Below are 55,315 nucleotides of genomic sequence, written 5' to 3'. Positions count from 1 at the left end.
GCAAAATCACTTCCACGCCGTCTTCGCCGGTGTAGCCGGTGCGGGCGACAAACCAGTCCTTGCCCAAATCCGCGCCTTGGAAAGGCTTGAGATTGTTGACCACGTCTGCCCATTCGGGTTTGACGGTCAAGAGTTTTTCAATCGCTTTGGGGCCCTGCACGGCGAGCATGCCCAAGTCGTAGCGCGGATTAAAGGCCACGCCGAACTCGGCGCCGACTTTTTGGAACTGGGCGCTGTCTTTTTCGCGGGTGGCGCCGTTGGACACGATGCGGTATTGGGTTTCGGCTTCGTTGGTGCGGTACACGATCAAATCGTCAATCACGCCGCCTTTGTCATTGAGCATCGCTGAGTACAGCGCTTTGCCGACAAAGGCCAGCTTGGCGACGTCGTTGGCAATCAGTTTGCGGAAAAAGGCTTTGGCGTTGGCGCCGGCTACGTCGGTAACCAGCATGTGCGATACGTCGAACATACCGGCATCGGTGCGCACGGCTTCGTGTTCGGCGATTTGCGAGCCGTAATGGATGGGTAGCTCCCAGCCGGCGAAGTCGATCAATTTCGCGCCCGCGTCTTTGTGGGCTTGGTTGAAGGGAGTGGTTTTCAGGGTCATCTCGATTCTCCGAAGTGGGGGTGGACATCTGGCCGCAACGGCCTGCAAAGCGGCGCAATATACCATTTTCCGCCGCGGCGATAAACGGGCGGCGCCGGAAAAAACGCCGCTTTACGCCTTTCAGGCTGCCATAGGGCTTACCGCAGACAGCGGCAGCCTGAAAGCACCTGCCGCCGGCATCTGCGCCCGCCGCTGCGTTTTGGCGTTTTCAGGCCGGCGCAAGCTGCGGGGCAAAGGCAGCCTGAAAACGGTTTTGCGGCGGCGTTGCGTTTTTTCAGGCTGCCTTGGACGCGGCGCGGCGGCGCAAATATAGTAGAATGCACGCTTTTGCATTTTCCGCCACAGGAGCCGCCATGTCCGTGTCCGACGACCAACTGCTGCCGCACCGCAACGCCATCGACGAAATCGACCGCCAGGTGCTGCAGCTGCTCAACCAACGCGCCGCCCACGCCCGCGCCATCGGCGAATTGAAAGGCACCGGCACCGTTTACCGGCCGGAGCGCGAAGCGCAGGTGCTGCACCGTATCAAAGGCCTTAACCCGGGCCCGCTGCCCGACGAAGCGGTGGCGCGGCTGTTTCGCGAAGTGATGAGCGAGTGTCTGGCGCTGGAGCGGCCGCTGACCGTGGCCTATCTCGGCCCGCAAGGCACTTTCACCCAGCTGGCGGCGATCAAGCATTTCGGTCATGCCGCCCATACCGTTGCCTGCGCCACGGTGGACGACAGCCTGCGCCAGGCCGAAGCACGGCAGGCGGATTTTGCCGTGGCGCCGGTGGAAAATTCCACCGAAGGTTCGGTCGGCCGCACGCTGGATCTGTTGGTTTCGACGCCGCTGCGCGCCTGCGGCGAAGTGGTGCTGCGCATCCACCACCATTTATTGAGCCGTGCCGACAGCCGCGACGATATCGAAGTGGTTTACGCCCACGCGCAGGCGCTGGCGCAATGCCACCACTGGCTGAACAACAACCTGCCCGCCCGAGTGCGCCGCGTGGCGGTGGCCAGCAATGCCGAAGCGGCGCGGCTGGCGCAGGAAGAGCCCAAGGCCGCCGCCATCGCCGGCCAGGCCGCCGCCGACATTTACCGTTTGAACAAGCTGGCCGACAGCATCGAAGACGAGCCGGACAACACCACCCGTTTTCTGGTGCTCGGCCATCAGGAAGTGGCCGCCGGCGGCCGCGACAAGACTTCGCTGGTGGTCAGCGCGCCCAATAAGGTCGGCGCGCTCAACCGCCTAATCGAGCCCTTTACCCGCGCCGGTGTGTCGATGAGCAAGTTCGAGAGCCGCCCCAGCCGCAGCGGCCTGTGGGAATATCTGTTTTTTATCGACATCGAAGGCCATGCCGGCGACGACAACGTTGCCGCCGCGCTGGCCGAGCTGCGTGAGCGCACCGGCTTTGTCAAAGTGATCGGCTCTTATCCGCAGGCCGTGCTGTAGTTTCAGGCAGCCTGAAACCTGCGTGGATTGCCGGTTTGCGCCGGCTGCGCTTTTCAGGCTGCTTTCAGGCTGCCTGAACCCGCCGGCAGCCTGAAAACCGTTTTTCCCGTTTTTCCGTTTGAATAAGGAACCCGCCATGCCCCGATTTACCATAACCGGCGACAACGACCCCTTTTTGCATGTTTCCCTTGCCCGCGGCGAAAGCATTTCCTGCGAAAGCGGCGCGATGGTGATGATGGAAGCCAATCTCGACCTTTCCGGCCGCATGCAGGGCGGCTTTTGGAGCGCGCTGACCCGCCGCCTGGCCAACGGCGAGAGCTTTTTCCAGCAGCACATCGAAGCGGTGCGCGGCGACGGCGACTGCCTGCTCGCGCCCACCATGCCCGGCTCGATCGAGATTCTCGAAGTGGGCGCCACCCAGTACAAAATCTCCGACGGCGCCTATCTGGCCGCCAGCAGCGGCGTGCAGGTAACCGCGCAGATGCAGAGCCTGGGCAGCGCGCTGTTTGCCCGCACCGGCGGCTTTTTCATCGGCCAGAGCAGCGGCAGCGGCCAGCTGGCGGTAAACGGCTTCGGCACTTTGTTTACGCTGGAAGTAACCGCCGACAAGCCGGTAACCATCGACAACGGCCACGTCGTCGCCTGGGACAGCCGGCTGAACTACGAGCCCTCGGTCACCACCTCGCGCAATAGCGGCGGCCTGCTGGGCAATCTGGTCAACAGCGTCACCAGCGGCGAAGGCGTGGTGCTGAAATTCTCCGGCAACGGCAAAGTCATCCTCTGCTCGCGCAACAGCGACAACTTCGGCTCGTGGATACGCAGCCTGGTCGGCCCCGGTTCCTGATACAGGGCAGCCTGAAAGCCTGAAGGCAGCCTGAAAACTTTTCAGGCTGCCCGTATTCGCTATAATCGCCGCCCTTTTCCCTTTTCTTAGCGCTTGATCCTTTCCATGATTATCCATCCCCAATTCGATCCCGCCGCCTTTCACATCGGCAGCCTGCCCATCCGCTGGTATGCCTTAAGCTATATCGCCGCCTTTATGCTGTTTCTGTGGCTGGGGCGGCTGCGCATCCGCCGCGGCGGCACCGTGTTTACCCGCGATATGCTCGACGATCTGCTCACCTGGGGCATTGTCGGCGTGATACTCGGCGGGCGCATCGGCTATGTGCTGTTTTACCAGCCGGGCAATTATCTGGCGCATCCGCTGGACATTTTCAAAGTGTGGGAAGGCGGTATGTCTTTTCACGGCGGCTTTATCGGCGTGCTGCTGGCGCTGTGGTTTTTCGCCCGCAAAAACCAGCTGACTTTCTGGCAGGTGGCCGACTTTGTGGCGCCGCTGGTGCCGCTGGGGCTGGCGTCCGGGCGCATCGGCAATTTTATCAACGGCGAATTGTGGGGCAGGATTACCGATCCTGCCGCCTTCTGGGCAATGGGTTTCCCGCAGGCGCAATATGCCGACCAGGAGCTGGCCGCCGCCAATCCGCAGTACGCCCAATGGCTGGCGCAATACGGCAGCCTGCCGCGCCACCCCTCGCAGCTTTACCAGTTTGCCCTGGAAGGCGTGTGCCTGTTTGCGCTCTTGTGGTGGTTTTCGCGCAAACCGCGCGCCAGCGGCCAGGTTTCGATGATGTTTCTCGCCGGCTACGGCATCTTCCGTTTTACCGCCGAATACGCCCGCCAGCCCGACGCCCAACTCGGCCTGCTGAGCCTTGGCCTGTCGATGGGGCAGTGGCTGAGCCTGCCGATGGTGCTTGTCGGCATTGCCGGTCTCTTTTACTTCGCCCGCAAAAATCCCGCACAGAAAGCCTGACACCATGAGCCAAATCTCTCCCGTACCCGAAATCCTGGCCGACATCAAAGCCGGCCGCATGGTCATCATCACCGATGCCGAAGACCGCGAAAACGAAGGCGATTTGGTGATGGCCGCCCAATTCGTTACCCCCGAAGCCATCAACTTTATGATCAAACACGCGCGCGGCCTGGTGTGCCTGCCGATGGAAAACGCATTGGTGGACAAACTCGGCCTGCCGCTGATGACCCAGAAAAACGGCGCCCAATACGGCACTAACTTCACCGTATCCATCGAAGCGGCCAGCGGCATCTCCACCGGCATCTCCGCCGCCGACCGCGCCCACACCATCCAAACCGCCGTCTCGCCTGGCGTGCGCCCTGAAGACATCGTCCAGCCCGGCCACATCTTCCCGCTGCGCGCGCAAAAAGGCGGCGTGCTGGTACGCGCCGGCCATACCGAAGCCGCCGTCGATCTCGCCCAAATGTGCGGCCTCTCCGGCGCCGGCGTCATCTGCGAAATCCTCAACGACGACGGCACCATGGCGCGCATGCCCGAATTAAAAAAATTCGCCGCCGAACACAACCTCAAAATCGGCACCATCGCCGATCTCATCGAATACCGCAGCCGCACCGAAAGCCTGCTCGAAGAAATGGGCGACACCCTGATCCACACCCCGTGGGGCGACTTCCGCCAACATGTTTACGTGGACAAACTCAACGGCGACACCCACCTTGCCCTGGTCAAGGGCAACCCCGCCGCCGCCGAAGAAACCCTGGTGCGCGTGCACGAGCCGTTTAGCGCCATGGACTTTCTGCAGGCCGACCCCAACCACACCTGGCCGCTGCCCAAAGCGCTCGAGCGCATCCAGCAGGCGGAAAACGGCGTCGCCATCCTGCTGCACCGCACCGAAGACGGCAGCGCCCTTTTGGAGCGCACCCTGCCCAAAAACAGCTTCCAAGTGAAAAAATGGGATAGAAAAACCTACGGCATCGGCGCCCAAATCCTTGCCGGCCTCAAAGTGAGAAAAATGCGCGTGATGGGCAAACCCTCGTCGATGAACGGTTTGACCGGATTTGGTTTGGAAATTACCGGATTTGAAGAATAAAAACGGCGGCTGCCCGCCGCCTAGCTTTTCAGGCTGCCTGAACACAGGCAGCCTGAAATCATTTCCCCATCAGTTTTTGCCAAAAGCTGCGTTTTTTCGCAGGATCAGGCGCGGATACGGACGAATCTGCCAGCCGCCCCGTCAGCCAATACTCGCCCTGTATCACGTTACCGGCCTGCGGCGTATCGTTAAAAGCCGCATCGGGATAAACCGCCGACCACACGCCGCCGTGGGTTGCGATTTCACAGTAGTAAAACACGCTGCCGGTAAGGGCGTTGCGCCGTTTTTCCGCCCGCCGCACCATGCCGGTAAACAAGGCGCGGGCGGCGGGGCGGGTGCGCTCGGGCGCGTTTTCGTCGATAAACATGCCGCTGGGAATAAAACTTTGCGCCGCCCATTTTATTTCCTGCCCTTCTTGGCCGGCATCGAATGCGTCTTCGTCGGCAAATAGCTCTGCCGATTCGGCAAAGGCACAAACCGCGATTTTCTGCGGCGTGTCCGCCGTGCTTGCGGGAAAGGATACGATATCGGGAATATCGAGCACAAAGGGATAATCGCCCTCGCCGTCGGCGCTGCCGTTTTGCCACACTTGGGCAAAACCCGTGCCGTCGTTGTATTCGTTGGCTTCGACATGGCTTACCCAAACCGACTGCAGGCAGCCTGAAAAATACGGCTCAAAGGCGAGCAGCTCGTTGTTTTGGTCGATGGCTGTCCACAACTCGGCACCGCTGGCATCGCGGTACACCGCGTAATCGCCGAAAGCCTGCGCAATCGGCAACACTTGGTCGATGGCGGCGGATATGCTTTCGCCGTCGGTAATACCGGTAAAACCGACCGCATCGTAATGGTTCATTGTTATTTCCTTGATTTAAAGGGTTTTTACTTGAAACGATGTTTTCAGGCTGCCTTCCAAGCAGCCTGAAAACCTTTGCGGCGCGGCATTTCAGTCTATCCGCACATATTCCACCGCCAGAATCTCGATCTGCTCGCGCCCCTGCGGCGTGTGCAGCCAGACCGCGTCGCCCTCGCGGGCTTTGATCAGCGCGCGCGCCAGCGGCGATTTCCACGAGATTTTGTGTTTGGCGGCGTCGATTTCGTCTTCGCCGACAATCCTCACCTGCTGCTCGCTGCCGTCGCCGCGCTCGATGGTTACGGTGGCGGCGAAAAAAATCTGGTCGGTAGCCTCGCGGTTTTCGGGATCGACCACTTCGGCCGCTTCCAGCCGCTTGGTGAGAAAACGGATGCGGCGGTCGATTTCGCGCATCCGCCGCTTGCCGTAGAGATAGTCGCCGTTTTCGCTGCGATCGCCGTTGGAAGCTGCCCAGTTCACCACCTGCACGATTTCGGGGCGCTCTTTGTTCACCAGCTGGAACAATTCGTCTTTCAAAGCCTGCCAGCCGGCTGGCGTCATATAGTTTTTGTGTGCGGACATCTTGCCTTTTCCTGTTTGCAAAGCGCTTTCAGGCTGCCTGAAAACGGATGCGGCGTATTGTAAGGTGCGGCTGCCGCGCGGTAAACTGCGCGCCGCGGCTGCCGCAGCACAACCACAAAAGGCAGCCTGAAAACATGCACATCCTGTTTTGGCGCCGCGCGCCGTTGTTTGATCCTTCCCCCGTCAGGAGTCTGCCATGAAAAAAAGCCTTCCCCTTATCCTTAGTGCCGCCGCGCTGCTGGCCGTTTCAGGCTGCCGCAGCGGTGCTTCGCCGCAGCTCAAGCGCGATATGGCGTCGATGACTGCCGCCCAGCGCGATGCGGTCGGCCGCGACGTCGCCCGCCGTTTCCGCCATGAAAAAGCAAGCATCGAAAACCGCGATATCCGCGTTAAAGACATCAGCTACCGCGCCGCGGACGATACTTTCGTTTATTCGATGGTGCTGAAAAACTACCACGACGTGCGCAAGGTCGATCCGGCGCGCCGCCGCCAGCTGGAAGCGGTGTACCGCCGCGACATCCGCAAGGAAACCTGTCACAACCGCGAATTGCGCGATCTGATGGTGCACGGCCGCTACGCCATCGAATACCGCATCTTCACCACCAACGGCAAAATGCTGACCGCACCCGCCCGCGTTACCGCCCGCGACTGCTGAACCGTCTGCATAAAAACGCCCGCTCCGGAAATTCGGGGCGGGCGTTTTGTTGTTTGGCGGAGACTGCCATTTTTCAGGCTGCTTTGCTTTTAGGCAGCCTGAAAAGGGCAAACGGGCTTACTGCGCGGCTTTATCGGCCGGCTCGAACACCATTTCCTGACCGGGCTTGCCGAGAAACAGGCGGCCGTTTTCGATGCGGTAGCGGCCGTCGGCGCCAATCTCTTCGATCAGGCGGTTGAAGCGCTGCTCAAGATCCATGCGGCCGTCGCAATACATCAGGGTGCTGACGCCGGTGCCGGGGCGGAAAGTGCCGCTGGTATCGGTCTGGACATCAAAGCTGATGCCGTTACAGCCCATCTTGGCATGCGCCTGCGGCAGTTTGCGCAAATCCAAAGTACCGCCGACTTCGGCCACACGGGCATCGGCAATACCGGGCATATGGCGCAGCTGCCAAACCTGCTTGAGCGGCGGCTGGCCGCCGCCGAACCGATCTCCAGCGGTACAGGCGGCCAGCATCAGCGCAGCAGCGATGGCGGATAAGGTTTTTACAGGCATGGTTTTACCTCCGTTTCGGTTGCAGAAAAAATCTTGATTGCCCCAAGCAGCCTGAAAGGGAAAAACGCTGTTTCAGGCTACCGCAGGCGGCAGTCGAACCGTTTAAACGGTTTCTTTCTTTTTGCCCAGCAGGGGCAGCTTGATATGCGGTTTGGCGCTTGGCGCGGCAGCAGGCGCCGGTTTCAGACCCAGCTCGATTTGCTGCTTCTCGCTCAGCAGATTGCTCCAGTCGCCGTTTTTATACCACTCGGGGCCGTCGGTTTCGATGGGGTGCTGGATGCGCTCGCAGCCGTTGCCGCACTGCAGATCGGCGGCGGTGCAGTATTTCTCGCAGCCCCAGCAGATACGTTCGGGATTTTTCGGATGGATGGGGAATTTTTTGGCCATAGCGGTAGTTTGCTTCGGATGCAGGCAGCCTGAAAACGGCCGCCGGCGGATATATGCGTCAGGGTGCCAGCCGCTCTTTAATCCATGCGCCGTTTTCGCTGCGGTAGCGAATACGGTCGTGCAGGCGGCTGGGGCGGCCCTGCCAGAATTCGATGCTTTCGGGCAGGATGATGTAGCCGCCCCAATGCGGCGGGCGCGGTACTTTCAGCGGATGTTTGGCGCCGATGGCGGCGGCACGCGCCAAGAGTACCGCCTTGCCGGAAATCACCGTGCTCTGCTCGCTCGCCCACGCGCCGACGCGGCTGGCGTAGGGGCGGCTGTCGAAATAGGCGTCGGACTCGTGCGCCGGCAGTTGTTCCACCCGCCCTTCCACGCGCACCTGCCGCTCGAGTTCCGGCCAGAAAAAAGTGAGCGCGGCAAAGGGATGCGCCGCCAGCGCCTGCCCTTTGCGGCTGGAGTAATTACTGAAAAACACAAAGCCGTTGCGGTTCACTTCCTTGAGCAGCACCATGCGCGCGCTGGGGCGGCCGTCGGCGCCGACGGTGGCGACGTTCATCGCCGTCGGCTCGTTCGCTTCGGCCTTAACCGCCTCGTCCAGCCAGCGTTCAAACTGCTCAAACGGGCTGTCGCTGCATTGGCTTTCCGATAATTCCTGTTTGCTGTAATCCTCGCGGATATGGTGCAGATCCATGCTCGAACTCCTTTTTCAGGCTGCCTTGCGGCTGCGGATGCGGCAGCCTGAAAGACAAAATGGGATGGCGGCGCGCATTATAGTCCTGCCGCCGCCGCATTGCATCTGCCGCGGCAAAGCGCATGAATGCAGGGTTTTGAAAATTAAGCCAAATAATAACGATTCTTATTTATAGTTAAAAACTAAATTTTTTTGTATGTCAGTAATTTTTTGCTATAATCGCGCCCAAGTTTTACCCAAAATTACAGACCACCGCCATGAAACTCACCGTTATCGGCCTCAACCACCAGACCGCCCCGCTGCACATTCGGGAAAAACTGGCTTTCCCCGCGGGGATACTGCCGGATGCCGTCCGCGACTTGAACGGCCGTGCTGCCGCCGAAGCGGTGATTCTTTCCACCTGCAACCGCACCGAGCTTTACTGCGTGGGCGATGCCGAGATGATTATCGGCTGGCTGGCCGAGCACCGCGGCGTTTCCGTTGAAGCGCTGCGCCCCTATCTTTACGTTTACGGCTGCAGCGAAACCATCCGCCACGCTTTTCGCGTCGCCTCCGGTTTGGACAGCATGGTTCTGGGCGAGCCGCAGATTCTCGGCCAGATGAAAGAAGCGGTGCGTACCGCCGAAGCGCAGGGCAGCTTGGGAACCTGGCTCAATTCGCTGTTTCAGAAAACTTTTTCCGCCGCCAAAGAAGTGCGCAGCCGCAGCGGCGTCGGCGACAACGTAGTCTCAATGGCTTCGGCCAGCGTGCGCATGGTGGAAAACACCGTCGGCGACATTAGCGGCCTGAACGTGCTGTTTGTCGGCGCCGGCGAAATGGTCGAATCGGTTGCCGCCTACTTCTCCGCCGCCCGCCCGCGTCTTCTGACCATTGCCAACCGCACACTGGCGCGCACCGAAGCGCTGTGTGCCAAGCTCGAAGGCAATCTCGAAGCCACCACGCTGGAAAGCCTGCCACAGATACTCCACCGCTACGATGCCGTAATCGCCTGCACCGGCTCGCAGTACGCGCTGATTACCCGCGAAATGGCCGAAAGCGCTATGACTGAGCGCAGCGGCCGCCGCCAGTTTATGCTCGATTTGGCGGTGCCGCGCAATATCGAAGCCGAAACCGCGCAGGTCGAAGGTATCAGCCTGTTTACCGTCGATGATATGACCGCCGCCGTCGAGCAGGGTCGCGAAGCCCGCCGCAGCGCCGCCGAAACAGCCGAAGCGCTGGTTGCACAAAAAGTGGCCGACTTTATTTCATGGCAGCAAAGCCGCCAGCGCGTGCCGCTGATCTGCGCCCTGCGCCAAGAAGGCGAACGCGCCCGCCGCCAGGTTTTGGAAAACGCCATGCGCCAGCTGGCCAAAGGCACCGCCCCCGAAGAAGTGCTCGAGCGCCTGTCGGTACAGCTCACCAACAAACTGCTGCACTCGCCCACCCGCGCCCTGAACAAGGCCGAAGCGCAAGACAAACACCTAATCAGCGCGCTCACCCACGTTTACCGCTTGAGCGACAGCGCCAACGCACACACCGAATAACAAAAGAGAACGCAAACCACGCGTCAAAGCAGCCTGAAAGTTTTTCAGGCTGCTTTTTTTTGCTGCCGGGCGGCAAGACCCTGCGCCGCTCCCAACAAATCGCACAGCCGTCAGACAAAAAGCAGCCTGAAAACCTTTTTTGCGGTTTTCAGGCTGCTTTGCCCGCCAACACCATTACTGCTGCTGCTCGGCCTGGCGGCGTTTTTTTTCGTCCCACATCCTGCCGTAGTACTCGCCAAAGCTCTCCAGCCCGATCAAAAAGCGCGACAGCTCGGTTAGCGCGCCCTGATACACGCGGCGTTTGAACTCGATCACTTCGTCTATCGGCGCCCAGTATTCGTGCCAGCGCCAGTCGTCGAACTCGGGATGGCTGGTGGCGTGCAGGTGGACATCGCTCTCACGGCCGGTCAGCCGCAGCAAAAACCAGATCTGCTTCTGGCCGCGGTAGGCGCCGCGCCATTCGCGCCGCACCCAGTTTCCCGGCACGTCGTAGCGCAGCCAGTCGCGCGTGCGGCCGAGAATCTGCACATGGTGCGGCAGCAGGCCGACTTCTTCGAGCAGCTCGCGGTACATCGCCGTTTCCGGACTTTCGCCGGGCTTAATGCCGCCTTGGGGGAACTGCCACGACTGCTCGCGCAGGCGCTTGCCCCAGAACACTTTATTGTCCTGGTTGGTCAGAATGATGCCGACGTTCGGCCGGTAACCTTCTCTGTCCAGCATGGCTGCCTTTCGCGTGATGGCATTAAAAAAGGGGGCGATTTTCCCATAAATCGGGCGCGGGATAAAGCGGCCGGCGCCAGTATCCAAGCCAAACCGGCAGCATCAGACAGCGCCATCGGCAAGGCAGCCTGAAAACGGCAAACGGCTTTTCAGGCTGCCTAATCCACCGCCAGCACCGCGCAGTTGCACAAATCGCTGCTTTCAAACTGCGTGATGTCGCCGGCTTTCAGGTTGGGCACGGGGAACAGGCGCACGGTGAGCGGTTTGTTCAGGCGGAACGCCAGGGCGGCGGTGTCGCGCATCAGGGCGTGGATTTTGTGCGCTGGGGTGTCGCCGGGGATGGGCACGGTGTCCAGCCCGATGCCGCAGACGCTGCTGTATGTGAGCAGGGCGCGCAGGTCAAAGCTGGGGATTCGGCTGGCTTGGGCGAGGCCGCTGTCTTCGGTTACGGCGAGCATCAGCCCTGAAAAGCCGACGGCGCGGACGTTTTCCGGCGTTTTGAACACGCGGGTGAGCAGGGCGGAGGCTTCTATGCTGCCTGCCGCGCCGAAATGCGGCACGCGCAGCAGGCGGTAGATTTCTGCCATGGAGGTGCAGTTTTTGGCGGGGGCGGCGGAGGTGTCCATGCCGGCGTAACGCCAGTTTCCGTCCAAGGTGGTGGCGGCGATAACCGCTTGCACGGCGTCGGCGTGGTATTGCAGGGCTTGGCGCATGGCGGTGTAGGCAGCCTGAAGAAAGGCGGACTGGTCGGCGGGCGGCGCGGCGATGCTGCGGATGGCGGCGGCGAGCAGGTCGGGGGTTTCAAGCCCGACGACGATGCAGTCGCCGTCTGCGCCGCGGTGGTAACCTGCGGGGAAGTAGGGAATCAGCGGCGCGCAGTTGAAATTGACGGTGAAGTTGAAGTTGCCTTCGCCGCGCGGGGTGATGCGGGCGATTTCTTGCACGGCGGCGGTGCAATGCTCTATTTGTGCGCTGTCGGGCAGTCCGTTTTCGTCGGCGGCGACGTTGACGCAGGCGTTGGCAAGATCGCCGTAGTCGCGGATCAGCTCGGGCAGCAAGCCGATTTCGGCGGCGCTGCGGGCTTCGCCGATGGCAAAGCGGATGCGCAGCCCGTTTTGGTTGAGACTGCCGAGAATGTCGCGGATGCGTGCCAAGCCTTGTTTGGCCGCGGCGGGGCTGCTGGTGTCCAGATATTCGCCGAAGGGGTTGGCGACAATGCGCACGGATTGGACGGTGTAGCCTGCTTGTGCGAAGGCGGCGGCCAGGCGGTCGCATTGGCGTTTGGCATCCGCCAGCACGCGCTGCCAGCTTTGCGCGTCGGGCGTGAGCGTGGCAAAGGCGGTAATGGCGCGGACGCGGCACAGATCGGGGGATTGCAGGTTCATGGGGTGGCTCGCTTTCTGGGTTTGGCGGGTGTGGGATGAATAGTTAAGGTGAAGGCAGCCTGAAAATGGTTTTATGGTTTTCAGGCTGCTTTTGGTGTGGGATAAAACGGTGCTTACTGCGCCCTGCTCCGTATCGGCAAAGGCAGCTTGAAACGCATTTTCCCGTTTTGGTTACGCCGAAGCTGCGCTTTCAGGCTGCCTTTAAGTCTGTCGGCATTCGGCATTGCGGCGGCGTTTTGCTGGGAAACGGCTGCGTAAGCTCTAATGTTGGCTTTCAGGCTGCCTTTGACATCACAGGCAGTCTGAAAGCGCAGCTTCGGCGTAGCCAAAACGGGGTTTGCCATCTTTTCAGGCTGCCTTTGCTTTTTCAGGCTGCCTAATCCGATAGGCAGCCTGAAAGCAGGTTTACGGCATCACCCCAGCTTGGCTTTCACCAATTCCTGCACCTGCGCGGGGTTGGCTTTGCCTTTGCTGGCTTTCATCACCTGCCCGACAATCGCATTGAGGGCTTTTTCGTTGCCCGCTTTGAACTGCTCCACCGCTTTGGCGTTGTTCGCCAGCACTTCGTCCACCATCGCTTCAATCGCGCCGCTGTCGGTGATTTGCACCAAACCGTGTTTCTCAATGATTTGTTCAATCGTCGCTTCGGGTTCCGCCCACATCGCTTCAAAGGCTTTTTTCGCCAGCTTGCTGCTCAATGTGCCGTCGGCGATTTTGCCCACCAGCGCAGCCAGCCGCGCCGCGGTAATCGGGCTTTGTGCCAGCTCCAAGCCTTCGCGGTTCAGCGTTGCCGCCAGTTCGCCGTTCATCCAGTTGGCAACCAGCTTGCCCTGGCCGCTGGCGCTGGCGGCTTCGGTGAAGTAGGCAGCCTGAACGCGGCTGGCGGTAAGCAGGCGGGCATCGTATTCGCTTACGCCGAACTCGCTGACAAAACGCGCCGCCATCTCTTTGGGCAGCTCGGGCATTTCGCTGCGGGCGGCTTGCAGCTGTGCATCGGAAATGATAACGGGCAGCAGGTCGGGGTCGGGGAAGTAGCGGTAGTCGTGCGCGTCTTCTTTCAGGCGCATCACGCGGGTTTCGCCCTTGTCGGGGTCAAACAGCATGGTCGCCTGCTGCACTTTGCCGCCGTCTTCCAACAGCTCAATCTGCGCTTGTACTTCGTAGTTAATTGCCTGCTCCAAAAAGCGAAACGAATTCAAATTCTTAATCTCGCGGCGCGTGCCAAACTCCGCCTGCCCTTTGGGGCGCACCGACACATTGGCATCCACGCGGAACGAGCCTTCCGCCATATTGCCGTCGCAAATGTCCAGCCAAGTAACCAAACCGTGCAGGGCTTTGGCATAGGCAACCGCTTCGGCAGCGGAGCGCATTTCGGGCTCGGACACCACTTCCAACAGCGGCGTGCCGGCGCGGTTCAGGTCGATGCCGGTGGCGCCGTTCAAGCCTTCGTGCACCGATTTGCCCGCGTCTTCTTCCATATGGGCGCGGGTTACATTGATGGTCTTCACTTCATCACCCACCACGATTTCCAGCTTGCCATGCTCCACAATCGGCAAATCCAACTGGCTGATTTGGTAGCCTTTGGGCAGGTCGGGATAGAAATAGTTTTTGCGGTCAAACACGTTTTTCTGGTTGATTTTGGCATTCAGCGCCAAGCCGAGCTTAATCGCTTTTTCCACCACTTCGCGGTTCATCACCGGCAGCGTGCCCGGCAGCGCGCATTCCACCACGCTGGCATGCGCGTTCGGCTCGGCGCCAAAGGCGGTACTCGCGCCGCTGAAAATTTTGGATTTGGTGTTGAGTTGGACGTGGATTTCCAATCCGATTACGGTTTCCCAGGTCATAGGTGGTCTTTCTGCATGAAAATTTTGGAGTGGGCGCAGTCTGCCGGCAAAGCGGCAGGCAGCCTGAAAAATAGGGGCAATATCGGCGCGCATTTTATCAGCCTTTTGCCCGTTTTTTCGATTTGCCCTAGCCGCAGGCAGCCTGAAAAAGCTTGTCCGTCCGCTTAAGCAGCGCCCTTATCCTGCCGGCTTTGCTCACGGTGGCGGTTTTGAAAACCCGGCAGCTGCCAGTGGAAACGGTAGGCGGTTAAGCGCAGCAGGCAGCCGCCGATAAAGAGCGCGTTGAGCGTCAGCGCGTTGCTCCAGCCGGCTTTGGCCAGCAGATACATCAGGATGCCGATTAGGATGGCGATGCTGCCGTACAGATCCGAGCGCAGAATCATCGGCACTTTGTTGACCAGAATATCGCGGGCAATGCCGCCGCCGACGGCGGTAACAAACGCCAACACCACCACGCCGAACAGGTTTAAATGCAGCGCCACGCCGACCTGCGCGCCGGTAATGCTGAACGCGGCCAGGCCGATGGCATCGGCAACGATAAACGCGGCGGTCAGCGCGGCACGGCGGCGGCGCTCAAGCCGGAACAGCCAGGCCGCCGCCAGCGTGGCAAACACCACAATCAGCGCGTCGGTGCGCAAAAACACCTGCGGAATATGGCCGACCAGCGCGTCGCGCATCATGCCGCCGCCGACGGCGGTCAGCAGAGCGGTAATCACAACGCCGAGTACGTCCAGCCGCTTGCCGTAGCCCACCAGATAGCCGGAAATGGCAAAAGCGATGGTACCGATAATGTTGATAAGGTCGGTAGTGGTCATGGTTTTTATGTATGGTTCGGTGCGGGCCGGATAAGGGTATCCAGCGGTTTCGAGTTTTCAGGCTGCCTGAAAGATGGCTTCTTCATTTTGCTCCGCAACCGTTTGGCGCAGCTGCTGCACCGTCAGCGCGACGTGGCCGTTGCCGTAAAAACGGCGCGGGTTGCCGCACATCCAGCAAGAACAGCGGGCGGGCGTGGCTATGTGTTGCCCGATGGATACGCCGGTAAAACAATAGTCGTGCCGACGTTTGTTTTTCAAACGGGAAAGATGATGGCGGCGCAGGGCTCGGCTCATAATGGCTCCTGGTTAGTTTTCAGGCTGCTTTTCACACAAGCCTGCTATCGCTTTACTCGGTTTCCGTTTCAGGCTGCCTGAAAAACGCCCGCATCTCGGCTTCGGCCTGATCGAGCATTTGGTAGCGCTTGCGGTACATCGAGCGTTTTTTACTGTCGATTTCGTCCATTTCCTTACGCTGCGGCGCGGCGGGCAGGTACCAGTAGCCGTCGTCGCCCAATATTGCGCCGCTTTCCTGCCAGTATTGGTCGTAATTCATTTTCACCCGTTTTTTCAGCTTCCAGCGCAACTTGGCCTGATGGTTGTGGGCGATGCCCAAAGCACTCAGGCCGAGCGCGGCGGCAAGGTATTGGAACGCGGCGGCCATCAGCTGCTGCGGGCGCAGGCCGTGAAGCTGCTTGGTCAGGCGGCGCACGGTGTCTTTGGCTTCTTCACCCGCCGGCCCCTGCACCGAAGCGGCCAGCAAGCCCTGCGGCACAAAGGCGAAGGTGGCCATATACAGGCGGTTTTGCTGCCCGTCGCGCAGCGACAGCGACCACATTCCTTCATCGACGCAGTTGTCGTTGCGGTTGAGACAAAGCGTCAAATCATCCGTAAGTCTGGCGATCACATGCAGCGGGCGTGCTTCGCCCATTTGCGCGAGCAGTTTGCGGCCAAAATGGCGCTCGGCGGCGATCAGATCGTACTGCATGGCGGCCAGGCGCTTATCGGTGTTCAAACGCTTGTCGATAAAGGCGTGCAGCAGCGGATAAGCGTCTTGTACTCGGGTGGCGAAAAAATCCTGATACACGGGCGACGAATTGACAAAGGCTTCAAACGCGCGCACCTGCCGCCGTGCCAGCAGTTTGCGCAGGGCAAATTTCAGGTGCTGGTCGCGGTATTTGGGCGCGAAGTTGTACACGGCGCGGTAGTCGGGAAAAACAAAGGGCTTGGACATGGCGGGTGGGGAATCGGGTGATTGTGGCAGCCGTCTGCGGCGGGCAGGCGGCTTGGTGTGTTTTCAGGCTGCTTTCGGGTTTATTGGTGTATGGCCGCAATGCAAAACAGCGGGATGCCAAACGGCTTTCAGGCAGCCTGAAAACGTTTTGCCGTATCGGATTCGTTTTCAGGCTGCCTTATCGTACGGGCTGCGCTAGCGGCGCACTTTTTCTGCCGCGCGGCGGGCGGCGGCGCTGTCGGGATAGGTGCGGATCAGGCGGCGCCAGGTGTCGCGGGCGATGTCCTGCTGCTGGATGTTCCACTGGCATTGGCCGACGGCGTACAGCGCTTCGCCGGCCTGCGGGCTGGCGGCAAACAGGCCGGCGTAGCGCTGGCCGATGTGGATAACGGACTGGCAGTTGTTCAGCCGCTGGTGGCTTTGCAGCAGCAGATACATGCGGCGGGCGGCCTGTGGGCTGCCGTCGCCGCCGTTGTCGGCGCCGCGCAGGGTGGCGAGCACGCTTTGGTACTGGCCTTGGCGGAACTGCTGCTGGGCGCGCTCCCAGCTGTTGTCGCGGGCGGGGGCAGCCTGAACGGCGGCTTGGCGGGCGGCAGACGGCGCATTGCGGTGCGTTTTGCGTGGCGGCGGTGCGGCGGTTTCTTTGTCTTTGCCGTCTTTTTCTTTATCTTTTTCCTTGTCTTTCTGATCTTTGTCTTTTTGCTCCCACTGCTTGATCTGGCGGCGCAGCTCTTCCAGCTGCTGCTGTTGCATTTCCACCTGCCGCTCGAGCGCGGCAATCCGCTCGCCGGCATCGGCTTCCGGATAGGGCAGCGGCGCGGGGCGCGGGGCGGTGGCAACAGTTTCGGTGCTCTCTGCGGCAGTCTGTGCAGACGGCTGCGCCTGCGGCACAACGGCGGCAGGCAGCGCGCAGGCGCCGAGCACGGCGGGAATCAGTAGGGAAAAACGGGGAAGGATATTCATGGTATCTGGACACAAGTTTAGGCAGCCTGAACATTCAGGCTGCCATGTTCGGATGCGGATGGCGCGGCGCCGGCAGGCGGCTGCCGCGCGGTCTGTTTACAGTTTTTGCAGCAGCGTCAGGCCGTCGCCCAGCGGCAGGGTGATCGGCAGCACGCGCTCGTCGAGTGCAAGATCGGCGTTGAACTGCTGCAGCACGGCGACGGCGGGCGGGCTGTCGCTTTGCAGCGGACGGGCAACGCGGCCGCCGAGCAGGATGTTGTCGATGGCGATAATGCCGCCTCGGCGCACCAGTTGCAGGCAGCGCTCGTAATATTGCGGGGTGGGTTCTTTGTCGGCGTCGATAAAGGCGAGATCGTAGCTTTCGCCGGCGCCGGCGGCGAGCAGCTGCTCAAGCGTGATCAGCGCCGGCTGCAGATGCAGGCGGATTTTGTGTTCGATGCCGGCGGCCTGCCAGTAGCGGCGGGCGTGTTCGGTAAAGCTGACATTGATGTCGCAGCAGTCCAGCTGCGCGTCTTCGGGCAGCGCCAGCGCAACGGCGGTGCTGCTGTAGCCGGTAAAAACGCCGATTTCCAAGTAGCGGCGGGCGCCGATCAAACGCGCCAGCCACACCAGCATCTCGGCCTGCTCGGGCGCGATCGCCATTTTGCCCATGCGGTGGCCGGCGGTTTCGCGGCGGATTTGCGCCAGCAGCGGATGCTCGGCGCGGCTGTGGCGGCGCAGATAGGCCAAAAGTTCGGCATCAAACGGCGGGGTGTGGACGGACATTTTTCAGGCTGCCTGCGCGCGTTTAGTCCATCTGATAATAGGTATAGGGCTTTTTCGCCAGCTTGGCGGCGGCGTAGTCGGCTTCATCTTCGGGATTGAGTTCGACATCCCACAGCAGGTTGCGGTTGACCAGGCGCTGCTGCGCTTCTTCGGGATGCTCTTCGATGTAGTTGTTGAGAAACTTGGTGGCTTCGGATTGGTAGTCGTACATAATTTTTTCCTTTGGATATGGCGGTTTGGCTGCGGGCGCGATTATAGTGGAATGCGCCGGCGGCGGCTACTGCGGCGGGCGCTCGGGGGCGCCGGCGGGGTGTTTGTAGCGGTTGTAGGCAAACAGGTATTGGGCGGGGAAACGGCGCACCCAGGCTTCGACGTTTTCATTAACCAGCCGTGCATCGTGTACCTTATCGCCGTTCAGGCAGCCTGAAAGCGGGGCGATGTGCAGCGCGAAGCCGCGACCTTTGGGCAGGCGCTCGCCGCAGAAAAACAGGGTTTCCACATTATCGAGCCGCGCCAGCTTGCCCGCCAGCGTCATGGTGTAGGCCGGTTTGCCGAAAAACGGCACCCATACGCCGCCGCCTTCCTGCGGGTCGGGCACATGGTCGGGCAGTACGATGGTCGCTTCGCCGGCCTTGAGCGCCTGCATCACCTGCTTGACGCCCTGCAGGCTGGCCGGCGCGGTGCGCCCCTTGCCGCGCACGCGCCCGGCCTGCATCACACTGTCGAGCAGCGCGCTTTTGGGCGGCTTGTACATCGCCGTCAGCGCAAAGGGCAGGCGCTCGCTGATGTAGCGGCCGGCCAGATCGTAGCTGCCCAGATGCGGGGTGAGCAGCAGCAGTCCGCGCCCCTGCGCCAGTGCGCTTTCGATATGCTCCCAGCCGTGGGTTTGCACAAACAGCGTGGCAATGCTTTCAGGCTGCCTGAAAAACGCCACCGGCAATTCGATGCCGCCTTTCATGGTTTCGCGCAGCACGCTTTTCACCATCGCATCGCCGCTGTCCAAGCCGGCAACCGCCAGATTTTCGCGCACCCGCTCGCGGTTTTCGCGCGAACAATAAAACAGCAGCGTGCCCAGCAAAGCACCCAGCAGGTGCAAAAGGCGCAGCGGCAGCGCGGCCAGCAGGCGGAACAGGAAAAAAACAAGGGTCTGCATTATCGGCGGCGAACAATAGCGGATAAAAAAGCGCGGATTGTAGCACGCGGCCGCAGCAGGCAGCCTGAAAGATACAGGCAGCACCGCGCCGGCTTGCCGCCTGCGGCGAATCTCCGTAGCATAGCCGCCATCGACAACTGCCTTGCCGAGACTGAGATGATTGCGCGTACATTGTTGCTGGTATTGCTGCCGCTACTGGTATTTTCCGCCGTCGGCCTGTTCCAACTGGGCTTTGCCGCGGCGCTGGTCACTGCGGTGTTTCTGGCGCTGCGCCGCCAAGAAACGCAGGATGAAGAAAACTCGCTGCGCGAGCGCGTCGAATGGCTGGAGCTGACGGTCGGCCGTCTGCAGCGGCAGCTGAAAGAGCTGCAGCAGTCGCAGCGGTACAGCGGTTTTGCCGCGCCGCCGCCAGCGGCAGACTTCAGGCAGCCTGAAAACCCGCTGCCCGAGCAAACACCCGCCGCCGCGCCGCGCCCGCTGCAGACGCCGCCGCCCGTCCGTCCCGAAGTGCCGGCGGATGCCGCCCCCGCAGCGGCGTTTCAGGCTGCCCCTACCGAAGCCGAAATCGAAACCGATGCCGGCAGGGCGCAAAACACTTTCAGGCAGCCTGAAAGCCCTGTCCGCCCTGCCCCTTCCGGCACGGCGCCGGTACGCGGCGGCAATGGGAAAATTATCGTGCGCCGGCGCAAAACGGCCACGGATACGGCAGCGGATGCGGACGCGCCCAACCCGATACTCGCCTGGTTTCTTAAAGGCAATCCGCTGCTCAAAGCCGGCGTGGTGGTGCTGTTTCTCGGACTGGCTTTCCTGCTGCGCTTTGCTTCCGAACACATCCACCTGCCGGTGCGCGTGCGCTATCTGGCGGTGGCAGCGGCCGGGCTGGCGGCAGCGCTCACCGGCTGGAAGCTGCAGCGCCAACGCCGCGAATACGGGCTGGTGCTGCAGGGCTTCGGCATCGCGGTGATGTATCTGACCGCACTGGCGGCGGTCAAACTGCATCCGCTGCTGCCGGCGGATGCGGCGCTGGTGCTGATGGTGGCGCTGGTATTGGCGATGGCGATGCTGGCGCTGCTGCAGGACGCCGAAATTCTGGCGCTGGTGGCGCTGGCCGGCGGCATGGCGGCGCCGCTGCTGCTCGCCGACGGCTGCGGCAGCCACGTTTTCCTGTTTTCCTATCTGGCGCTGCTCAATGCCGGCGTGGCGTTGATGGCGTGGTTCAAATCGTGGCGCAGCCTGAATTTGGCCGGCTTTTGCGGCAGCTTTCTGATTGCCGTTTCGTGGGGCATCCACGATTACCGCCCGCAGCTGTTTGCTTCGGCTGAAGCCTTTTTGCTCTACCACTGGCTGCTTTACACCCTGATTGCCTGCCTGTTTGCCCGCCGCGTGTTGCTGGATCAGGAAAACGCCTTACAGAACGATGACGATGACGGTACCCCGCCCGACGATGCCACACTGGCCCAGCTGTGGCAGGCGCTGCTGCGCGGCCTGTGGCGGGTGGGCATGCTCGACAGCGCCCTGCTCTTTGGCAGCGCCTTTGCCGCTTTCCAGCTGCAGTATGCGATGCTGGCTGCGGGCGCGCCGCTCAAGCCGGCGGCAGCGGCGCTGCTGTTTGCCGCGGTTTACGCCCTGTTTGCGCTGGTGCTGTGGCGCGGCAGCCGCGCGTTTGCCGTGCTGGCGCAGGCTTTTGCCGCGCTGGCCGCGCTGTTTGCCACTTTGGCGGTGCCGCTGGCTTTCGGGCGCGCGCAAACCGTGTCGTTGTGGGCATTGGAAGCGGCGCTGGCCTACTTTTTCGCGCGCAAGCAGCGGCTGGCGCATGTGCGGCTGGCCGCGCTGCTGCTGTATCTGGCCGTCGCCCTGAAGGCGCTGGACAGCGTGTTTGCCGCAGACAGCGCTTCGCCGGCGGTGGCGCTGGCCGCCGCAGCCGGAGGCGGCATGCTGGTATGCGGTGCTTTTTATGGTTTCAGGCTGCCTGCGGCGCGCTGGGAGCGCAATTTGCAAACCGCGGCAATGGCGGCGGTGGTTCTGCTGCTGCCGCTGTTGGCGCGCGAGCTGTTTGCCCCGCGCGGCTTTATGCTGGCGGTCGCATTGCTGGCGCTGGCCGCCGCATGGCTGCGCCGTCGGTTCGATGCCAAAATGCTGCCGGCGGCGGCCGTGTTTTACGGTGGGCTGGTTTTAGTCGAAGCCATTGCCGGCACTGTCCCGTCCGAGTCCGTTGGCCAACCGTCCTGGCCGGCGCTGCTGTGGCAGACTTCTTCTTCGCTGCTGCCGCCCGTCTTTGCCGCCGCCGTGCTGGCCGCCGCGTCCTATCTGCTGTTTGCCAGCGCCGATGAAGGGCAGTCTGAAAACCATAATCGGCACCGCAGCGGTCGTGAAATTACCCATTCAAAGCAGCCTGAAAACCTTTGCGCCGCGCTCTTGCTGGCGTGCGCGCTGCCGACTGCCTTTGCCGCCATCGCCCGCTTTGGCGACGCCTGGGGCAGTCCGGATACCGCGCTGCTGCTGCAGATGCTGCCCTTTTTGCTGCTGGCTGCCGCCGGCCGGCAGTCGGACTGGCGCCATGCCCGCCAAGCCGCGCTGGTGCTGCTGCCGCTTTTGGGCGCCGTGCTGTGGCCGCGCATTCCCGTCTGGGCGCAGCATGGTCTGCTGCCGGGTCTGATCGTGCTGTCTGCCTTCAGCGCCGCTGCCGTCTGGATTACCGCGCCGCAGCGTTTTGAGCGCCGTGAAAACGGTCTGCTTTGGCACGGTCTGATGCTCGCCGTGCCGCTGGCGCTGTGGACACGCTTTAGCGGTCTTGCCGCCGCAGAACACCTGCCCGCCGCCTGGCAGCCTGCAGGCTGGCTGGCCGCACCGTTTGCCGGCGCCCTGCTGCTTTACGCGCTGCGCCGGCACACGCCGCCGCGCTATGACGCGCTCTACCGTCCGGCTGCCGGCGCCGCGCTGGCGTCTTTCGCGCTGCTGTGGCTGCTGTGGGCCAACTGGCGCCAGCCCGCCGAATCCGCTTCCTACCTGCCGTTGCTGAACCTGCTGGAGCTGCCGCAACTGGCGCTGTTTGCTTTTGCTTGGCAGAGCCGCGATCATTGGTTGGACGATGCCGAAAACCGCCGCCCCGTCTATGCCGTTTTCGCCGCCGCCGCGCTTTACGCCCTAAGCGCCGCAGTGATGCGTCTGTGGCATTTTTACGGCGGCGTTGTCTGGCAGCTCGACACCCTGCTCGCTTCCTTCGGCCTGCAGGCCAGCCTGTCGATTGTATGGGCGCTCTCGGCCATCGCCCTGATGACTTCTGGCCACCGCCGCGGCATCCGTCCGCTCTGGTTTTGCGGCGCCGCCCTAATGGCGGTGGTGGTGGCCAAGCTGTTTTTGGTCGAACTGGGCAACAGCGGCGGCATCGCCCGCATCGTTTCCTTTATCGTTGTCGGCCTGCTGTTGCTGCTGGTAGGCTGGTTCGCACCGGTGCCGCCCAAAGATGAAACCTGAACACGCACCAACCGCACTTTCAGGCTGCCCGATATTTTCAGGCAGCCTGAAAGCGTTTTGCCCCGCTTAAATCTTTCAGGCTGCCCCGCCAAGGCAGCCTGAAAAATGCGCGCAAGCACCGCCCCTGCCGCTGCTTGTGGCATTTGGGCGCAGGGCACAGGCGGTAAACAAAAATGCAAGGGGTTATCGCAGCGTAAAAAATTTGCCGGATTTAGAGTCTTCACTTATAATTTGCGCCCCTTGACCGGCAAACGCCGGAAAACGTTTCAAAACATCCGATAAAGATTAAGGAAGAAAACTATGAAAAAAACCACTCTTGCCGCCCTGATCGGCGCCACTGCCCTTGTACTTTCTGCCTGTGGCGGCGGCGGTGGCAGCAGCAGCCCCAACACTTCGGCCAACAATACCGTGCCGAATAACAATAATAACAATGCAAACAACAACGGCAATGCCAACAACAATAACGGCGGCAATGCCAATATCGGCAAAAACACCGCTACCGATTTCAAATCTGTCCAAGCCAGTCAGCTGGATAAACTGACCGTTGGCGGCGTAACCATCAGCCTGACAGGTCTCCGTGCCGGAACCTGGTTCAATAATAACAACAGCAACGGCAATTATGCCGTCGGCGGCACCACATACAGCAGCGTACGTTTTGGTTTTGCCGGAAAATCAGTCAATAATCGGACACCTTTTGTCCACGGTGTCGAAACCACCAATATGCCCACCAGCGGCCAATTCAAATACAGCGGCCTGCATATGAACTCCGACGGCAAAGGTGCCGGCTTCCAAGGCGGAAAAAATTCGGCTGAACTGACTGCCGATTTCGGTGCCCGCAAGCTGACCGGCACACTGACCGGCGCAGCCAACGAAACCTACCAAATCAACGCCGATATCAAAGGCAACCGCTTCAGCGGTACTGCCGCCGATAAAACCTACAGCGAAGGCGGTTTCTACGGCAACAACGCTGCCGAAGTGGCCGGCTCCTATAAAAAAGGCGATATAACCGGTGTATTCGGCGCGCAAAAGCAATAAGCGCCCGTCTTAGATTTTCAGGCTGCCTGTCTCTGTGTCAGGCAGCCTGAAATATTTTGCGCTTGCGTTCGTTTATACTTTTTGGTTTTTCCGTTTTCATTGCGTCCGCACAGGCAAAAATCCTGCTTTGTATCGAACAATAGCGCGCGCCCGTCCTGCAAAACAGTACAAAAACTTTCAGGCTGCCCTTGTTTCCCAAAGGCAGCCTGAAAACCATTCCGGCCTACGCGCCGGCGTACAGTATCAGCAGCGCAATCAGATTGTTCGCCACATGCACCGCTATGCTGCAGCGCAAATCGCGGCTGCAAAGGTACACGCCGCCGAGCACCAGCCCCATGGCGAAATACGGTGCGAACTCCATGCTCACCGGCAGCGCATGCAGGCAGGCGAAGGCAAAGGCGGAAACCGGCAGCAGCGCCAGCCGCTTGGCGCGCGTTTGCGGGCTGCCGAAGCTGTGGAAAAACAGGCCGCGAAACAGCAATTCTTCCAGCAGCGGCGCCGCCAACACGATATAAACCGGCATCAGCAGCGGCAGCTGGGCGAGCAGCTGGGTAAGCATCTGCTGGTTTTGCAGGCTGTCGGTGGTGGCCTGCTGCCCCAGCCAGCCGCTGAACACTTCGTAAAGCGGATTGATCGCCAGCATCAGCACCAGCCCCGCCGCCATGATGGCGGCCTTGCGTTTGCGCCCAACGGTGTCTGCCTTCGGCAACACACCGTGCGCATCCAAAAGACGCCGGTAGCAGCGGCGGCAGAGAACGGTCAGCCAGACAACGGCGGCGAGAAACAGCAGCGTTTCGCACCCTTCGAGCGTGTAGCGCGACAGCATCTGCCATTGTGCCACGCCCAGCGCCTGGTTGAAGCCGACAAACAGCCCGATCACAAACGCCAGGCCGACAAAATAAGCCGCTGCCAGTAGCAGCAGCTCCATCACGGGTCTGAATTTATTCATGCGCGGCGGCTTTCGGTCGGTTGTCCAAGATATTGATTACCCGTTTTGCTTGCGGTTTGGACTGCTCCGCTTCATCGGCGGCACCGGCCACTTCAAACGAAGTCGGCAGGGTTTCGCTGTCAAAGGCCAGATCGCCGCCGTGTTTCAAGTTTTGGCCGCGCTGCAGCCCGACAAAATCAAACAGCTCGGTATCGGCCAGATGGGAAGGCACCACGTTTTGCAGCGCCGAAAACATAGACTCAATGCGGCCGGGAAAACGCTTGTCCCAGTCTTTGAGCATCTCGCCGATTACCTGGCGCTGCAGATTCGGCTGCGAGCCGCACAGATTGCACGGAATAATCGGAAACTGCTTGATTTCGGCGTAGCGGATCAGGTCTTTTTCCTTCACATACGCCAGCGGGCGGATAACGATATGCTCGCCGTTGTCGGAAACGAGTTTCGGCGGCATGGCTTTGAGTTTGCCGCCGTAAAACATATTCAGAAACATGGTGGCGATAATGTCGTCGCGGTGATGCCCCAGCGCGATCTTGCTGCAGCCGAGCTCTTTGGCGGTGCGGTAGAGAATACCGCGGCGCAGGCGGCTGCACAGCGAGCAGGTGGTTTTGCCTTCGTCGAGCACGCGCTTAACGGTGGAATAAGTGTCTTCCTCAACGATTTTATAAGGCATGCCGATGCTCTCCAGATAAGTCGGCAGCACTTCTTCGGGAAAACCCGGCTGTTTTTGGTCGAGATTAACCGCCACCAGCTCGAAATCAATCGGCGCGGACGCCTGCAGGTGGCGCAGGATGTCCAAGAGCGCGTAGCTGTCTTTGCCGCCGGAGAGGCAGACCATAATCTTGTCGCCCGGCTCGATCATATTGAAATCGTTAATCGCATCGCCCACCGCGTGGCGCAGGCGTTTGTGCAGTTTATTGTGTTCCAGTTCGGTTTTGCTTTTGTTGGACATGGCAGGGTTCTTTGCGCAAAAAGCCGCAATTATATCGCGACGGCCGCCGCAAAACACAGCCATCGGCTACAATCCGCCCTTTGCCGCTTTCAGGCAGCCTGAAACCGCGGCGCCACACTAAAAAAGCCCACTTATGAACTTCTGCATCATTCCCGCACGCGGCGGCAGCAAACGCATCGCCCGCAAAAACATCAAAGACTTCTGCGGCCGGCCGATGATCGCCCGCTCCATCGAAGCGGCGCAGCTTTCAGGCTGCTTTACGCGCATTATCGTTTCCACCGACGACGCCGAAATCGCCGAAACCGCACGCCGCTGCGGCGCCGAAACGCCCTTTGTGCGCCCCGCCGAACTGGCCGACGATTTCGCCACCACCGGCGCAGTGATGCGCCACGCCGTCGCCGCCCTACTGGATGAAAAGCAGCCTGAAAGCCTTTCAGACTGCCCTGAAAACGCACCGGTACCGGACGCCCTGGTCTGCTGCCTGTATGCCACCGCCCCCTTCGTGTGCGCCGACGATCTGCGCCGCGGACTCGACATCCTGCACGAAAGCGGCGGCGACTACGCCTTTGCCGCCACCACCTACGCCTTCCCCATCCAACGCGCCCTGCGCCGCGCCGCCGACGGTTCGGTATCGATGTTCCAACCGGAAAACTTCGCCGTGCGCTCGCAGGATTTAGAAGAAGCCTGGCACGACGCCGGCCAGTTCTACTGGGGACGCGCCGCCGCCTGGCTGGCGGAAAAACCAATATTCAACAGCCGCGCCTACGCCGTCGGACTGCCCCGCTACCGCGTGCAGGACATCGACACCCCCGAAGACTGGCAGCGCGCCGAAATGCTGTACCGCCTGCTGCAGGAAAGCGGTGGCTAAAACGCAGCGGCAATACAAAAGGCAGCCTGAAAGCCAAAGCTGCCTGAAACCGCGTAGGTCAGATTCTCGAATCCGACAAACAGCCGGCTGCAAAGGCGGCATTCGAGCAGAAACGGAAAATGTCGGATACAAGTATTCGACCTTGTATCTCCCCACCAGGGTAAACTCGCGATTTACCCACCGGTATGGCGGCATACATCCGTTCGGACAATCTGCACAAAACCGACAAAACCGACGCCCGCGCGCTGGCCGATATGGGCATTGACCGTTTGGCCAAAGGCAGTGCCGACAAAAGCCTGTGGCAGCCCGCACCGCCCTAAGTCAAACATCTTAAAGCCCTGCTCGCCCGATTAGACGCGCTCGAAGCCGATTTGCAGCGCGAAGACAAGCGCATGGAAAAAGCCCGTGCCGCATCACCGTCAGCCGTCCGGGCAAAGAGCCGCTGGTTTCAGGGTGTGTTGGCAATTAACATTTTGACGGCTTTTTCGCCATAAAACGGCATCTGCCGCTTAAAAATACTCGCCTATGGGCGGGAACGGCTTGAACTGGCGCGGATGCAGGGGGTGTTGTTTTGAAGTCAAGTGTTTAGTGTGTTGATTTGTATGGGTTATTTATTCCGGACAGTAGTGCGCCTACGCGGGAATGACGGCGTCTGGGACGGTGGCTTTGGTGGCTTTGACAGCGGGGAGGCACAGCGTTTCTGCGAAACGCCACCCCCACCCCAGCCCTCCCCCGCGCTGGGGCGCAGGGGAGGGAGTCTCGGCGTTTCAGGCTGCTTTTAAGATCGCTTGGAAAGGCAGCCTGAAAGCAAGCGGCGTAAGTTTCGGCAAGGCTGAAGCACATGAAGGCAGCCTGAAAGCCGTGTTGAACGGTTTTCAGAAGGCAGCCTGCGTCGCGCAGCAAAGTTGCGAAGCTAAAAACGTGAGCTAAGTTTCAGTAAAGCTGAAGCAGCAAAAAGCAGCCTGAAAGCCGCGTTAAACGGTTTTCAGGCTGCTTTTTATGGTTTGGACGGGATTTATTCCGCCGTTGCGCCGCCGCCGATGCGGCTGAGAAAGCGGCGGGTACGTTCGTGCTGCGGGTTGGCAAACAGCTCTTGCGGGGCGCCCTGCTCGACGATTACGCCTTCGTCCATTACCACCACGGTATCGGCCACGTCGAGGGCGAATTTGATTTCGTGGGTAACGACGACCATGGTGCGGCCTTCGGCGGCGAGTTCTTTCATGGTGGCGAGAATACCCTGCACCAGCTCGGGATCGAGCGCGGAGGTCGGCTCGTCAAACAGCATCAGCCGCGGGCGGATGGCGAGGGCGCGGGCGATGCCGACGCGCTGCTGCTGGCCGCCGGACAATTGGTGCGGATACAGCGTTTCTTTGCCGGAAAGCCCGACTTTTTCCAGCAGCACCAGCGCCTGCTGATGGGCTTCGGCCACACTTACGCCCTGCACCTGCACCGGCCCTTCCATAACGTTTTCCAACGCGGTTTTGTGCGGAAACAGGTTGTATTGCTGGAACACCATGCCGGATTTGCGGCGCAGGGCGAGAATGTCTTTTTTACCGGGCTTGCGGGCGAAGTCTATGCTGAGCGCGTCGGGTTCGGAGAAGCGGATTTCGCCGGCTTCGGGCAGCTCGAGCGCGTTCAGGCAGCGCAAAAAGGTGGTTTTGCCCGAGCCGGATGGGCCGAGAATGACCACCACCTGCCCTTTATCTATGCTCAGGTCGATGCCGCGCAGGATGTCGTTTTTACCGAAGGACTTGCGGATGTTTTTTATTTCTATCATTTACTTGGCCACAAAGCGGTTGTTGTAGCGCTCCATATGCGCCTGCATGACAAACAGCACGAAGCAGAAGCACCAGTAAATCAGTCCGGCTTCCAGATACACCGGCAGAAAGTCGTAGGAGGAATTGGCGTACTGCTGGGCAACGCGGAACAGCTCGGTTACGGTTACCGTGGAGGCCAGCGAAGTGTCTTTAACCAGGCTGATAAAGCTGTTGCTCAGCGGCGGTACCGCCACGCGGAAGGCCTGCGGCGCGATGATGCGGCGGAAGGTTTGCAGATAGCCCATGCCGATGGAGGCGCCGGCTTCCCACTGGCCTTTGGGCACCGACAAAATCGCCGCGCGCACAGTTTCCGAGCCGTAGGCGCCGACGTTCAGCGAAAAGCCGATGATGCCGGCCGGCAGCGGGTCGATAAAAATCCCCATCGCCGGCAGGCCGTAAAACACCACGCACAGCTGGATCAGGAGCGGCGTGCCGCGGATGGCGGAGATATAGACTTTGCACAGCGCCAGCAGCAGGCGGTGAAACACGCCGCCTGCGGGCATAATCCGTATCAGCGCCACCGCCACCGCAATCAGCATGCCGATGGCAAAAGACACCAGCGCCAGCGGCGCGGACACCGTCAGGCCGGCTTTGACCATCGGCCAGAAAGCGTCCATCACCAGCGTGGCGCGGGTGCCGTTCATAAACGGCAGCGAAGTCAGAAATTCGTGCACCATCGTTATTTCACGCTGACGTCTTCACCAAAAAACTCTTCGCCGAGTTTCTTCAGCGTGCCGTCTTGCTGCAGCTCTTCGATGGCGGTGTTGATTTTCGCCAGCGCTTCGGTATTGCCCTTGTTCAAAATCAGGCCGGAACCGAGTTTGTCGTCCGCGCCCGCTTTCCAAGCGGTTTTCAGGCCGGAATCGGGATTTTTCTTCAGATAGTCCAACAGCGCCAGCGAATCGTTGAGCGTGAGATCGGCGCGGTTTTGCTGCACCAGCGTCAGCGCCTGCGCCATGCCGTCCACCGGCACCACTTCGGCCTTGGCGGCCACCGCCATCTCGCCGTAGTTGCTGCTCAAAGTCTGCGCCGCTTTCAAGCCTTTGATGTCATCGAGCGACTTGATGGTTTTATTGTCTGCGCGCACCAGCATCATCGGCCCGCTCCAGCTGTAGTTTTCCGATTTGTCGAAAGTGGCGCGGCGCTCGGGCGTGGTCAGGCTTACCTGGTTGGCCACCATATCGAAGCGGCCGGCTTTCAGGCCGGCGAGCATGGCGTCCCACTGGGTTTCTTTAAATTCGATTTCCACGCCGAGCTTTTGGGCGACGGCGCGTGCCACTTCAACGTCGTAGCCGGTGAGTTTGCCGCTTTGGTCGTGGTAGGTGAAGGGGGCGTAAGTACCTTCGGTGCCGACCACAATCTTGCCTTTGTTGTTGATGCGCTCGATCAGGCTGCCGGAGATTTTGGTTTCAGGCTGCGCTTCGGAAGCCGCGGCACCGCCGGCAGAACCGCCGCCGCAGGCGGCCAGCACCAGCGAACATACAAGCGGCAGGGCAAATTTTTTCAACATGGATAACGCTCCGTATTCAATATGCGAAAAGCGCGGGATTGTACGGGAAAAGCCGCCGCGCACAAAGCCTGTCGCTATCTAAGCCTTATAAAAAGCGGGTATAAGCAGTTTGGGCGGGGCGGCTGTGCTTTGCTTTCAGGCTGCTTTGGGTGCGGCAGCGCGGGCGTGTTTACTGCAGCAGCCCGATGGTCAGCAATATCGCCAGCAACACGATTGCGCCGATAAGCGTTTGCTTGCGCGTGGGTTTGGGCGTGGTTTGTTTGATCCAGCCCAGTTTGCGCCCCAGCCAGAAAATCAGGCGCAAAATCCATTCAAGCAATAAGGCGACAAGGTCAATCGCCAAGAGAAACAAATCCGTCATGTCCTGCCATCCTTTAAGCTGTGCGTTTGAATCCGGCGGCTTCGTTTTTCAGGCTGCCTTTCCCATCAGAAAAGGCAGCCTGAAAAGCAAAACGGCGCGCTGAAACGGCTTAGGGTTCTTCGCTTAAGGCGTAGATGGCGTCGAGATTGCGCCACATACCGCGGGCGTCCATGCCGTAGCCGAAAACGTAGCGGTCGGGCACGCTCAGGCCGGTGTAGTCGGCGCGGATGGGTTTGCTTTTGGTGATGGCTTTGTCGGCGAATACGGCGCTGCGGCAGCTTTTGGCGCCTTTGGCCAGCAGTTTTTCGCGCACGGCGTGCATGGTGTGGCCTTCGTCGAGGATGTCGTCGAGCACCAGTATGTCGCGGCTGGCGACGTTTTCAGGCTGGTAGAGCCAGTGCAGGTCGCTGCCTTGCAGCTGGTCGCCGTAGCGGCTGACGTGGATGTAGTCGAAATCGAGCGGGAAGCGCAGCAGCGGAAGCAGGCGGCCGGCAAACACAACGGCGCCGCCCATCACCGCCAGCACCAGCGGGTGGCTTTCGCTCAAATCGGCGGTGATGGCGCGCGCCATTTCTTCCAGCGCTTTTTGGCAGTCGGCGGGCGAGTGGATTTCTTCGGCGGATTCGAGCATGGCCATCGCCTGCCAGTAGCGTTCTTTATCGGCACTCATTGCGTTTCCTTTCTGTGGGATTTGGGGAAAAACAGGCAGCCTGAAAGCTTTTCAGGCTGCCTTTTGCGTGAATCAGTCTTCTTCCAGACTCAGATAGCTGCTTTGTTTGAGCGTGTGGAAAAATTCGGCGGTGTAGATGCGCTGCTCGTTGCGTTCGAGCTTGGCCCAGCGCAGTTTTTCTTCGAATTTGTTGATGACTTCCTGCGGCTGGAGATGGACGTAGCGCAGCATGTCTTCGATGGTGTCGTGCTCTTCCATGCCGGAGTATTCGACGCTGCCGTCGCTGCGCACATACACATTCACCGAATCGGTGTCGCCGAATAGGTTGTGCATGTCGCCGAGAATTTCCTGATAGGCGCCGACCATAAACACGCCGATCAGATAGGGCTGGCCTTTATTGGGGGCGTGCAGCGGCATATTCGATTCGATGCTCTGCTGATCGACGTAGCGGCTGAGTTTGCCGTCGGAATCGCAGGTCAGATCCTGCAGGATGGCGCGGCGGTTGGGTTTTTCGCCCAGCCGGTGGATGGGCATAATCGGCAGCACCTGGCCGATGGCCCAGGTATCGGGAAGGCTTTGGAACACGCTGAAGTTGCAGAAATATTTGTCGGCGAGTTTGTCGATCAAGTCGTCGAACACCTGGCGCTGGGCGCGGTGGCTGGTCTGCAGGCCTTTTTTCAGGCGGCGGCACAACACCGCGTACACCTGCTCGGCCAGCGCTTTTTCCGGCAGGCCGATTTTGCCGTCGATGTAGTTTTCGGTTACTTCCGCCAGATAGTGGCCGATGCGGTAGTAGGTTTCGGTAACCATCTCGCTGTCGATGCCTTTTTCCATCAGGTGGATCAGCTTTTGGGTGGCGAAGGAATAGTTGTCGCGCTCGTCGCCGATGCCCGCCACGCTTTCGGGCAGGCTTTCGACGTCGGTTACATTGGTAACCAGCACCGCGTGGTGGGCGGTGAGCGCGCGGCCGGATTCGCTGAAGACGTTGGGATGCGGGATGCCGTATTCGTCGCAATACTCGCGCAGCATCGAGATAATGGTGTAGGAATATTCGCCGATGTCGTAATTGACCGAGCTGGCGTTGCGCGAGTGGGTGCCGTCGTAATCGACGCCCAGCCCGCCGCCGACATCGACATAATCAATCGGCAGCCCCAAGCCGCGCAGTTCGGCAAAATAGCGCACGGCTTCTTTGAAGCCCAGCCGGTAGTCGGCGATATTGGAAATCTGCGAACCCATATGAAAGTGCATCAGGCGCACGCACTCGCCCAAACCGGCGGCTTTCAGGCGCTCGGCGGCGGAAATAATCTGCGCGGCAGACAGGCCGAACTTGCCTTTTTCGCCGCCGGTGTCCGCCCATTTGCTCGATGCGAGCGACGATAAGCGCACGCGGATGCCGAGATTTGGGCGCACATTGAGCTTGGCCGCTTCTTCGATGACGATATCGACTTCGCTTTCTTTCTCGATGACGATAAACACCTGGTGGCCGAGCCGCTGCCCCATCAGCGCCAGACGGATGAAATTGCGGTCTTTGTAGCCGTTGCAGACGATGGTGCCGCCTTTGGGGGCAAAGGCCAGCACAATCATCAGCTCGGGTTTTGAACCGGCTTCCAGACCGATGGACACTTCGTCGTTTTTCGGCACGATCAGGTTTTTGACCACGCTCTCCTGCTGGTTGACTTTAATCGGGTAGATGGCGGTGTAGCTGCCCTGGTAGTCGTTTTTGCGGATGGAGCGGTTAAACGCGCGGCACAGGCGCAGCGCGCGATCCTGCAAAATATCGGGAAAGCGGAACAGCATCGGCAGATCCTGGCCGCGTTCGTTGAGCTGGTGCACCAAATCGTACAGGCTGACAGCGGCCTGGCTGTCGGGATTGGGGCGCACCATCACTTCGCCGTTGTCGGCGATGAAAAAATAGCCGTCGCCCCAGTGTTTGATGCCGTAGGTGGATGCCGAAGCATCGATGCTCCATGTCATGTGCGGATTCCTTGTGTCTGGCGGTTTGCCGGCGCCCCTGCCGCCGGTGCGGGCGGGACGCGGTTTGTTGTTGTCGGTAATGGCGCCTGAAGTTTTCAGGCTGCTTTCGGGGTTTTCAGGCTGCTTGGGTGCTGGTTTGATGCGCCTGCAGGCAGCCTGAAAATGTTTGCGCCGCTTTCAGGCTGCCTGTTAATCATGCAGACGGCACAGGTATTCGACTTCCTCGCGGCTGCCGAGCACCACCGCCACGCGCTGGTGCAGCGCCTGCGGCCGGATGTCGAGCATATCCTGGCGCGCGTCGCAGCAGGCGCCGCCGGCCTCGCGCAGCACCAGCGCCAGCGGGTTGGCTTCGTACATCAGCCGCAGCTTGCCGGGCTTGGCGGGGTCGCGATTGTCTTTGGGATACATAAACACGCCGCCGCGCATCAGGATGCGGTGCACTTCGGCCACCATGCTGGCCACCCAGCGCATATTGTAGTTTTTGCCGCGCACGCCTTCGCTGCCGGCCAGTAATTCGTCGATATAGCGGCGCACCGGTTCTTCCCAATGGCGGCGGTTGGACATATTGATGGCAAATTCGGCGGTGGCCGCCGGCACCTGCGGGTTGGCGGCGGTTTGGACAAACTCGCCTTTGTCATCGAGCGTAAACACCGCCACGCCCTTGCCGAAGGTCAGCACCAGCAGGGTTTGCGGGCCGTAAAGCACATAGCCGGCGGCCAGCTGGCGGCTGCCCTCCTGCAGGAAACTTTCGGTTTTCAGGCTGCCTTCGGGCTTGGCGAGTACCGAGAAAATGGTGCCGATGGAAATGTTCACGTCAATATTCGACGAGCCGTCCAAAGGGTCGAACAGCACCAGATAGCGGCCGCCCTCGTTGCAGGAAACGAAACTGTCTTCTTCCTCGCTGGCCAGCCCCGCCACCGCCGGCTCAGCTTTGAGCGCGGCCACCAGAATATCATTGGCGATCACATCGAGTTTTTTCTGCGCCTCGCCCTGCACATTGCCGCTGCCGGCCTCGCCCAGCACGCCGGCGAGCGCGCCCAGCCGCACTTTGGCCTGGATCGCGCCGCAGGCGGCGACTACGGCGGCAACGGTATCGATCAGCGCCTGATCGGTGCCGTGCGCGGCGTGTTGTTGTTCGAGAAAGCGGGCGAAAGTCGCGACCATGGCAAAGTCCTTATGCGGTGGGGAAAACAGGCACGGATTGTACGGGAAAGCGCCGCGCTTACCAATCGGCGGCGGGGCTTTTTTTGCGCGAAAAGGTTTTCAGGCTGCCTGAAAGTAGGCAGCCTGAAAACAGCAAATATACGCAAATCCTAAAAGCCGTCGTGCCGCACCAGCACAAAAAGCTGGTTTTTGCTGCGCGGGCGCCGTCCCTGCCACAGAGCGTTTTCCGGCACGGCTTCGGTGCGCGGGTCGGTTTCCAAAAGTTCGTAGCGGCAGTTGTCGTTTTCGCCGCCGATTTTCAGGCTGCCGTACTGCTGCCAGGCCAGATAGCCGTCGCTGTTCGGGCGGCGGATCAGCAGGCAGGCGCCGGCGGCAAAATCGGCGCGCACGCCATCATCGAGCGACTGTTCCATCTGCAAGACCACCGGCCGATAGCTTTTGGCGGCATCGAGCCAGGGCAGAAACAGGGTAAACAGCAGCGCCCACACCAGCGTGATGCCCGCCGCCCAGTTGGTTACCGCCTGCCGGCCGCGGATGCGGCGCCGGCGCACCGCCACCAGCCACATCAGGCCGAACAACAGGGCAAACAGAATCGGCAGCGGCCGGATATGCGGCGTGTAATACGGGCTGAAATAGGCGGCGCGGGCGGCCAGCCGCGCCGGATAGCCGTAGTTCATCGCCATAAAGCCCAGCCACAGGAACACCGCCGCCAGCCCGAAAGTCATCATGCCGAACCAGTTGAAAAACGCCGCCACTCCGCGCTTGAGACTGTCAAGCTGCGCCGAAGCAGCCAGCGCCAAGGGCGGCAGCAGCAGCACCAGATAATCGCGGTTGTGCTGCGGCATCAGCGCCAGCAGCAGGCCGAACACCGCCAGCCAGCACAGCGCCGGCAGGAAAACCGCACGCTGCGCGGCCGGCGTTTTCACCGCCGTCCACAGCGCCAGCGGCCAGGCCGGCAGGGCAAACCAGGCCAGATGCATCAGATAGTAAGGCAGGCTGAAAGCAGCCTGAAAGCCGTCCAACCCGCCAAACACGCCAAACAGCTGCCGGCGCAGATAAACATCAAACGCCGCCGGATGGTTTTTTGCCAGCAGCAGAAAATGGCTGGCCAACAGTGGCAGCACGACCGCCAGCGTGTACAGCAGCCACAGCAGATGGCGCCGCCGCCAGCCGGCAAACACATGGGGCAGCACCCCCGCCAAGAGCGCGGCGGCGGCCACCAGCGCCCCGCCGGTCTGAAACAGCAGCAGCAGCGCCAGCGCCGAGAGCACGCCGGAAAACACCACCTGCCGCTGCGCCGCCGCCATCCCCCACCAATACAGTCCGGCACCGGCAAACAGCACCGGCACCGGCCCGAGAAAATGGCCGGCCGCCGTCAGCCCCGCCGAAGCAATCAGCACCAGCAACATGCTGCGGGCGGCGTGGCGGTCGAGCATGCGGGCACAGGCCATGCCGCAGCCGGCCAGCCCCAGTGCGGTAAACACCACGCTGGCAACGCGCGCCGCCGAATAGGCATCGAGCGCCCACGGCGAGAGCAGGCGCACAAACAGCGCCGCCAGCCACACATAAGGCGGCGGCAGCGTGGAAGCCCCTGCCACCGAGCCGTGGCGCAGGAAATGCTCGACGGCGGCAAAAGTTTCCGGCTCGTACGGCCGCCACAAATCATGCGAAAACACGCCCGGCCACAGCCAGGCAAACACCAAAAGCAGCAGCATCCACGGATACTCGCGGCTGCCGGCGGGGCGGCCGGATTCGGGCGGAGTGTAGGTCAGCATGGCGGATTTCCGTTGCAATGCCGGCGGCAGGGCGGGATGGCGTTTGCGCTTGGCAACCGCGTGTTCAGGCAGCCTGAAACGCAGCGCCCCGCACCCTGCCGGCGGCGGATAAACCAAAGGCGGCACGGATCTGCCGCCGCATCTGTTGGGCAAAAGGCAGCCTGAAAACGCAAAAACCGGCTTGGGCTTCGCAATCCCGCTGCGCTTTCAGGCAGCCTGAAAGTTTACGGCCGGCCCGTTTTCGGGCTGACGGTCAGGATTTCGTAGCCGGTATCGGTAACCAGCACTTCGTGCTCCCACTGGGCGGACAGGCTGCGGTCTTTGGTGACCACCGTCCAGCCGTCGGCCAGGATTTTCAGGTGGCGTTTACCCTGGTTGATCATCGGCTCGACGGTGAAAATCATCCCCGGCTGCAGCTTCAGGCCGCTGCCTTTGCGCCCGTAGTGCAGCACCTGCGGCTCTTCGTGAAAGCCGCGGCCGATGCCGTGGCCGCAAAATTCCTGCACCACCGAATAGCCGGCGTTTTCGGCCACCTGCTGGCAGGCGTGGCCGACGTCGCCCAGCGTGGCGCCGGGGCGCACCGCTTCGATGCCGGCCATCATCGCGGCGTGGGTGGTATCGATCAGGCGCTTGGCAACCGGGCTGATCTGGCCGACGGCGTACATGCGGCTGGAATCGCCGTGAAAGCCGTCTTTTTTGATGGTAACGTCGATATTGATGATGTCGCCGTTTTTCAGCGGCTTGTCGTCGGGAATGCCGTGGCAGATCACATGGTTCACCGAAGTGCAGCAGGATTTGGGAAAGGGCGGACTGCCGTAGTGCAACGGCGCGGGATAGCCGCCCTGCACATTGATGTGGTAATCGTGGATCAGCTGGTTGATTTCGTTGGTGGTTACGCCGGGTTTGACGAAATCTCCGATGTAGTCGAGCGCTTCGGCGGCCAGTCGGCCCAGCTCGCGCATTTTTTCGATTTCGGCGGGGGTTTTGATAATCACGGGCATAAAATGTCCTTTAAATGTGGGTGTTGCGGGGTTTCAGGCTGCCTGAAAGACGGGAATCAGGCAGCCTGAAAACTATTTTTTCAACTCGACAAACGGCAGGCCGGTTTTGCGGGCGATGGTTCGGGCATAAATCTTGGCGCGGGAAGCATCGCCGCTGGCGCCGATCAGGATGTCTTCGCCGTTTGCCAGCAGCAGCCGGATCGGCGATTCGCCGCTAAATGCGAATTGGTAGGCAAGGGCATGGATTTGGCTGCGGGCGATGCGGTGCACAGGCTGCCACGACAGCTTTTTCCACGCAAAGTCTTCCAGCAGCAGCATTTGTGCCTGCGGATCAAAGCGCACGCGGCGGATGTGGCGGAAGCGGAAAAAGGTATAGCCCGCCCAAGAAACGGTAAACGCGGTCAGCAGCCCCACTTGGCGCACGCTTTCCAAATTCAGCGACACTTCCCCCTTGGAAACCGCCTGCGCCCACAGCAACCATACTCCCGCCGTGCAGAACAGCACCAGCAGGTAAAACGCCATTTTGCTGCGGTGGAGCGAGCCGAAATCTATCATCTTGTTACGCTTGCGGATCATGTTTGGAAACTTTCGCTAAAACTTTCAGGCAGCCTGAATCGGTTTATTCGCTGCTTCCGATCCACCAGACCCTGCCGTCCTGCCGCGCGGGCAGCGGGTAGTTCTGCCGGCAGATGTCGGAAACTTCGCGGCCGGGGGCGGCGGCTGCCCAGTTTTGCAAGGCAGTTTCCAGTTTGGCAGATTGGGCAGCGGGGGCGGCGATGCCGATGCTGCGCTCGGTCTGCCAAGTGTCGGCCTGCTCTACGCTTGGGGCGGCGTCCGTGTGTTCGTGCGGGATGCCGTAGCTGCAACGCAGGCAGAGATAGCGCAGGCTTTGCGTCCAGTCTTCGGCCGTCCAGCCGTGCTGTTCCAGCAGTTCGGTGAGCGCGTGTGCGTCTGCGGCGGCGGGGCAGCGGACGAAGGCGGTATGGGTCGGGGTTTCAGACGGCCTCCAGCATTCAAAGGCGTTGAATACATGGACTTCGCCGCCTTGTCCGTCGTCTCGGGTGCCGGTGGGTGCGCCGTCGTGCAGGGCGATGTCGCCGAAACGCCAGCCGCTTTCGGGCAGCGGCACGTTGATGATTTGGGCGCGGACGGGGTCGATGCGGCGGGCGTACACGGTTTCGCCGTCTGCCCACGGGTTGAGGCGGATAACGGCGATGCCGAAGTCGGCACGGATTTCGCCTTCGCCTTCGGGGATGGCGATGCCGCAGGCCGCCCACATTCGGCGGGCGGTGTGCCAGTCGTGCAGGGCGGTGGCGGCGATGGCGGCGTTCCAGTGCGCGCCTTCGGCAAAACCGTCGGCGCATTCGATGGCGCGCAGGTTGGCACGCAGGGCACTCGGCCAGTCCATGCGGTTTTTGGCGGTCAAACCCTGCATATAGTGGTAGGCGCTGTCGTCGGGAAAGCGTTTGACCAGCTTGGCGAAGTATTCGGCGGCCTGCGCCAGTTCGCCGCTGTCGAAGGCGGCGTAGGCTTGTTTGTGCAGTTTTTTGTGGCGGCGGAAGGTGAAGGACATAGGTTGGTTTCCTGTTGGAATTCAGGCAGCCTGAAAGCCTGTTTGGCATTTTCAGGCTGCCTTCGGCTTTAATCCCCCATCGCCGCCAACAATTCCGCCTGATGCTCGGCAATCAGCGCGGCGGTAATCTCTTCCATATCGCCGTCCATCACAAAATCCAGCTTGTGCAAGGTGAGATTGATGCGGTGGTCGGTAACGCGGCCTTGCGGGTAGTTGTAGGTGCGGATGCGCTCGCTTCTGTCGCCGCTGCCGATCAGCGATTTGCGCTCGGCGGCTTCTTTGGCTTGGGCTTCGCGTTTTTGCGCGTCGTTGAGCCGCGCGGCCAAAACTTTCATCGCTTGGGCTTTGTTGGCGTGCTGGCTGCGGCCGTCTTGGCATTCCACCACCATGCCGGTGGGCAGGTGGGTGATGCGCACGGCGGAGTCGGTTTTGTTGATGTGCTGGCCGCCCGCGCCCGATGCGCGGAAGGTGTCGATGCGCAAATCGGCGGGGTTGAGCTGGATTTCTTCGAGCTCGTCCGCTTCGGGCATCACGGCGACGGTGCAGGCGGAGGTGTGGATGCGCCCTTGGCTCTCGGTGGCAGGCACGCGTTGCACGCGGTGGCCGCCCGATTCAAATTTGAGTTTGCTGTATGCGCCCAGCCCGATCAGCCGCACGATCACTTCTTTATAGCCGCCCAAATCGCTTTCGTTGGCGGAGACGATTTCCACCTGCCAGCGGTTGCGCTCGGCGTAGCGGCTGTACATGCGCAGCAAATCACCTGCAAACAGCGCGGCTTCGTCGCCGCCGGTGCCGGCGCGGATTTCGATGAAGATGTTTTTGTCGTCATCGGCGTCTTTGGGCAGCAGCAGTTTTTGCAGCTCGGTGTCCAGCGCTTCGATTTTGGCTTTGGCCGCGTCGATTTCTTCGGCGGCAAAGTCTTTCATTTCGGGGTCGGACAGCATTTCTTCGGCGTCCGCCAAATCGCTTTGCGCTTGGGTGTAGGCGCGGTAGGTTTCCACTACGGGGGTAAGCTCGGCGTGCTCTTGGTTGAGACGGCGGTAGTTGTCCATATCGGCGACGGCTTCGGGCGAGCCAAGTAGCGCGGTTACTTCTTCCAGGCGGTCGGACAGGGTTTGCAGTTTGCTTAAAACAGAAGGTTTCATAAGGCGGAACGGCCTTTCAGGCAGCCTGAAAGGACTCAATAAAGGGGAAAGAAAAGGCGGCGATTATAAGCCAAAGCGCGGCTTTCAGGCTGCCTGCGCGCACGGGGGCGGGCAAAACGGGCGGCGATTCGCTATATAATGGCGGCGCTTTGAATTTTCCACAACGCCGCACCATGATTTATTTCTTGCTCTCGCCCGCCAAAAACCTTAATGAAAACCGCGATATCGTCCTTGATACCGCGGCCCAGCCGCCGCTATTGGATCAGGCGAAGCTGCTGATGGACGAATTGAAAAAACTCGCGCCGCAGGACTTGGCGGCGTTGATGAAGGTTTCCGACAAAATCGCCCTGCTCAACGCCGAGCGCAACGCCGCCTGGGCGCCGCCCTTTACCGCCGACAACGCCAAAGCGGCGCTGTATCTGTTTAACGGCGACGTTTACGAAGGCATCGACGCCTACCGCCGCACGCCGGCAGAAATCGCCTATATCGAACGGCACGTGCGCCTGCTCTCCGGCCTGTACGGCATCTTGCGCCCGCTCGATCTGATCCAGCCCTACCGCCTGGAAATGGGCACGCCCTTTGCCAATGCGCGCGGCGCCAACCTTTACCGCTTCTGGGGCACGCGCATTGCCGACTGGCTCAACGGCGACATGCAGGCCGCCGGCGCCGGCACGCTGGTCAATCTCGCATCGCAAGAGTATTACAAAGCCGTTTCAGGCAGCCTGAAAGCCGAAATCATCACCCCCGTATTCAAAGACTGGAAAAACGACGGCTACAAAACCATCAGTTTCTACGCCAAACGCGCGCGCGGGCTGATGGTGCGCTACGCCGCCGAGCGCCAAATCCAAAACGTTGAAGATCTGAAAAACTTCGATTTGGAAGGCTATGCCTACAACGAAGCGGCCAGCAGCGCCGGCGAATGGGTCTTCCTGCGCCAAGCGGCAGCCTGAAAACGGGAAAACACCATGCAACTGGCCAAATACCTGCAGGCGCAGCGCTACGGCAGCCGCAAACAATGCCGCCATCTGGTGCAGGATGAGCGGGTGGCAGTCAACGGCGAAATCCTGAGCGACCCCGCCGCCGAAATCGACCCCGCCGCCGTATCGCAGCTGGAAATCGACGGCGAAGCCCAGCTGCTGATTCCGCTGCCCCACTACTACATCGTGCTGCACAAACCCGCCGGCTACGAAACCTCGCACAAACCGCGCGACTGGCCGAGCGTGTTTTCGCTGCTGCCCGAGCGCATACGCGATGCCGAACCGCAGGCGCTGGGGCGGCTTGATGCCGACACCACCGGCGTTTTGCTGATCAGCAACGACGGCGCCTTCAACCACCGCCTGACCTCGCCCAAGCACCATGTCGCCAAGCGCTACCGCGCCACGCTCAAGCATGCCGCCGGCAACGAACTGTGCCGCCAACTTCTATCCGGCGTGCTGCTGCATGACGACAACGAAACCGTTGCCGCCGATGCCGCCGAACTGGCCGACCCGCACACCCTGCTGCTGACCATCAGCGCCGGCCGCTACCATCAGGTCAAACGCATGGTCGCCGCCGCCGGCAACCGCGTTGAAAGCCTGCACCGCCTGCGCTTTGGCGCGTGGGACTGCGAAGACTTGGCACCCGGCCAATGGCGTTTTGTTTTGCCCTGATTTTCCGCTTTCAGGCTGCCTGAAACCCCGCAAAAACGCTTTTCAGGCAGCCTGAAACCCCCAAACCCGCTGCAGGCAGCCTGAAAGCATCCGCCGGCCTTTTCAGGCTGCCTGCCCCATCCGCCCGATTGCGAGCCGCCATGAGCGAAGCCCTGTTTGCCACCGACTGCCCCAGCTGCGGCGCCCCCGTCCGCAGCCACTCCGCCACCTCGGTTACCCTGGTCTGCGGCTACTGCCGCAGCCTGCTGGTGCGCCGCGACGACAGCCTGACCGACAGCGGCCGCGATTCGGCGCTGCTCGAAGACTTCAGCCCGCTGCAAATCGGCACCACCGGCATCTTCGCCACCCGCAGCTTCCGCATCGCCGGCCGCCTGCAGGTGCGCTACGACGCCGGCATGTGGAACGAATGGTATCTGCTGTTTGACGACGGCGGCAGCGGCTGGCTTTCCGAATCCGGCGATCTGTACTCGCTCACCCGCCCCGCCGACGCTCCCGCCGCCCTGCCCGCTTTCGACGACATCCGCGCCGGCTTCAGCCTCCTGGACTACGGCGGCCGCCGCTTCACCGCCGCCGACGTGCGCGAAATCACCCTTTCCGAAACCGCCGCCGAAGGCGAGCTGCCCTTCGAAGTGCCGGCACGCTTTGACAACCGCGCCGCCGACTGGCGCTGCGAAAACCTGTTTCTTACTGTCGATTACAGCGGCGGCAGGCAGCCTGAAAGCGCCGAAGTCTTTTTCGGCCGCATGGTTGCGCTCGACGAATTGGCGCTGCAGCACACCCGCAGCAGCGACGCCATCCGCGCCGGCGCCGGCCGGCTCAAAGGCGAGCGCGCCGGCGAAAGCTGCCCCAACTGCGGCTCGCCGCTGGAATGGCCGGCCGGCGTCAGCACCACCCTGCTCTGCCCTTCCTGCGGCAGCGATTTGGACGTTTCCGCCGGCCGCGCCGAACTGATTGCCGCCAACGCCATGCGCCGCGCCCAAGAAGAGTCCTTCACCATTCCCCTGGGCAGCGTCGGCCGCTTCCAAAACGGCCGCTACACCCTGATCGGCGTGGTGCGCTGGGAAGAAATCGATGCCCAAGCCGCCATCGACACCCTAAACGGGCGCAAAGCGCGTGCCGTGCGCGAAGGCGGCTGGACGGAATACCTGCTCTACTCGCCGCAAAACGGCTTTTACTGGCTGGTCGAAGCCGAAGACGGCTGGAGCGTGTCGCAAACCCTGCGCCAATGGCCGAAGCTGTCTGCCGACGGCCGCCCGCAGGGCCTGCAGCCGCTCTACGAATACGGCGGCCGCGTCGCCTACGCCGCCGGCGCCTTCTATTGGCACATCCGCAGCGGCGACACCAATCTCTACCGCGACTACCGCCAAGGCAACGGCAAACTCAGCGCCGAATTATCGTCCGGCGAATTAGCCTGGAGCCGCAGCAGCCCCATCAGCCACCGGGAAGTCGCCACCGCCTTCAACCTTGATGCCGAGCGCTTTGCCGGCTCCGGCACCGGCTACGACGACAGCGAAACAAGCTTCTCCTACCGCATCAAATTCGTTATCGCCTTTCTGATTATCAACCTGCCCGCCTTTGCCAGCATGGACGGCGACGCCTTTGACAACGTACTCGTCGTCAATCTGATCGTATTCGCCTTTTTGCTGATCGGCCATTTCGGCAGCGACGACGATTAAGGCTTTCAGGCAGCCTGAAAGCCCAAGCAGCCTGAAAGTGCGCCCCAACCGGATTCCCGAATCCGGCAAAACCCGCCACCCCGTAGGGTGCCGCACCGCGCACCAAAAGCAGCCTGAAACTGCCATCCCGCCGTGCACCTTACTCCCTCCCCTGCGCCCCAAGCGCGGGGGAGGGTTGGGGTGGGGGTGGCAGTTCGCAGAACTGCTTTGGCTGCCGCAGCCGATCGGTAAAGTTTCCCCAGCGGCTACCGCCCCCACCCTAGCCCTCCTCTGCAAACGGGAGAGGGGGCGCGGTAGTCTGAAAACCCAAAGCAGCCTGAAACCCCCAAACACCATGACCCCGCACCAACTGCAAGACTTTCTCCACCGCCACATTCCCGCCTGCGCCGCCCTCGGCATCCGCGTCGTATCCTGCAGCAGCGGCCGCGTCGAACTGCTGCTGCCGCACGCGCCCAACCGTAACCACAAAAACACCGTTTTCGGCGGCAGCACCGCGCTGGGTGCCACCGTTTGCGGCTGGGCGCTGGTGCATCTGAACTGCCCGCAGGCCGGCGGCAACATCGTGATCCAAAGCGGCGAAACCCGCTACCCCGCCCCCGCCCGCGGCGACCTGCTGCTCTGCGCCGACAGCCCCACAGAGAGCGACTGGCAGCGCTGCCGCACCATGCTTGAGCAGCGGGGCAAAGGTAAAATTACGATCGAAGTGCGCGCCTATTCGCAAAACGTTCTCGCCGCCGAATTCAGCGGCCGCTATGTAGTGCTCGCCGCATAGCACCACCGCACCGCCCAAACTTTCAGGCTGCCTTTTCCATACGGAAAAAGGCAGCCTGAAAAGCGAAAACCTGCTGCCCGCAATCATCGCGGGCAACAGGTTTTATTGCGCGGCAAGCGTTTTAAAACGACACCTGCGGCGCCTGCGCCAAATCGGCAGCGTCCTCAAACTCCAGCGTCTGCACCGGGCGGCCGTGGCCGGTTTGGGCGGCGATCAGATTGTGCGGGAACATCTGGATCAGCGTGTTGTACTCCATCACCGCATCGTTATACGCCTGCCGCGCGAAGGCGATGCGGTTTTCGGTGCTGGCGATTTCCTCGGCAAGCTGGCGCATATTGGCGGCAGCCTGAAGCTCGGGATAGGCTTCCAGCTGCACCTGCACCGCGCGCAGCGCCTGCATCAGCAGGTTTTCCGCCTGCGCCAGCGCGGCGGTATTTTCCGGCGTGGCCGCCGCCAACAGCGCCGCCGCCTGGTTGCGCGCCTCGCTTACCTGCGTAAAGGTGTCGTTCTCGTGCTTCAGATAGGCTTTGGCGGTTTCGGCCAGATTCGGAATCAAATCGTGGCGGCGCTTGAGCTGCACGCCGATTTGGGCAAAAGCATTCTGATAGCCGTTTCGCGCGCCGACCAAACGGTTGTAAATCAGCACCGCCACCACAGCGGCGGCAATAATCAAGAGTAGAAGCAACCAAGCCATAATGTTCTCCCAAGTGTTAGAATCGCGCGTTTTACGCGGGGCGGACCAACATCCGCCCGCAGCAATCTTAACATTATTCAGGCAGCCTGAAAGCCTTAAACCGCCAAGATTATGAACATCCTCCAAGCCGAAAACCTGTCTTTTGCCGTCGGCCATGTCGCCCTGCTCGACAAGGCCGCTTTCCAACTCGATGCCGGCGAGCGCGTCGGCCTGATCGGGCGCAACGGCGCGGGCAAGTCCTCGCTGTTGAAAATCCTGGCCGGCGTGCAAAAGGCCGACGACGGCCAGCTCGTTTTACAAAACGGCCTGAAAACGGTGTATGTGCCGCAGGAAAGTTTTTTCGACCCGCAGGCCACGGTGTTCGACGCCGTGTCCGAAGGGCTGGGCAGCCTGCGCGACGTGCTGCGCCGCTATCATGCGCTGCTCTCGGAACTGGAAAGACAGCCTGCGACCGAAGGAAGTCCCTTTGGGAAAAATGCCGAGCTCGCCGCCGAAATGAACGCGCTGCAAAACCAAATCGAAGCGCAAAACGGCTGGCAGTTCGACGCACTGGTGAGCCAGACCATCGGCGAGCTCGGGCTGCCTGAAAACGAAAAAATCGCCAATTTGTCCGGCGGGCAGAAAAAGCGCGTCGCGCTGGCGCAGGCCTGGGTGCAAAAGCCCGATATCCTGCTGCTCGATGAGCCGACCAACCACTTGGACATCGACGCCATCATCTGGCTGGAAAACCTGCTGCGCGGCTTTTCAGGCAGCCTGATTGTGATCACCCACGACCGCCGTTTTCTCGACAACATCGTCACCCGCATTGTCGAACTCGATCGCGGCATCCTGCGCTCCTACCCCGGCTCGTTTGCGCGTTACAGCGAGAAAAAAGCCGAAGAGCTGGCGGTGGAAGCCGAGCACAACCGCCTGTTCGACAAATTCCACGCGCAGGAAGAAGCGTGGATACGCAAAGGCATCGAAGCGCGGCGCACCCGCAACGAAGGCCGCGTGCGCCGTTTGGAAGAGCTGCGCCGCCAACGCGCCGCGCGCCGCGAGCGGCAGGGGCAGGTGTCGTTCAAACTCGATACCGGCGAAAAAAGCGGCAAAATCATCGCCGAACTGGAACACGCCAGCTTCGACTACGGCGGCAAGCCCATCATGCGCGACTTCTCCGCCGTGATTCAGCGCGGCGACAAAATCGGCCTGATCGGCGCGAACGGCATCGGCAAAACCACGTTTTTGAAGCTGATTTTGGGCGAACTCGCGCCCACCGGCGGCAAAATCCGCCTCGGCAGCAAGCAGGAAGTGGCGTATTTCGACCAATTCCGCAGCGCGCTGAACGAAAACGACACCGTGTTCTACACCCTCGGACAGGGCAACGATTATGTGGAAATCGGCGGCAAAAAGCGGCACGTGATGGGCTATCTGGAAGACTTCCTGTTCCACCCCGCCCGCGCCCAGTCGCCCGTGTCGTCACTCTCCGGCGGCGAGCGTAACCGCCTGCTGCTGGCCAAGCTCTTCACCCGCCCCGCCAATATTCTGGTGCTCGACGAGCCGACCAACGATTTGGACATCGACACGCAGGAATTGCTGGAAGAGCTGCTGCGCGACTACGACGGCACCGTGTTTCTGGTGTCGCACGACCGTACCTTTTTGGATAACGTCGTTACCCAAAGCATCGTCTTTGAAGGCGAAGGCCGCCTGAAAGAATACGTCGGCGGCTATCAGGATTATCTCGATGCCAAAAACCGCGAGCAGACTTTTCAGGCTGCCACACCTGCGAAATCCGCCACCGAAGACGCCCCCGCCAAGTCCGCCAAACCCAAAGCCAACCGCACCGTCAAACTCTCCTACAAAGAGCAGCGCGAACTCGACGCCCTGCCCGACGAAATCGCCACACTCGAAACCGAGCAAAACGAACTGGCCGCGCAACTGTCCGACCCCGAAGTCTTCCGCGACTACGAAAAAGCCGCCGAATTGCAGCAGCGTGCGGAAGCGGTGGAAAACGAGCTGATGGAAAAACTGGAAAGATGGGAAGAATTGGAAGCCAAGCAGAATGGGGCAGGCTGAAACTTTTGTATCGCAAACACGAAACCTTTTCCCCTTTAAATAACGTCATTAGCTTACGCAAGTCCGCTGCGCTATCCCCACGCAGCGGACTTGCGTAAGCTAATGACGGCTCTCCCAAAAAAAGCAGCCTGAAAACACCAATCCAAGGTTTTCAGGCTGCTTTTTTTGCTTTCAGGCTGCCCAAAGTCTGCCTAGCCATACACCGAACGCAGAATCAGGCTGCTCATCCGGTACACATACACCGCGATATCGAACCAGCCGACAAACCAGCCGAAACGCGCTAAAGCCAGGCCGCGCGCCGGGGTTTCGCGCAGCTGCCACAGGGCAATGCCGCCAAACGCCACCGCGCACACCCCGCCCACGCCGATAAAGCAGACAAACGGCGGATAGATCCACGCCAAAACCGCTGCCGCCGCGCTGATAATTGCGGCATCGTTCCAATCTTGCCGGTTCATACACTCTCCTTTTTAAAGTTGTGCCGTACTTGCGCTGCCGATTTTAACCCAGCACACACGCCTTTTAAATCGCCGCCGCAGCCGGCGCAGCCTTTTTCAGGCTGCCTTTTCCGGCAAACAGGCAGCCTGAAACCGTTTGCGCGCCCAATAAAAAAACGTAAACTGCCGCCACCGTTTAACGCTGCAAGGAGAAAGCCATGAGCGCCCTTAAAACAAGCACCGCCCTGCTGCTGGCCGCCGCGCTGCTGTTTCAGGCTGCCTGCACTGCCGAAACGCAGGAAGACGAAGCCAGAAAGGCCGCCGAGCGCGAGCAGAAACGGCGGCGCGATATTTCGTGGAAAGAACAAGTCAAACTGCAGGACGGCAGGGTGATTCTAATCAGGCGTACTTTACACGCGCGCTTTACCAGCGAAGAGCTGAGCGATCGCGGCGGATACGAGACCATCGGGCAGGATGTGGAAGTGCTGGATGCCGCCGGTTTGGACGTGCCGCCCAAATGGTCGGATAAATGGAAGCCGATGATTCTCGATAAAGACCCCGATGGAACTTGGTTTATGGTGGTAACTTTGTCGAAATGTTTTCCGGATTGGCAATCCACTTTTCCATACCGGAAATATCGCGTTGCAAACGGGCAATGGGAGCGGGTGCAGTATGCGCCAATAGAGACCGTGCATCGTCCGCTAACTGCCGAACAATTTGATTTAAGTTTGATCGGCAGGGAGGCGAATATGACTTGGCTGGTTAGATATGCAGGAATGCCGGAAACGCTGTATCTGCGCGATAAGCCGTTTCATCCCCAAGATGATGGCACACCCGATTACAAACGAGAAGTTGTTACGGGAATGCCGTCAACCTGTACTTAAGCGCACCAATCCCGGCAAACACCACCGGCAGGATGCCCTACCCCAAAACCGATTTCCCGCCGGCATGTAACGGCTGCAAAACCTACTCCACCGCCTTTCAGGCTGCCTTGCCGACGCTTTGTGCGCAAACCGTCGGGCAGGCAGCCTGAAAAGCATTGCGGCCGCCGGCGCGACAAGCCCCCGTTTCGGCGCTACAATCGCCCCCTTTTTGCGGATACCGATTTCGTAGGAGCAGCAGATGACTGAGTTTGTTCTCGCCCGCAGCGTCGGGCAGCCTAAAAACGCGCTGAAAATCACCGGCAAGATGATCAACCGCCACGGCCTGATTGCCGGCGCCACCGGTACCGGCAAAACCGTTACCCTGCGGCGCATGGCCGAAATGTTCAGCGCCGCCGGCGTGCCGGTGTTTCTGGCCGACGTGAAAGGCGATTTGTCGGGCATTTCCCGCGCCGGCGACGGCGGCGGCAAGGTCGGCGAGCGCATGGCGCAGTTTGGTTTGGATGCGGACTATCTGGCCGGTTTTCCCGTGCGCTTTTGGGATGTGTACGGCGAAACCGGCATTCCGGTGCGCGTGAGCGTGTCGCAGATGGGGCCGATGCTCTTGGCGCGGCTGATGAATCTGAACGACACCCAGGAAGGGCTGCTCAATATCGTTTTCAAAGTGGCCGACGACAAAGGCTGGCACCTGATCGATCTGAAAGACTTGCGCGGCATGCTGCAGTATGTGTCGCAGCATGCCGCCGAATACCGCGAACGCTACGGCAATGTTTCCGCCGCCAGCGTCGGCGCCATCCAGCGCCAGCTGCTGCAGCTTGAGAGCGAAGGCGCCGAGCGCTTTTTCGGCGAGCCTGAACTCAATCTGGCCGACTGGCTGCAAACCGACGGCAGCCGCGGCGTGGTCAATATTCTCAACGCCGAAAAACTGATCCGCTCGCCGCGCCTTTACAGCGCCTTTATGCTGTGGTTTCTGGCCGAACTCTTTGAAATGCTGCCTGAAAGCGGCGATCTGCCACTGCCCAAGCTGGTGCTGTTTTTCGACGAAGCGCATCTGATGTTCGACAACCCCGCCCCCGCGCTGATGCAGCAGATCGAGCAGGTGGTGCGCCTGATCCGCTCCAAAGGCGTGGGCGTGTATTTCGTCAGCCAAAACCCGCTGGACATTCCCGACAGCGTGCTCGGCCAGCTCGGCAACCGCGTCCAGCACGCCCTGCGCGCCTTTACCCCGCGCGACCAAAAGGCCGTGAAAGCCGCCGCCGACACCTTCCGCAGCAACCCCAATCTCAAAGTGGCCGAAGCCATCGGCGAATTGGGCATCGGCGAAGCGCTGGTGTCGCTGCTCGACGAAAAAGGCATGCCCGCACCGGTGGAACGCGCCTGGATTATGCCGCCGCAGTCGCAGCTCGCCCCGCTTGCCGACGCCGAGCGCCAGGCCGCCTTCCAGTCCGACATCCTTTACCACCACTACAAAGACGCGGTGGACAACTTCTCCGCCTACGAAGCTCTGCAGCAGTTTGAAGCCGAACAGGCGCAGCAGGCTGCCGCCCAAGCCGAAGCCCAAGCCGCACAAAAAAGCGCCGCCAAAGCCGAAAGCAAAAGCGAAGCGCAATCCGGCGGCGGCATCGTCGGCGGCTTTCTCGGCGGACTCTTCGGCAGCCGCAAAAAATCCAACCAGGGCATGGCTTACGACCTGGCCGATTCGGTAGGCGACCAAATCAACAAACAAATCACCCGCACCATCTCCCGCAGCGTGATGGGCGTGATTAAAAACATGCTCAAATAGGCAGCCTGAAACCGCCATCCTGCCGTGCACCTTGCTCTCTCCCCTACGTCCCAAGCGCGGGGGAGGGTTGGGGTGGGAGTGGCAGCAGGTAGGTTGGGTTGCAAACCCAACATCAGCAAGGAATCTAACCGCATTGTTGGGTCGCGATCCAAGCTACAACTGCTGCCGCAGCCGATCGGTAAAAGTTTTCCGCAACGGCCACCGCCCCCCACCCTAGTCCTCCTCCGCAAGCGCAAGCGGAAACGCGTCGGCTGGCACGTCGCGGACAATCCGCCAAAGGCAGCCTGAAAATCAGCGGCCTGTATTTTTCAGGCTGCTTTGGTTTTTGCCGCCCGCATCGTCCCCTATCCTTTTCAGGCTGCTTTCAGGCTGCCTTTTGCCCCGTATTGCCACTATGTCCCACACCCACACACCCGCCACCGCCAAAAAAGACCCGCTCGGATCGGGCTGGATTATCGTTGCCGCCGTCTGCTTTACCGTGATGGGCGTGCTGGTGAAAGCCGCCGGCCGCCGTTTTGCCATGAGCCATTACGAGCTGGTGTTCTGGCGGGTGATGGTGGCGGTGCTGGTGCTCGGTTTTCAGGCTGCCCTGTTCAAACGCAGCCTGAAAACGCCGCACCTTAAAGCGCATATCGGCCGCGGCCTGACCGGCACCGCCGGGCTGGTGCTGTTTTTCTACGGCATCACCCATCTGCCGCTGGCCACCGCGATTACCCTTAACTACACCTCGGCGGTGTTTCTCGCGCTGCTGTCGGTGCTGGTGTATCGGGAACGGCCGCCGCTGCGCATTTGGCTCGCGCTGCTGGCGGGCTTGGGCGGCATCGCGCTGATTTTGCGCCCGGCCTTTCACAGCGGCCAGGAATGGGCGGCGCTGGTGGGGCTGGGCAGCGGATTTTGCGCCGGTGCCGCCTATCTGCAGGTGCGCGGACTTTCGCGCATGGGCGAGCCGACCTGGCGGGTGGTGTGGTATTTCTCCGCCGTTGCCGCCGTGGTGTCGGCAATACTCGCCAGCCGCGCCGGCTGGCACCGCCCGTCGCTCGAGAGCCTGCCCTATGTGGCGGGCATCGGTCTGAGCGCGATGTTCGCCCAACTGTCGCTCACCCGCGCCTACCAGGTCGGCCGCACCTTTACCGTCGCCGCGCTTTCCTATCTGACGGTAGTCTTCTCCGCCCTCTACGGCGCCCTGTGGCTGGGCGAAACGCTGGGCGGGCAGGAAGCCGCCGGCATCGCAATAATCGTTACCGCCGGTATTGTCAGCAGCCTGAAAAAGTAAAGGCGGAGTTTTCAGGCAGCCTGAAAACACAAAAACGGCCGGACTTCTGTAACGAAGTCCGGCCGTTCGGTTGGGTAATCCGGTTTGCCCTTATTTCACGCCTTTGTGCAGGGCGACGACGCCGGCGGTCAGGTTTTGGTAATCGACGCGGGCAAAGCCGGCATCGAGCATCATCTGCTTGAGCGTTTCCTGGTCGGGGTGCATGCGGATGGATTCGGCCAGATACTGGTAGCTGTCGGCGTCTTTGGCGATCAGGCGCCCCATCAGCGGCAGCAGTTTGAAGGAATAGAGATCGTAGGCCGGCTCGAGGGTTTTGTTGACTTTGGAAAATTCCAGCACCAGCAGGGTGCCGCCGGGTTTGAGCACGCGGCGCATTTCCTGCAGGGCCGTGTCTTTGTGCGTCATGTTGCGCAGGCCGAAGGACACGGAAACCAGGTCGAAATAGTCGTCGGGGAAAGGCAGTTTTTCCGCGTCGCACACCGCCACCGGCAGCACCAGGCCTTCGTTAAGCAGGCGGTCGCGGCCGACGCCGAGCATGGAGGAATTGATGTCGGTGAGCCAGACTTCGCCGTCGCGGCCGACTTTCTTCGCCCAGCCGCGCGAGAGATCGCCGGTACCGCCGGCAATGTCGAGCACTTTGCCGCCGGCCGGCACATAGGCGGTGTTGATGGTGAAGTGCTTCCACAGGCGGTGCAGGCCGCCGGACATTACGTCGTTCATCAAATCGTAGTTTTTGGCTACCGAGTGGAACACCTGCGCCACGCGGCCGGCTTTTTCGCTTTCGTTTACGGTTTGGTAGCCGAAGTGGGTTTGTTTGTCGGAATCGCTCATAATCGGGGCTTTCGTAGGTCGGATGGTTCGGAAAAGGGAGTTCAGGCTGCCGAAAAATGGGTTTAGCGCCGTTTTTTGTTTAAGAACAGCTCAAAGCCCATATACAGCAGCGGCAGCGACATAATGCCGATATACAGGCCGTTGGCCGAGAGCAGCTGTGGCGTCATCGCAATCACAAAGGCAAAACCGAACACCGCACCGCCCAGATGCGCGGCATGGCCGATATTGTCGTGCGGGCGCGGGTTGAGCATCATGTATACCGAATAGGCAAAGTAGCCGGTGGCAAACAGCCAGGCGGGGATGTCGATGGGGATAAACAAAAAACGGATCATCATTTCCGGCGCGATGGCAATCGAAGCGAACAAAATGCCCGATACCGCGCCGGAAGCGCCGATGGCGGCGTAGGACGGCCGGTTGCGGTACAGTAGCAGGCTGAACAGGTTGCTGGCCAGCAGCGCGCCGAAATACAGCGCGAAAAACCATATCGGGCCGTATAAAACCAGAATAATCTCGTGGAAAAAATACAGCGTCAGCATATTGAACAGCAGATGCGTCCAATCGGCGTGCAAAAAGCCCGAAGTAATCAGGCGCTCGTATTGGCGCGCGCGCAAAATGGCGCCGACGTGAAACTGGTAACGCTGGAAAAACAGCCGGTTGGAAAAACCGACGGCGCTGATGCCGCAGGTGGCGAGTATCAGCAGGGTAAGGAACAGATCGCTGTTTTGCATAAGGATTCGCAATAATCTTGGCCCGTGTCAAACGGATTGCACAAACTTTCAGGCTGCCTTGGTTACACAGGCAGCTCGCCGTTCAGGCAGCCTGAAAACAATATTTAATGGCCGCCGCAGCCGCCGCAGTTTTTGCCTTTTTTCGCCGGCGTGGAATCCACATCGCGCGAAGCGCCGGCGGCATCCAGCCGCGCCAGATAGTCCTGCCACATTGCTTCGCGGCCGCTGCCTAAGCGGTAGAGATAGTCCCAATCGAAAAGGCCGCTGTCGTGGCCGTCGGAAAAACGGATTTTCAGCGCGTAATTGCCGGCGGGCGAGATGTCTTCGATCAAGACGCCGCGTTTGCCGGTTTGCAGTTTTTCCTGGCCGCGGCCGTGGCCGCGCACTTCGGCGCTGGGCGAATAGACGCGCAGAAATTCGGCGGGGAGCATGTGTTCCAGCTCGCCGTAGCAGAGCGTGAGCGCGTCGCGCGCGCCGCTGATGCGGATTTCAGTGGGAAGCTGCATGGCGTTTGCCTTGGGCGGAACAAAGAAAGGCGCGATTATAACTGAATCGCCGCGCACGGGTTTGCGCGCGGACAAGGCGGGGAAAAATAAAGGGCAGCCTGAAAAAACCGGACGTTTTCAGGCTGCTTTCGCCTTTCAGGCTGCCTGCGGCAATCTTGGGCAAAAGGCAGCCTGAAAACGGTTTTTGCCGTTTGCCAAGCAGACGCCGGCCGCCCCGGGCGGGAAAGTCCCGTTATAATCGCGCCTTTTGCCATCAGTATAAACACACACCATGCATACCACCGCCGAAGAACCCGCCCCAGAGCACGACGAAAGCGCCGCCGAAGCCGCGGTGCGCCGCTCGTGGGCGGGTGTGGCCGCGCTGGCCTGCGCCGCCTTTATTTTCAACACCACCGAGTTTATCCCGATTGCCATGCTCAGCGACATCGGCGCGTCTTTCGCGCTGCCGGCCACCCGCATCGGCGTGATGATGACGGTGTATGCGTGGATTGTGGCGCTCGCCTCGCTGCCGCTGATGCTGCTGACCCGCCGTTGGGAGCGGCGCGGTCTGCTGTTGTTTGTGTTTGCGCTGTTTGTGCTCGGCCATCTGGTGTCGGTGCTCGCGCCGCGCTTTGAAGTGCTGCTGGCTTCAAGGGTGCTGGTGGCGCTGGCGCACGCGCTGTTTTGGTCGGTAACTGCCTCGCTGGCGGTGCGGATTGCGCCCAAAGGCCGCCAGCACAAGGCTTTGGGGCTGCTGGTGATGGGGACGACGCTGGCGATGGTGCTGGGCATTCCGCTGGGCAAGCTGCTCGGCCAGAGCGCGGGCTGGCGGGTGAGTTTCGCCGCCATCGGCGCCGGTGCGCTGGCGGTGGGGCTGATACTGGCCAAACGCCTGCCCAAGCTGCCCAGCCGCAACAGCGGCTCGCTCGCCAGCCTACCCTCGCTGCTGTCGCGGCCGGTGGTGCGGATGCTGTATGCGCTGACCGCGCTGGCCGTCAGCGCCCATTTCACCGCCTACAGCTATATCGAACCCTTTGCCCTGCAGCACGCGAAGCTGTCGCCTTCGCAGGTAACGGTATTACTCTTGGGCTACGGCGCCGCCGGCTTTATCGGCTCTTACCTTTTCGGCCGCCTGTTTGCCCGCCGTGCCAAACTGCTGCTGGCCGGCAGCGCGGCGGTGATGCTCTCGGCGATGCTCCTGCTGCTGCCGCTGGCGCCGATGCCGTGGGCGCTGTATGCGCTGTGCCTGTATTGGGGCGTGGGGATTATCGTGCTGTCGCTGTCGATGCAGGCCAAAGTGCTGGAAGCGGCGCCCGACGCTTCGGATTTGGCGATGGCGCTGTTTTCCGGCCTTTACAATATCGGCATCGGCGCCGGCGCGCTGCTGGGCTCTTACGCCGCCGCGCACTTAGGCATCGCCAATATCGGCTTTGCCGGCGCCGCGCTGGTGCTGCCGGCGCTGCTGCTGATTCTGCTGTTGATCCGCCACCCCGATTTTTCCTGCGGCAAAGCAGCCTGAAAACCGTTTCAGGCTGCCTGACCCGCTTTTTCCGGACCCCGAACCATGATTACCGTGCTGCCGCAGAACCTGGATTGCGAATATCGCAGTCCTGCCTTCCGCAGTCCGCCGCCCAGCGCGCAGGCGGTGCGCGAATGCAGCGCCCGCGAGATTTTTCAGGCTGCCTGCCAAAACCGCGCCACCCTGTGGCAGGGCGACTACCACAATGCCAAGCAGGTTTTGGCGGCGTTAAAAAAACGCCTGCGCAAGCCGCCCAAACCCGCCGCCACACCCGCCGAAGCCTTTCACAAGCACCGGCTGGCGCAGTCGCAGGCCGCCCGCGGCGCCGATATGCTGCTGGTGCGGATCGACCCCGGTTTTGAATTGCGCCTGCCGCGCGCGCCCGATGTTGCCGCCGCGCTGGCCGCCGTTTACGGCGAAGCCAACCGCGAGCCTTTCCTGCTGCCCTTAAACCAGCTTCTGGGCTTTATCGGCGCCTGGCAATGGCAGCTAAACGGTGTCGATACCGGCGTGCTGCCAGCGCGCATCCACGTGCCCTACGGCGTGTTTTCGCCCCTGCGCGGCGAATATCTGCAGCTGATCGCCCAAGCGCCGCTGCCGGCAAACGCGCAAACGGCGTGGGACATCGGCACCGGCAGCGGCGTGCTGGCGCTACTGCTGCACCAACGCGGCCTGCGCAACATCAGCGCCACCGACACCAACCCGCGCGCCATCGCCGCCGCCCGCGCCAATTTCGCCCGCGCCGGCGCCGATGCCGATATCCGCCTGCTGGAGCAAGACCTGTTTCCCCAAGGCCACGCCGACCTGATTGTCTGCAACCCGCCGTGGCTGCCCGCCAAGCCCACGTCCGAACTGGAAACCGCGCTTTACGACCCCGGTCACGCCATGCTGCGCGCCCTGCTGGCCGGCGCCCGAGAACGGCTTACGCCGCAGGGGCAGTTGTGGCTGGTAATGTCCGATTTGGCCGAACATCTCGGCCTGCGCGAACCGCAGGCATTAGCGCAATGGTTTCAGGCTGCCGGCCTGCGCTTGGCGAACCACCTGCAAACCGCGCCGCAGCACCCGAAAGCCGCCGACGACACCGACCCGCTGGCCTTCGCCCGCCGCCGCGAGCGCACTTCGCTGTATATTCTCGAAGCGGAGAACGGCCATGCAGCCTGAAAGCCCAAAGCAACCTGAAAGCTCAAAGCAGCCTGAAAGCCCAAAGCAACCTGAAAGCT

General features: G+C 61.0%; 55 protein-coding genes (1 of these 55 cut by a window edge). 20 read left to right on the top strand and 35 right to left on the bottom strand.

What is annotated here, in order from left to right; genetic code table 11:
• Nucleotides 1-607: the 5' portion of a glycine cleavage system aminomethyltransferase GcvT gene (gene gcvT / locus MB824_RS06605; RefSeq protein ID WP_238747241.1), read on the bottom strand. The gene continues 491 nt to the left of window position 1, outside the view; only the first 607 of its 1,098 coding nucleotides appear in the window; the start codon lies at nt 605-607; its stop codon lies beyond the left edge, outside the window.
• Between the two features lie 359 nt (nt 608-966).
• Here gcvT and pheA point away from each other — a divergent pair, with 359 nt between their 5' ends.
• From pheA to ribBA, 4 genes are all read left to right on the top strand, one after another.
• On the top strand, nt 967-2,040 hold the full coding sequence (gene pheA / locus MB824_RS06600; protein WP_238747516.1) for a prephenate dehydratase: 1,074 nt from the start codon (nt 967-969) through the stop codon (nt 2,038-2,040).
• Between the two features lie 136 nt (nt 2,041-2,176).
• Complete coding sequence (locus MB824_RS06595; protein ID WP_238747239.1) at nt 2,177-2,884, top strand: TIGR00266 family protein; 708 nt, start codon at nt 2,177-2,179, stop codon at nt 2,882-2,884.
• Nucleotides 2,885-2,989: 105 nt separating this feature from the next.
• Nucleotides 2,990-3,850 carry a prolipoprotein diacylglyceryl transferase gene (gene lgt / locus MB824_RS06590; protein ID WP_238747237.1) on the top strand — a complete coding sequence of 287 codons (861 nt, stop codon included), beginning with the start codon at nt 2,990-2,992 and terminating at the stop codon, nt 3,848-3,850.
• A 4-nt stretch (nt 3,851-3,854) separates the two neighbouring features.
• Nucleotides 3,855-4,937 (top strand): bifunctional 3,4-dihydroxy-2-butanone-4-phosphate synthase/GTP cyclohydrolase II, encoded by a 1,083-nt coding sequence (gene ribBA / locus MB824_RS06585; RefSeq protein WP_238747220.1) that lies wholly within the window; start codon nt 3,855-3,857, stop codon nt 4,935-4,937.
• 58 nt (nt 4,938-4,995) lie between these two features.
• On the opposite strand, the gene MB824_RS06580 is transcribed toward ribBA, so the two are convergent.
• Nucleotides 4,996-5,790 carry a hypothetical protein gene (locus MB824_RS06580; RefSeq protein WP_238747199.1) on the bottom strand — a complete coding sequence of 265 codons (795 nt, stop codon included), beginning with the start codon at nt 5,788-5,790 and terminating at the stop codon, nt 4,996-4,998.
• A 90-nt stretch (nt 5,791-5,880) separates the two neighbouring features.
• Nucleotides 5,881-6,369, bottom strand: a complete 489-nt coding sequence (gene greB, locus MB824_RS06575) for a transcription elongation factor GreB (protein ID WP_238747197.1) — start codon at nt 6,367-6,369, stop codon at nt 5,881-5,883.
• A gap of 196 nt (nt 6,370-6,565) precedes the next feature.
• Between greB and MB824_RS06570 the strand changes: the two genes are divergently transcribed.
• On the top strand, nt 6,566-7,024 hold the full coding sequence (locus MB824_RS06570; protein ID WP_238747195.1) for a hypothetical protein: 459 nt from the start codon (nt 6,566-6,568) through the stop codon (nt 7,022-7,024).
• Between the two features lie 117 nt (nt 7,025-7,141).
• Here the strand turns inward: MB824_RS06570 and MB824_RS06565 are convergent, their stop codons facing one another.
• The 3 genes from MB824_RS06565 to pdxH all read right to left on the bottom strand — a co-directional run bounded on the left by MB824_RS06565 (nt 7,142) and on the right by pdxH (nt 8,657).
• Nucleotides 7,142-7,579 carry an META domain-containing protein gene (locus MB824_RS06565; RefSeq protein WP_238747183.1) on the bottom strand — a complete coding sequence of 146 codons (438 nt, stop codon included), beginning with the start codon at nt 7,577-7,579 and terminating at the stop codon, nt 7,142-7,144.
• A gap of 102 nt (nt 7,580-7,681) precedes the next feature.
• Complete coding sequence (locus MB824_RS06560; RefSeq protein WP_238747181.1) at nt 7,682-7,966, bottom strand: DUF3079 domain-containing protein; 285 nt, start codon at nt 7,964-7,966, stop codon at nt 7,682-7,684.
• A 58-nt stretch (nt 7,967-8,024) separates the two neighbouring features.
• Complete coding sequence (pdxH, locus tag MB824_RS06555; protein WP_238747179.1) at nt 8,025-8,657, bottom strand: pyridoxamine 5'-phosphate oxidase; 633 nt, start codon at nt 8,655-8,657, stop codon at nt 8,025-8,027.
• A gap of 257 nt (nt 8,658-8,914) precedes the next feature.
• Between pdxH and hemA the strand changes: the two genes are divergently transcribed.
• Nucleotides 8,915-10,180: a glutamyl-tRNA reductase gene (hemA, locus tag MB824_RS06550; RefSeq protein WP_238747177.1), complete on the top strand. Its 1,266-nt coding sequence runs from the start codon at nt 8,915-8,917 to the stop codon at nt 10,178-10,180.
• Nucleotides 10,181-10,354: 174 nt separating this feature from the next.
• Here the strand turns inward: hemA and MB824_RS06545 are convergent, their stop codons facing one another.
• The 10 genes from MB824_RS06545 to MB824_RS06500 form a co-directional block, all read right to left on the bottom strand.
• The gene (locus MB824_RS06545) at nt 10,355-10,900 is read right to left on the bottom strand and encodes an RNA pyrophosphohydrolase (protein ID WP_238747175.1); all 546 of its coding nucleotides are present in this window, start codon (nt 10,898-10,900) and stop codon (nt 10,355-10,357) included.
• 158 nt (nt 10,901-11,058) lie between these two features.
• Nucleotides 11,059-12,285: a DUF711 family protein gene (locus tag MB824_RS06540; protein WP_238747173.1), complete on the bottom strand. Its 1,227-nt coding sequence runs from the start codon at nt 12,283-12,285 to the stop codon at nt 11,059-11,061.
• A 413-nt stretch (nt 12,286-12,698) separates the two neighbouring features.
• Nucleotides 12,699-14,129 carry an Asp-tRNA(Asn)/Glu-tRNA(Gln) amidotransferase subunit GatB gene (gene gatB / locus MB824_RS06535; protein ID WP_238747165.1) on the bottom strand — a complete coding sequence of 477 codons (1,431 nt, stop codon included), beginning with the start codon at nt 14,127-14,129 and terminating at the stop codon, nt 12,699-12,701.
• 164 nt (nt 14,130-14,293) lie between these two features.
• Nucleotides 14,294-14,944, bottom strand: coding sequence for a trimeric intracellular cation channel family protein (locus MB824_RS06530; protein WP_238747163.1), 651 nt, complete (start codon nt 14,942-14,944; stop codon nt 14,294-14,296).
• Nucleotides 14,945-15,001: 57 nt separating this feature from the next.
• A complete protein-coding gene (locus MB824_RS06525) occupies nt 15,002-15,238 on the bottom strand; it encodes a hypothetical protein (protein WP_238747148.1) in 237 nt (78 codons plus the stop codon).
• Between the two features lie 52 nt (nt 15,239-15,290).
• Nucleotides 15,291-16,175: a VirK/YbjX family protein gene (locus tag MB824_RS06520; RefSeq protein WP_238747146.1), complete on the bottom strand. Its 885-nt coding sequence runs from the start codon at nt 16,173-16,175 to the stop codon at nt 15,291-15,293.
• Nucleotides 16,176-16,370: 195 nt separating this feature from the next.
• Complete coding sequence (locus MB824_RS06515) at nt 16,371-17,138, bottom strand: tetratricopeptide repeat protein (RefSeq protein ID WP_238747126.1); 768 nt, start codon at nt 17,136-17,138, stop codon at nt 16,371-16,373.
• 96 nt (nt 17,139-17,234) lie between these two features.
• Nucleotides 17,235-17,903: a class I SAM-dependent methyltransferase gene (locus tag MB824_RS06510; RefSeq protein ID WP_238747115.1), complete on the bottom strand. Its 669-nt coding sequence runs from the start codon at nt 17,901-17,903 to the stop codon at nt 17,235-17,237.
• A gap of 22 nt (nt 17,904-17,925) precedes the next feature.
• The gene (locus tag MB824_RS06505; protein ID WP_238747113.1) at nt 17,926-18,114 is read right to left on the bottom strand and encodes a DUF3460 family protein; all 189 of its coding nucleotides are present in this window, start codon (nt 18,112-18,114) and stop codon (nt 17,926-17,928) included.
• 66 nt (nt 18,115-18,180) lie between these two features.
• Entirely contained in the window at nt 18,181-19,056 is an 876-nt protein-coding gene (locus MB824_RS06500; protein WP_238747111.1) for a lysophospholipid acyltransferase family protein, read from the bottom strand.
• Nucleotides 19,057-19,212: 156 nt separating this feature from the next.
• On the opposite strand from MB824_RS06500, the gene MB824_RS06495 reads away from it, so the two are divergent.
• Both MB824_RS06495 and MB824_RS06490 read left to right on the top strand, forming a co-directional pair.
• Complete coding sequence (locus MB824_RS06495; protein WP_238747109.1) at nt 19,213-22,530, top strand: DUF2339 domain-containing protein; 3,318 nt, start codon at nt 19,213-19,215, stop codon at nt 22,528-22,530.
• A gap of 300 nt (nt 22,531-22,830) precedes the next feature.
• Nucleotides 22,831-23,565, top strand: a complete 735-nt coding sequence (locus MB824_RS06490; RefSeq protein ID WP_238747102.1) for a transferrin-binding protein-like solute binding protein — start codon at nt 22,831-22,833, stop codon at nt 23,563-23,565.
• Nucleotides 23,566-23,788: 223 nt separating this feature from the next.
• On the opposite strand, the gene MB824_RS06485 is transcribed toward MB824_RS06490, so the two are convergent.
• Both MB824_RS06485 and ttcA read right to left on the bottom strand, forming a co-directional pair.
• Nucleotides 23,789-24,514 carry a CPBP family intramembrane glutamic endopeptidase gene (locus tag MB824_RS06485; protein WP_238747095.1) on the bottom strand — a complete coding sequence of 242 codons (726 nt, stop codon included), beginning with the start codon at nt 24,512-24,514 and terminating at the stop codon, nt 23,789-23,791.
• Complete coding sequence (gene ttcA / locus MB824_RS06480; protein WP_238747093.1) at nt 24,507-25,460, bottom strand: tRNA 2-thiocytidine(32) synthetase TtcA; 954 nt, start codon at nt 25,458-25,460, stop codon at nt 24,507-24,509. Before ttcA ends, MB824_RS06485 begins: the two co-directional genes overlap by 8 nt.
• Nucleotides 25,461-25,593: 133 nt before the next feature.
• Here ttcA and pseF point away from each other — a divergent pair, with 133 nt between their 5' ends.
• A complete protein-coding gene (pseF, locus tag MB824_RS06475) occupies nt 25,594-26,328 on the top strand; it encodes a pseudaminic acid cytidylyltransferase (protein ID WP_238747091.1) in 735 nt (244 codons plus the stop codon).
• A 185-nt stretch (nt 26,329-26,513) separates the two neighbouring features.
• Nucleotides 26,514-26,648 (top strand): hypothetical protein, encoded by a 135-nt coding sequence (locus tag MB824_RS11630; RefSeq protein WP_255778448.1) that lies wholly within the window; start codon nt 26,514-26,516, stop codon nt 26,646-26,648.
• A 695-nt stretch (nt 26,649-27,343) separates the two neighbouring features.
• Here MB824_RS11630 and MB824_RS06470 read toward each other — a convergent pair.
• From MB824_RS06470 to prfA, 12 genes are all read right to left on the bottom strand, one after another.
• The gene (locus tag MB824_RS06470) at nt 27,344-28,105 is read right to left on the bottom strand and encodes an amino acid ABC transporter ATP-binding protein (protein WP_238747086.1); all 762 of its coding nucleotides are present in this window, start codon (nt 28,103-28,105) and stop codon (nt 27,344-27,346) included.
• Complete coding sequence (locus tag MB824_RS06465) at nt 28,106-28,822, bottom strand: amino acid ABC transporter permease (protein WP_238747084.1); 717 nt, start codon at nt 28,820-28,822, stop codon at nt 28,106-28,108.
• A gap of 2 nt (nt 28,823-28,824) precedes the next feature.
• Nucleotides 28,825-29,655 carry an amino acid ABC transporter substrate-binding protein gene (locus tag MB824_RS06460; RefSeq protein ID WP_238747082.1) on the bottom strand — a complete coding sequence of 277 codons (831 nt, stop codon included), beginning with the start codon at nt 29,653-29,655 and terminating at the stop codon, nt 28,825-28,827.
• Nucleotides 29,656-29,824: 169 nt separating this feature from the next.
• A complete protein-coding gene (locus tag MB824_RS06455) occupies nt 29,825-30,016 on the bottom strand; it encodes a hypothetical protein (protein WP_238747080.1) in 192 nt (63 codons plus the stop codon).
• A 109-nt stretch (nt 30,017-30,125) separates the two neighbouring features.
• Nucleotides 30,126-30,686, bottom strand: a complete 561-nt coding sequence (locus MB824_RS06450; protein WP_238747073.1) for a hypoxanthine-guanine phosphoribosyltransferase — start codon at nt 30,684-30,686, stop codon at nt 30,126-30,128.
• A gap of 72 nt (nt 30,687-30,758) precedes the next feature.
• On the bottom strand, nt 30,759-32,660 hold the full coding sequence (speA, locus tag MB824_RS06445) for an arginine decarboxylase (protein ID WP_238747065.1): 1,902 nt from the start codon (nt 32,658-32,660) through the stop codon (nt 30,759-30,761).
• A 189-nt stretch (nt 32,661-32,849) separates the two neighbouring features.
• The gene (locus tag MB824_RS06440; RefSeq protein ID WP_238747063.1) at nt 32,850-33,824 is read right to left on the bottom strand and encodes a class 1 fructose-bisphosphatase; all 975 of its coding nucleotides are present in this window, start codon (nt 33,822-33,824) and stop codon (nt 32,850-32,852) included.
• Nucleotides 33,825-33,973: 149 nt separating this feature from the next.
• Nucleotides 33,974-35,599 carry a glycosyltransferase family 39 protein gene (locus tag MB824_RS06435; RefSeq protein ID WP_238747061.1) on the bottom strand — a complete coding sequence of 542 codons (1,626 nt, stop codon included), beginning with the start codon at nt 35,597-35,599 and terminating at the stop codon, nt 33,974-33,976.
• Between the two features lie 224 nt (nt 35,600-35,823).
• Nucleotides 35,824-36,600 (bottom strand): type I methionyl aminopeptidase, encoded by a 777-nt coding sequence (map, locus tag MB824_RS06430; protein WP_238747053.1) that lies wholly within the window; start codon nt 36,598-36,600, stop codon nt 35,824-35,826.
• A gap of 72 nt (nt 36,601-36,672) precedes the next feature.
• Nucleotides 36,673-37,176 (bottom strand): hypothetical protein, encoded by a 504-nt coding sequence (locus tag MB824_RS06425; protein ID WP_238747051.1) that lies wholly within the window; start codon nt 37,174-37,176, stop codon nt 36,673-36,675.
• A 43-nt stretch (nt 37,177-37,219) separates the two neighbouring features.
• The gene (locus MB824_RS06420; protein ID WP_238747049.1) at nt 37,220-38,173 is read right to left on the bottom strand and encodes a tetratricopeptide repeat protein; all 954 of its coding nucleotides are present in this window, start codon (nt 38,171-38,173) and stop codon (nt 37,220-37,222) included.
• Nucleotides 38,174-38,241: 68 nt separating this feature from the next.
• Nucleotides 38,242-39,318: a peptide chain release factor 1 gene (gene prfA / locus MB824_RS06415; protein WP_238747047.1), complete on the bottom strand. Its 1,077-nt coding sequence runs from the start codon at nt 39,316-39,318 to the stop codon at nt 38,242-38,244.
• Nucleotides 39,319-39,494: 176 nt separating this feature from the next.
• On the opposite strand from prfA, the gene yaaA reads away from it, so the two are divergent.
• The 4 genes from yaaA to MB824_RS06395 all read left to right on the top strand — a co-directional run bounded on the left by yaaA (nt 39,495) and on the right by MB824_RS06395 (nt 43,415).
• Entirely contained in the window at nt 39,495-40,268 is a 774-nt protein-coding gene (gene yaaA, locus MB824_RS06410; RefSeq protein WP_238747514.1) for a peroxide stress protein YaaA, read from the top strand.
• 15 nt (nt 40,269-40,283) lie between these two features.
• Nucleotides 40,284-40,967 (top strand): pseudouridine synthase, encoded by a 684-nt coding sequence (locus MB824_RS06405; RefSeq protein ID WP_238747041.1) that lies wholly within the window; start codon nt 40,284-40,286, stop codon nt 40,965-40,967.
• A 140-nt stretch (nt 40,968-41,107) separates the two neighbouring features.
• A complete protein-coding gene (locus MB824_RS06400; protein ID WP_238747039.1) occupies nt 41,108-42,643 on the top strand; it encodes a DUF4178 domain-containing protein in 1,536 nt (511 codons plus the stop codon).
• A gap of 334 nt (nt 42,644-42,977) precedes the next feature.
• The gene (locus tag MB824_RS06395; protein ID WP_238747037.1) at nt 42,978-43,415 is read left to right on the top strand and encodes a YiiD C-terminal domain-containing protein; all 438 of its coding nucleotides are present in this window, start codon (nt 42,978-42,980) and stop codon (nt 43,413-43,415) included.
• 121 nt (nt 43,416-43,536) lie between these two features.
• On the opposite strand, the gene MB824_RS06390 is transcribed toward MB824_RS06395, so the two are convergent.
• Nucleotides 43,537-44,109 carry a LemA family protein gene (locus tag MB824_RS06390; RefSeq protein WP_238747036.1) on the bottom strand — a complete coding sequence of 191 codons (573 nt, stop codon included), beginning with the start codon at nt 44,107-44,109 and terminating at the stop codon, nt 43,537-43,539.
• A gap of 111 nt (nt 44,110-44,220) precedes the next feature.
• Between MB824_RS06390 and MB824_RS06385 the strand changes: the two genes are divergently transcribed.
• A complete protein-coding gene (locus tag MB824_RS06385) occupies nt 44,221-46,161 on the top strand; it encodes an ATP-binding cassette domain-containing protein (protein WP_238747034.1) in 1,941 nt (646 codons plus the stop codon).
• Nucleotides 46,162-46,352: 191 nt separating this feature from the next.
• On the opposite strand, the gene MB824_RS06380 is transcribed toward MB824_RS06385, so the two are convergent.
• The gene (locus MB824_RS06380; protein ID WP_238747032.1) at nt 46,353-46,616 is read right to left on the bottom strand and encodes a DUF4190 domain-containing protein; all 264 of its coding nucleotides are present in this window, start codon (nt 46,614-46,616) and stop codon (nt 46,353-46,355) included.
• A 197-nt stretch (nt 46,617-46,813) separates the two neighbouring features.
• On the opposite strand from MB824_RS06380, the gene MB824_RS06375 reads away from it, so the two are divergent.
• The 3 genes from MB824_RS06375 to MB824_RS06365 all read left to right on the top strand — a co-directional run bounded on the left by MB824_RS06375 (nt 46,814) and on the right by MB824_RS06365 (nt 50,532).
• Nucleotides 46,814-47,479: a hypothetical protein gene (locus tag MB824_RS06375; protein ID WP_238747030.1), complete on the top strand. Its 666-nt coding sequence runs from the start codon at nt 46,814-46,816 to the stop codon at nt 47,477-47,479.
• Between the two features lie 238 nt (nt 47,480-47,717).
• Complete coding sequence (locus MB824_RS06370) at nt 47,718-49,259, top strand: helicase HerA-like domain-containing protein (RefSeq protein ID WP_238747028.1); 1,542 nt, start codon at nt 47,718-47,720, stop codon at nt 49,257-49,259.
• A gap of 394 nt (nt 49,260-49,653) precedes the next feature.
• Nucleotides 49,654-50,532: a DMT family transporter gene (locus MB824_RS06365; RefSeq protein WP_238747026.1), complete on the top strand. Its 879-nt coding sequence runs from the start codon at nt 49,654-49,656 to the stop codon at nt 50,530-50,532.
• A 90-nt stretch (nt 50,533-50,622) separates the two neighbouring features.
• Here the strand turns inward: MB824_RS06365 and ubiE are convergent, their stop codons facing one another.
• The 3 genes from ubiE to MB824_RS06350 all read right to left on the bottom strand — a co-directional run bounded on the left by ubiE (nt 50,623) and on the right by MB824_RS06350 (nt 52,597).
• Complete coding sequence (ubiE, locus tag MB824_RS06360) at nt 50,623-51,363, bottom strand: bifunctional demethylmenaquinone methyltransferase/2-methoxy-6-polyprenyl-1,4-benzoquinol methylase UbiE (protein ID WP_238747024.1); 741 nt, start codon at nt 51,361-51,363, stop codon at nt 50,623-50,625.
• Nucleotides 51,364-51,425: 62 nt separating this feature from the next.
• Complete coding sequence (locus tag MB824_RS06355) at nt 51,426-52,091, bottom strand: rhomboid family intramembrane serine protease (protein ID WP_238747022.1); 666 nt, start codon at nt 52,089-52,091, stop codon at nt 51,426-51,428.
• 104 nt (nt 52,092-52,195) lie between these two features.
• Nucleotides 52,196-52,597 carry a gamma-butyrobetaine hydroxylase-like domain-containing protein gene (locus tag MB824_RS06350; protein ID WP_238747020.1) on the bottom strand — a complete coding sequence of 134 codons (402 nt, stop codon included), beginning with the start codon at nt 52,595-52,597 and terminating at the stop codon, nt 52,196-52,198.
• Nucleotides 52,598-52,868: 271 nt separating this feature from the next.
• Between MB824_RS06350 and MB824_RS06345 the strand changes: the two genes are divergently transcribed.
• Together MB824_RS06345 and MB824_RS06340 are read left to right on the top strand one after the other, a co-directional pair.
• On the top strand, nt 52,869-54,095 hold the full coding sequence (locus tag MB824_RS06345) for a sugar transporter (protein ID WP_238747015.1): 1,227 nt from the start codon (nt 52,869-52,871) through the stop codon (nt 54,093-54,095).
• A 45-nt stretch (nt 54,096-54,140) separates the two neighbouring features.
• A complete protein-coding gene (locus MB824_RS06340) occupies nt 54,141-55,256 on the top strand; it encodes a methyltransferase (RefSeq protein ID WP_238747007.1) in 1,116 nt (371 codons plus the stop codon).
• Nucleotides 55,257-55,315 lie beyond the last annotated feature (59 nt).

Source organism: Kingella pumchi, assembly GCF_022288825.1.
Classification (GTDB): Bacteria; Pseudomonadota; Gammaproteobacteria; order Burkholderiales; family Neisseriaceae; genus Kingella_D; species Kingella_D pumchi.
Note: the sequence above shows the minus strand (reverse complement) of the source record. Positions and strands in the feature narration are given on the sequence as shown.

Bases quoted from the DNA above. Each gene is read 5' to 3' on its own strand.
- MB824_RS06595 (WP_238747239.1), top strand. From the start codon at position 2,177: ATGCCCCGATTTACCATAACCGGCGACAACGACCCCTTTTTGCATGTT.
- lgt (WP_238747237.1), top strand. From the start codon at position 2,990: ATGATTATCCATCCCCAATTCGATCCCGCCGCCTTTCACATCGGCAGC.
- ribBA (WP_238747220.1), top strand. From the start codon at position 3,855: ATGAGCCAAATCTCTCCCGTACCCGAAATCCTGGCCGACATCAAAGCC.
- MB824_RS06580 (WP_238747199.1), bottom strand. From the start codon at position 5,790: ATGAACCATTACGATGCGGTCGGTTTTACCGGTATTACCGACGGCGAA.
- greB (WP_238747197.1), bottom strand. From the start codon at position 6,369: ATGTCCGCACACAAAAACTATATGACGCCAGCCGGCTGGCAGGCTTTG.
- MB824_RS06570 (WP_238747195.1), top strand. From the start codon at position 6,566: ATGAAAAAAAGCCTTCCCCTTATCCTTAGTGCCGCCGCGCTGCTGGCC.
- MB824_RS06565 (WP_238747183.1), bottom strand. From the start codon at position 7,579: ATGCCTGTAAAAACCTTATCCGCCATCGCTGCTGCGCTGATGCTGGCC.
- MB824_RS06560 (WP_238747181.1), bottom strand. From the start codon at position 7,966: ATGGCCAAAAAATTCCCCATCCATCCGAAAAATCCCGAACGTATCTGC.
- pdxH (WP_238747179.1), bottom strand. From the start codon at position 8,657: ATGGATCTGCACCATATCCGCGAGGATTACAGCAAACAGGAATTATCG.
- hemA (WP_238747177.1), top strand. From the start codon at position 8,915: ATGAAACTCACCGTTATCGGCCTCAACCACCAGACCGCCCCGCTGCAC.
- MB824_RS06545 (WP_238747175.1), bottom strand. From the start codon at position 10,900: ATGCTGGACAGAGAAGGTTACCGGCCGAACGTCGGCATCATTCTGACC.
- MB824_RS06540 (WP_238747173.1), bottom strand. From the start codon at position 12,285: ATGAACCTGCAATCCCCCGATCTGTGCCGCGTCCGCGCCATTACCGCC.
- gatB (WP_238747165.1), bottom strand. From the start codon at position 14,129: ATGACCTGGGAAACCGTAATCGGATTGGAAATCCACGTCCAACTCAAC.
- MB824_RS06530 (WP_238747163.1), bottom strand. From the start codon at position 14,944: ATGACCACTACCGACCTTATCAACATTATCGGTACCATCGCTTTTGCC.
- MB824_RS06525 (WP_238747148.1), bottom strand. From the start codon at position 15,238: ATGAGCCGAGCCCTGCGCCGCCATCATCTTTCCCGTTTGAAAAACAAA.
- MB824_RS06520 (WP_238747146.1), bottom strand. From the start codon at position 16,175: ATGTCCAAGCCCTTTGTTTTTCCCGACTACCGCGCCGTGTACAACTTC.
- MB824_RS06515 (WP_238747126.1), bottom strand. From the start codon at position 17,138: ATGAATATCCTTCCCCGTTTTTCCCTACTGATTCCCGCCGTGCTCGGC.
- MB824_RS06510 (WP_238747115.1), bottom strand. From the start codon at position 17,903: ATGTCCGTCCACACCCCGCCGTTTGATGCCGAACTTTTGGCCTATCTG.
- MB824_RS06505 (WP_238747113.1), bottom strand. From the start codon at position 18,114: ATGTACGACTACCAATCCGAAGCCACCAAGTTTCTCAACAACTACATC.
- MB824_RS06500 (WP_238747111.1), bottom strand. From the start codon at position 19,056: ATGCAGACCCTTGTTTTTTTCCTGTTCCGCCTGCTGGCCGCGCTGCCG.
- MB824_RS06495 (WP_238747109.1), top strand. From the start codon at position 19,213: ATGATTGCGCGTACATTGTTGCTGGTATTGCTGCCGCTACTGGTATTT.
- MB824_RS06490 (WP_238747102.1), top strand. From the start codon at position 22,831: ATGAAAAAAACCACTCTTGCCGCCCTGATCGGCGCCACTGCCCTTGTA.
- MB824_RS06485 (WP_238747095.1), bottom strand. From the start codon at position 24,514: ATGAATAAATTCAGACCCGTGATGGAGCTGCTGCTACTGGCAGCGGCT.
- ttcA (WP_238747093.1), bottom strand. From the start codon at position 25,460: ATGTCCAACAAAAGCAAAACCGAACTGGAACACAATAAACTGCACAAA.
- pseF (WP_238747091.1), top strand. From the start codon at position 25,594: ATGAACTTCTGCATCATTCCCGCACGCGGCGGCAGCAAACGCATCGCC.
- MB824_RS11630 (WP_255778448.1), top strand. From the start codon at position 26,514: ATGGCGGCATACATCCGTTCGGACAATCTGCACAAAACCGACAAAACC.
- MB824_RS06470 (WP_238747086.1), bottom strand. From the start codon at position 28,105: ATGATAGAAATAAAAAACATCCGCAAGTCCTTCGGTAAAAACGACATC.
- MB824_RS06465 (WP_238747084.1), bottom strand. From the start codon at position 28,822: ATGGTGCACGAATTTCTGACTTCGCTGCCGTTTATGAACGGCACCCGC.
- MB824_RS06460 (WP_238747082.1), bottom strand. From the start codon at position 29,655: ATGTTGAAAAAATTTGCCCTGCCGCTTGTATGTTCGCTGGTGCTGGCC.
- MB824_RS06455 (WP_238747080.1), bottom strand. From the start codon at position 30,016: ATGACGGATTTGTTTCTCTTGGCGATTGACCTTGTCGCCTTATTGCTT.
- MB824_RS06450 (WP_238747073.1), bottom strand. From the start codon at position 30,686: ATGAGTGCCGATAAAGAACGCTACTGGCAGGCGATGGCCATGCTCGAA.
- speA (WP_238747065.1), bottom strand. From the start codon at position 32,660: ATGACATGGAGCATCGATGCTTCGGCATCCACCTACGGCATCAAACAC.
- MB824_RS06440 (WP_238747063.1), bottom strand. From the start codon at position 33,824: ATGGTCGCGACTTTCGCCCGCTTTCTCGAACAACAACACGCCGCGCAC.
- MB824_RS06435 (WP_238747061.1), bottom strand. From the start codon at position 35,599: ATGCTGACCTACACTCCGCCCGAATCCGGCCGCCCCGCCGGCAGCCGC.
- map (WP_238747053.1), bottom strand. From the start codon at position 36,600: ATGCCCGTGATTATCAAAACCCCCGCCGAAATCGAAAAAATGCGCGAG.
- MB824_RS06425 (WP_238747051.1), bottom strand. From the start codon at position 37,176: ATGATCCGCAAGCGTAACAAGATGATAGATTTCGGCTCGCTCCACCGC.
- MB824_RS06420 (WP_238747049.1), bottom strand. From the start codon at position 38,173: ATGTCCTTCACCTTCCGCCGCCACAAAAAACTGCACAAACAAGCCTAC.
- prfA (WP_238747047.1), bottom strand. From the start codon at position 39,318: ATGAAACCTTCTGTTTTAAGCAAACTGCAAACCCTGTCCGACCGCCTG.
- MB824_RS06405 (WP_238747041.1), top strand. From the start codon at position 40,284: ATGCAACTGGCCAAATACCTGCAGGCGCAGCGCTACGGCAGCCGCAAA.
- MB824_RS06400 (WP_238747039.1), top strand. From the start codon at position 41,108: ATGAGCGAAGCCCTGTTTGCCACCGACTGCCCCAGCTGCGGCGCCCCC.
- MB824_RS06395 (WP_238747037.1), top strand. From the start codon at position 42,978: ATGACCCCGCACCAACTGCAAGACTTTCTCCACCGCCACATTCCCGCC.
- MB824_RS06390 (WP_238747036.1), bottom strand. From the start codon at position 44,109: ATGGCTTGGTTGCTTCTACTCTTGATTATTGCCGCCGCTGTGGTGGCG.
- MB824_RS06385 (WP_238747034.1), top strand. From the start codon at position 44,221: ATGAACATCCTCCAAGCCGAAAACCTGTCTTTTGCCGTCGGCCATGTC.
- MB824_RS06380 (WP_238747032.1), bottom strand. From the start codon at position 46,616: ATGAACCGGCAAGATTGGAACGATGCCGCAATTATCAGCGCGGCGGCA.
- MB824_RS06375 (WP_238747030.1), top strand. From the start codon at position 46,814: ATGAGCGCCCTTAAAACAAGCACCGCCCTGCTGCTGGCCGCCGCGCTG.
- MB824_RS06370 (WP_238747028.1), top strand. From the start codon at position 47,718: ATGACTGAGTTTGTTCTCGCCCGCAGCGTCGGGCAGCCTAAAAACGCG.
- MB824_RS06365 (WP_238747026.1), top strand. From the start codon at position 49,654: ATGTCCCACACCCACACACCCGCCACCGCCAAAAAAGACCCGCTCGGA.
- ubiE (WP_238747024.1), bottom strand. From the start codon at position 51,363: ATGAGCGATTCCGACAAACAAACCCACTTCGGCTACCAAACCGTAAAC.
- MB824_RS06355 (WP_238747022.1), bottom strand. From the start codon at position 52,091: ATGCAAAACAGCGATCTGTTCCTTACCCTGCTGATACTCGCCACCTGC.
- MB824_RS06350 (WP_238747020.1), bottom strand. From the start codon at position 52,597: ATGCAGCTTCCCACTGAAATCCGCATCAGCGGCGCGCGCGACGCGCTC.
- MB824_RS06345 (WP_238747015.1), top strand. From the start codon at position 52,869: ATGCATACCACCGCCGAAGAACCCGCCCCAGAGCACGACGAAAGCGCC.
- MB824_RS06340 (WP_238747007.1), top strand. From the start codon at position 54,141: ATGATTACCGTGCTGCCGCAGAACCTGGATTGCGAATATCGCAGTCCT.